Here is a 57671-nt window from a genome sequence, read left to right on the forward strand (position 1 = left end):
GCTTTTCGGTGGGCGGAACGGCGCGACGTATGAGGAGGTACCCCGTCGCGTCCACGCCCCCACGCTCCGGCGGTGCGATACGTACCGGCGAAGCCACGATCCCGGCCCACCGCACCCGGCCGCACTGCCGACCGAAGGGCGGCGCCGCACGAGCCCACAGCACACACCCGAACGACGCTCAACGAAGGGGAACCTGATGCCCACCACCACGGCCACGACAGCCCCGACCCCCCATGCCAGCACCTGGAACGACCTGGTGACCGCCGCCCTGCTGGGCACCCACCGACGTCCGACAACCGGCACACCCGAGCAACTCCTAGACGCCGCCGCGACGCACACCCTGCGCCGCAGAGCAGGCCTGCTCCCCGCGCCCGCGCCAATACACCCGCCCCCCGCCCCGCCCGACGACCGACCCGCACCACCGGAGGCGGCCCGGCGCCGCCTGGCCCTGCTGCTGGCCGACCGTTCGGCACCCGCGCATGCCGGGGGCCGGCGCGGAAGCGCGCCCGACCTGGGCGAGTTGCTCCCGCAGTGGCTGGCCCTGGCCAACGAGCGCGGCCTGCGCGCCCCCGCCGAGCTGCTGCCCACGCTGCTCGACGCCGCCCGGGCCCGCACCGACCTGCGCCCCCAGGCCCTCGCCTTCGCGGGCCCGCGCGGATTGTGGCTGGCCCGGCACAACCCGGAGTGGCGCTTCGCGCTGCGCGGCGCGTCGGGAAGCGCGGTGGTTCCCGACCCCGGGGATGCCGAGGCCGTACAACTCCTCTGGGACGAGGGCCTGTTCGCGGAGCGGGTCGCCCTGCTCGGTGCGGTACGGGCGTACGACCCGGAGGCGGCCCGCGCGCTGCTCGCCGCGACGTGGGCGACCGAGCGGGCCGAGGACCGGCTGATGTTCCTGGACTCCCTGCGCGGCGGACTGTCGGCGGCCGACGAGCCGTTCCTGGAGTGGGCACTGGCCGACCGCAGCCGCAACGTCCGGGCGACGGCGGCGGAGCTCCTCTCCGCTCTGCCGGGTTCCGCGCTGGCGGGGAGGATGGCGCAGCGTGCGGCGTCCTGCGTGTCCCTGGACCGGACGGGCGACGGGGCGGCCATCGCGGTGGAGGCGCCGCACGAGTGCGATGCGGCGATGCAGAGGGACGGGGTCGCCCCGCGGCCTCCGGGCGGACGGGGCGAACGGTCGTGGTGGCTTGGCCAGTTGGTGGAGTCGGCCCCGCTCGCGACGTGGCCGGGGCGGCTGGGCGGGCGAGCGCCCCGGGACATCGTGGCGCTGCCCGTGGCCGACGAGTGGGCGGACGAGCTGCATGCCGCCTGGTGCCGGGCGGCGGTGCGTCAGCACGACGCGGAGTGGTCACGGGCGCTGCTCGGGCCCCCGTCGGCCTCGCCCGGCCAGGGCGTGGGCACGGCGTCGCTGGCCGAACGGGCCAAGCTGCTGTCCATCCTCGGGGAGGACGAACGGGCGGACTGGGTGGCCCGGTTCATCTCCGCACACGGGCTGTCGGAGGCGTTCCAGCTGCTCGGGGTGTGCGTGGTGCCGTGGGCAGGCGCGCTGGGCCGCGCCGTGGTGGACGCGCTGGAGATCGCCCGGGACGCGGGCAGCTACCCGTGGAGCTTCAGCGGCGTCATGGGCCTGGCCGAGCGCTGCCTCGACCCGTCGGAGTCCGCCCGCCTGGACGCGCTGACGGCTACGCCGCCGGAGGAGGAGGGGGCGTCGCCGGGGGCCGGGGGGTACTGGGCGGAGGCGTTCCAGCGGCTGGTGGCCACGTTGCGGTTGCGGGGGGTGATGCGCGAGGAACTGGCCGGGTAGGCCCTGGGCTCTGCCCCGCGCCCCTAGCTTCCGGGCAGGGTGCCCAAGCCCAGCCGGCTCCCTTCGGCTGCGGACCATGCGTGGTGGCTCGCGCAGTTCCCCGCGCCCCTAGCAGCGTGCCCCTCGGCAGGGTGCCCAAGCCCAGCCCGATCCCTTCGGCTGCGGACCGTGCGTCGTTGCTCGCGCAGTTCCCCGCGCCCCTAGCAGCGTGCCCCTCGGCAGGGTGCCCAAGCCCAGCCCGCTCCCTTCGGCTGCGGACCGTGCCTGGTTGCTCGCGCAGTTCCCCGCGCCCCTGGCAGCGGGGCCCAGGGGGTTAGGCTCCTGCGGGCTGGCGGACGTTGGAGTTGACCCAGGTCACGATCGACGCCGTGGTCGCCCCCGGCGTGAAGATCTCCGCGACCCCGAGCTCCTTCAGCGGCGGGATGTCCGCCTCCGGGATGATGCCGCCACCGAAGACCTTGATGTCCTCCGCGTCCCGCTCCTTCAGGAGCTCCAGCACCTTCGCGAACAGCGTGTTGTGCGCGCCGGAGAGGATCGAGAGGCCGATCGCGTCGGCGTCCTCCTGGATCGCGGTGTCGACGATCTGCTCGGGCGTCTGGTGCAGCCCGGTGTAGATGACCTCCATGCCGGCGTCACGCAGCGCCCGCGCGATGACCTTGGCCCCGCGATCGTGACCGTCGAGCCCCGGCTTGGCCACCACCACGCGGATCGGACCAGTTACACCCATCACTGCCTCCACATGTCCCACCTGCGCCCCCCGCACCAAAGAGCCGGGGAAGTGAACGAACGTTATCGACAGCATCCCGCAACCCGCCGTTTCACGGTGGAGAGGGAGGGGGAAATCACACGTGGGACACGTTCGTTTTGCACCGTACCCGCATCAGTCACCCCCTGGGCACCCAGTCGGAGGGCGGCCGTCACGGTGGGGGCGGTCGCAAGGGGAGCCGCTACGAAGGCGCCGCACCACCGTGCTGTCAGCCGCGCAGCACGGTGGTCCGGCCCCTCGCGTTTTCGGGGCCGGCTCGGGCGGGAGCGCTTCACAGGCGGAGCCCCATGAGGGCACACGGGGGACGGAGCGGCCTCCCGCGTGCCATTCGGGAGGTCGCCGCCGTGCAGGTCTTTTCGCTTCTGCCGCTGTGTCTGCGCCGCGCGTGGCTGTCGGCGGCGCTGATCCGGGCCACCGCGCTGGATCTGGCCGTCCTGGCCGGGCACCTGCTCCTGTACCCGTCCGGTCTGGCCCCCGAGCGGCATCCCGCACCCGACCCGGCGACCGCTCCGCAGCTGCCCACCGCTGGGCGCTCGCATCCGCCGGTGGTCCTGCTGCACGGCTTCATCGACAACCGGTCCGTGTTCGTGCTGCTGCGCCGTTCGCTGGCCCGGCACGGCTGGCGGCATCTCGAATCGCTCAACTACTCGCCGCTGACCTGCGACATCAGGGTGGCCGCCGAGCTGCTCGGCCGCCATGTGGAGGAGATCTGCGCCCGCACCGGCCACCGCGAGGTGGACATAGTGGGGCACAGCCTGGGCGGTCTGATAGCGCGGTACTACGTGCAGCGGCTGGGCGGTGACCTCCGGGTCCGTACGCTCGTCACGCTGGGTACGCCGCACTCCGGCACACGCTCGGCACAGCTCGCGCACGCTCACCCGATCGTGCGGCAGATGTGTCCCGGCTCCGAGCTGGTCGAGGAGTTGCGCGGTCCCGCGCCCGACATCCGCACCCGGTTCGTGAGCTTCTGGAGCGATCTCGACACGCTGATGATTCCGGTCGAGACGGCCCGGATCGAGCACCCGGATCTGCTCGCGCAGAACGTCCGGGTCACCGGGATCGGGCATCTGGCGATGCCGGTCCACCCGGCTGTCGCGGCGGGGGTGCGCCAGGCGCTGGCGGCGGGGGAACCGGAGGCGGCCGACCAGGACGCGTTCTCGGTGGCCTGACGGGGGACACGCCGCGGGCACCAAGGGAACGCACCCCCGCGCTCCGGGGACGCTGCCGCACCACAAGGACACACACCGAGCACCACGGGACACGCCGCCGCGCCCCCGGCACCACGCGGACGCCGCCGCACCACGAGGACGCACCCCGAGCCGAGCGAAATCGGATCTGGCGCCTGAGCCCCCAAACCCCAAAACCCCCACCCCGCATCGAACATCCCTCGAACGCACGGCCAAGGCTCGGCCCACAGTCCACCCAAAGGCGGCTGATTGCCCGTTTCCCGTAACCGCGGGACCGTCCGGAGATTGTCGCTGTCCGGTACCGCCGGGTACAGTCACGCCACTGCCGTCCCCGGGACCCCCGATCCTTCGGGCCCCGGCCGCAGGTTCTGTTGCCGAGGCGAGAGAGAAGTTGGTGACTGACCAGCACGCCCACGCCGGGTTCGTCGGACACGACGGTTACCTCAACGGCAGCAGTGGCCATGGCGGCGACGGTGCCCACCCGGCCGACACTTCGGGCTTCGCCGTCGATCCGCTCTTCGGGGCGATGCAGGCCGGTTACGCCGAGCAGAACGGCTACGCGGCAGGCGGCACGGGCCAGTTCGACACCGGCGCCCTCGCCTCCCCGTACGACAGCACCGGCCAGTGGACCCTTCCGCACCAGGCGACCTCGTACGAACCCGACGGCGCCACCGGCACGTTCGAGACCGCGACGTTCGACACCGGCACGTTCCACACGGGCGCCTTCCACACCGGCCAGTTCGACACCGGCACCTTCACCACCCCGGTCCTCCCGACCCAGGGCTCCGACACCGGCACCTTCGCGACGAGCGCCTTCGACACGGGCGCCTTCGACACGACGGGCCAGTGGGACGCCAACGCGTGGCACCAGGCGCAGGGCACCGGTCAGTACGACAACAGCGCCTTCGTCTCCGCGTACGACACGACGGGCCAGTGGGCCGTGCCGGGCACGCGGTCGGAGACCGGCACGTACGACGCCACCGCCTGGAACGCGGTGGCCGACACGACGAGCACGTTCCCCCGGGCCGATGGCGAGCCCGAGCCGTCCGAGCCTCGACTCCCGTACGAGACAGCCGAGTTCCCGCAGGTCGAGCTCGGTGCGGACCTTGCGGACGAGGCCGAGCCGGAGGCCGGCGACGCCGAGCTGCCCGAGGTGGTGGTCCCCGGCTCGCGGGCCGAGGCCCGGCGCGGTGCGGGACGTCGGCGGCGCACCCCCGCCAAGCGGTCGGCGCTGCTGACCGTCGCGGTGCCGTCCGTGTGCGTGATGGGGGTCGCGGGTGTCGCGGTCGCCTCGGTGAGCGGACTCACCGGCGGCAAGGACGAGGGCGCCACGGTGACGGCGGCCTCCGATCCCGCGTCGGTCAAGCCGGTCGCGGCCAACACCAAGCTGGACACCCAGCTCGCCAACCTCAGCGCGGACGCGAACAGCTTCGCCGACCGGGCCAGCCGGACGCAGGAACGTATCGACCTCAAGGCCCGCCAGGACGCGGAGAAGAAGAAAAAGGAGGACGCGGCCGCCGCCAAGGAGGCCGCGCGCCCCAAGTTCGTCCTGCCGGTGACGCAGAAGGGGCTCAGCGCGTACTACGGGCAGGCCGGCGTCAACTGGATGTCGGTGCACACCGGCATCGACTTCCCGGTGTCGTACGGCACCCCGGTGATGTCCGCGATCGACGGCACGGTCCGCACGCAGTGGAACAGCGCGTACGGAAACATGGCCATAGTGACCGGCGCCGACGGTACCGAGACCTGGTACTGCCACCTGTCCAGCACCAAGATCCGCTCGGGTCCGGTGAAGGCCGGCGACGTCATCGCGTACTCGGGGAACTCCGGCAACTCCACCGGACCGCACCTCCACTTCGAGGTGCGGCCGGGCGGCGGCTCGTCGATAGACCCCCTGCCGTGGCTGCGCAGCCACGGCCTGGACCCGACGTAACCGGACCGGTCAGAGCTTCTCGACCGGGGCGTACCGCAGCAGGAGCTTCTTGGGGCGCTCGTCCCCGAAGTCGATCGTGGCCTGCGCGTCCGAGCCCGAGCCGGTCACCGACATCACGGTGCCCAGCCCGAACTGGTCGTGCGTGACGCGGTCGCCGACGGACAGGGCGATCACCGGCTTGTCGTTGCCGCGCCGCGTCGCGAAGCCCGAGGGGCCGGCCTTCGAGCGGGACGAGGACAGCGAGTTGCCGATCCCGCCGCCGAGCGACTTGCCCGACATGGGGCCCGCCGGGGCGGCCATCGGGCCGGTCCGCTTCCACTCCAGGTGCTGGACCGGGATCTCCTCGAGGAAGCGGGACGCCGGGTTGTACGAGGGCTGGCCCCAGGCGCTGCGCATCGAGGAGCGGGTCAGGTACAGCCGCTCGCGGGCGCGGGTGATGCCCACGTAGGCGAGGCGGCGCTCCTCCTCCAGCTCCTTGACCTGGCCGAGCGCCCGCATGTGCGGGAAGACGCCGTCCTCCATGCCGGTGAGGAACACGACCGGGAATTCGAGGCCCTTGGCGGTGTGCAGGGTCATCAGGGTGATGACTCCGGAGCCGTCCTCGTCCTCATCGGGGATCTGGTCGGAGTCGGCGACCAGGGCCACCTTCTCCAGGAACTCGGCGAGGGTGCCCGCCCCCGCTCCTTCGGCGCCCTCGGCCTCCCGGCGCTCCTGCTCGAACTCCAGGGCCACGGCGGCCAGTTCCTGGAGGTTCTCGATGCGGGTCTCGTCCTGCGGGTCGGTGGAAGCCTGCAACTCGGCCAGGTAGCCGGTGCGTTCGAGCACGGCTTCGAGGACGACGGCGGGGCCCGCGCCGGAGTCGACGATCGTGCGGAGCTCCTCCATGAGCACGTTGAAACGCTTGACGGCGTTGGCCGAGCGGGCCGCCATGCCGTACGCCTCGTCGACGCGGCGCAGCGCCTGCGGGAAGGTGATCTTCTCGCGCAGCGCCAGTGCGTCGATCATCGCTTCGGCGCGCTCGCCGATGCCGCGCTTGGGCACGTTGAGGATGCGGCGCAGCGGGACGGTGTCCTCGCCGTTCGACAGCACGCGCAGATAGGCCAGGACGTCCCTGACCTCCTTGCGCTCGTAGAACCGGACGCCGCCGACGACCTTGTAGGGCAGGCCGACCCGGATGAAGATCTCTTCGAAGACACGGGACTGCGCGTTGGTGCGGTAGAAGACCGCGACGTCGCCCGCCTTGGCCTCGCCCTGGTCGGTGAGGCGGTCGATCTCGTCGGCGACGAACTGCGCCTCGTCGTGCTCGGTGTCGGCGACATAGCCGGTGATCTGCGCGCCCGGTCCCGCGTCCGTCCACAGGTTCTTCGGGCGGCGGCTCTCGTTGCGCTCGATCACCGCGTTGGCGGCGGACAGGATCGTCTGGGTGGAGCGGTAGTTCTGCTCCAGGAGGATCGTCGTCGCGCTCGGGTAGTCCTCCTCGAACTGGAGGATGTTGCGGATCGTCGCGCCGCGGAAGGCGTAGATCGACTGGTCGGCGTCACCGACCACGCACAGCTCGGCGGGCGCCTGCGCCTCCCCGGCCGGGCCCACCAGCTCGCGCACCAGCGTGTACTGGGCGTGGTTGGTGTCCTGGTACTCGTCGACCAGGACGTGCCGGAAGCGCAGCCGGTAGTGCTCGGCCACGTCCGGGAAGGCCTGGAGGAGGTGGACGGTCGTCATGATGATGTCGTCGAAGTCGAGCGCGTTGGCCTCGCGCAGCCGCGCCTGGTACATCGTGTACGCCTGGGCGAGCGTCTTCTCGAAGCCGTCCGCGGCCTGGCCCGCGAAGGTCTCCTCGTCGATCAGCTCGTTCTTGAGGTTGGAGACCTTGGCGCTGAACGACTTCGGCGGGAATCGCTTCGGGTCCAGGTCGAGGTCGCGGCAGACCAGCGCCATCAGGCGCTTGGAGTCGGCCGCGTCGTAGATCGAGAACGACGAGGTGAAGCCGAGCCTCTTCGACTCGCGGCGCAGGATGCGCACGCACGCGCTGTGGAAGGTCATGACCCACATCGCGTTGGCGCGCGGGCCGACGAGCTGCTCGACGCGCTCCTTCATCTCGCCCGCGGCCTTGTTGGTGAAGGTGATCGCGAGGATCTGGCCGGGGTGCACCCCGCGGGTCGCGAGGAGGTGGGCGATGCGGTGGGTGAGCACCCGGGTCTTGCCGGAGCCGGCGCCGGCCACGATGAGCAGCGGCGAGCCGGCGTGCACCACGGCGGCGCGCTGCTGTTCGTTCAGCCCCTCCAGGAGGGCCGCGGCGTCGATCGCCGGGCGCGGGGCGCCGCCGCGGTAGTACGCGTCGCGGTCCACGGGCGCGTCGAAACGGCCCCCGAACAGGTCGTCCGGCACCGGCTCGGGTGCGTGCGGCTCCTCGGGGGGCGGCGGGTGCTCCTCCTCCGAGGGCTGGAGGTCCGCCAGGAAGCTGTCGTCAAAGAGGCTGCTCATCGTCTCCCGAGTCTAGGCCGCCGGTCTGACAGTTGGCCGCCGCCTTCGGAGAGAGGGTCCACGGCTACGCACCGTGAAGGTCACGGGAATGTATCGGGCCTGTCGGACATCAACCTTCCCTTGGGACACGGGAGTTGGCTAGCGTGCCGCAGCAGCCGGGGAACGCCCCCGTCCGGAAGGATCCGGGAGGAGGTGTCGGCCTTGCCCTCCCACCGCAAGCCGCGCACCCGAATATCCACCACCGCGCCCGCACTGGGCGTGACGACGGCCGCGCTCGCCTCCGTGAGCCTGCTCGCGCAGAGCGCCGATGCCGCGCCCGCCGCGCCGCGGCCGAGCGTCGAAGAGGTGCAGAAGAAGGTCGACGACCTCTACCGGCAGGCGGACCTGGCCACCCAGAAGTACGACGCGGCCAAGGAGGCCGCCACCACCCAGCGCGCCAAGGCCGACGCGCTGCTCGACCAAGTGGCGGCCGGCACCGCGAAGCTGAACGACACCCGGCGGATCATCGGGGGCTACGCCGCGGCCCAGTACCGCGACGGCGGGGTCACGCCCACGATGGCGCTGCTGTTCTCCAACGATCCCCGGGCCTTCTTCGACCAGCGCCAGCTGATGGGCCGGCTCTCCGACGAGCAGCAGCGGACCCTGACCACGTTCGAGAGCGAGCGGGCCGCGAACGCGAAGAAGCGGGCCGAGGCGAGCCGGAGCCTGGCCGCCCTGACCACCTCGCAGCAGACACTGCGGGCGGGCAAGCAGGACGTGCAGACCAGGCTCGCGGCCGCCCGCACCCTGCTGTCGACGCTGACGGCCCAGGAGAAGGCGCGGCTCGCGGCGGCCGAGCAGAGGAAGCAGGAGGAGGCGCGGCGCCGGGCCGCCGAGCTGGCCGCGCGGCAGGCGGCGGCCGCGAAGAAGGCCGCCCCGCCCGCGGCCGACGGCCCCGCCGCGCCCTCCGGCACGTCCTCGTCCAACACGGCCAAGGCGGCCCGCGCCCTCGCCTTCGCCCGGGCCCAGATCGGCAAGCCGTACGTGTGGGGCGCGGTCGGGCCGTCCTCCTACGACTGCTCGGGCCTCACCCAGGCCGCCTGGAGGGCGGCGGGGGTGGACCTGCCGCGCACGACCTGGGACCAGGTGAAGACGGGCACACAGGTGGCGACGGCCGATCTGCACCCCGGTGACCTGGTGTTCTTCTACGACGACATCAGTCACGTCGGCATGTACATCGGCAACGGGATGATGATCCACGCGCCGCACTCCGGGGCGTACGTACGCGAGGAGTCGATCTACTACATGCCGATCCACGGCAGCGTGCGGCCCGGCTGACCGCCGGGGCTCAGGTCCAGAGCAGCGCGATGAAGATGTTCGCGACGGTGAGGCCGCCGACCGCCGCGAACGCGCCCTTCTCGACCTTCTCCTCGTCCCGCTTCACATAGACGAGGCCGAGGATCACGATCAGGAGCGCGAGCTTCACGCCGAGCTTGACGGTGTTGAGGGTGTTGCCGTCGGCCTGGTTGAGGCCGACCAGGGCGACACCCGTGACCAGCATCGTCAGCGCGCCGTGGAGCATCCCGGGGACGAAGCGGGCGGTGCCCGCGCTCATCGCCTTCATCTGCGTCAGGAATCCGCCGAGCAGCGCCGCGATGCCGATGATGTGCAGGCCGACGACGGCCTTGATGAGTACGTCCATGAGCCGGAGCCTAATTCCCTCGTAGCAGGCGCCGTGCGGCGGGTGGGGCCCGACCGGCACTTCGGTCACAGCAGGCGCGGACCCCTGCGGGCCATCGCCCCGGCTTCGGTCGGAGTCGGTCACGCACACGCCGGAAAGGGGCACTTGCTGTCATTACGTCGCTCGGCCGTGTCGTCCAGGTTTAGCGTCCTCCCCCAGGTGGCCGACTCCCCACCGCCGCCGCTCCGCTGGGCGGCTGTCGGTCACCACCGCCGAAAGATCCGGCGGCGGGCCGCTCCCCCTGTGCGGTCCGTCGTCGGAACGGCCCCTCCCCCGGGGGCCGCAGCGCGGAAGCACTGCCGTACGGAAGGACGTGAAGGCCCTCGTGGCTGCGCACCGAAAGCCCAAGCAGCATCCGCTCACCGGCCCCGCCGCCCGCACCGCCGCGACGCTCGCCCTGGCGTCGGCGGCCACCGCCACCCTCTTCGAGGGCTCCGGGCACGCCGATCCCAAGCTCACCCCGGCGCAGGTGAAGGCCAAGGTGGACCAGCTGTACCACGACGCGGAAGCCGCGACGGAGGCGTACGACGGGACGAAGGAGCAGGCGGACGCGGCCGAGCGTTCCCTGAACCAACTGCGCGACGAGGCCGCCCGCAGGACCCAGCAGCTCAACACCGCGCGCAACGCGCTGGGTTCGCTCGCGGCCGCCCAGTACCGCAGCGGGGCGGTCGCCCCCGAGCTCCAGCTGATCCTGTCGTCCGACCCGAAGCGCTACCTGGACGACGCCGCGCTCGCCGAGCGCGCCGGGGACCGGACCGTGATCGCCGTGGCGGGGGTCCGCAAGCAGCTCGCCGAGCTCGACCGGCTGCACTCCACGGCCGACGGGAAGCTCACGGAGCTGCGCGGCAAGCAGTCCACGCTGCGGAAGCAGAAGAGCGACATCCAGTCGAAGATCACCGCGGCCGAGGCCCTGCTCGCGCAGCTCACCGCGCCGGAGCGGGCCGCCTACGACGCGTCCGACGCGGCCCCCGCGGACGCCCGGGCCAGCCGCTCCGCCGATGCCCCGCGGGGGCCGATCGCGGCCCCCAGCTCACGCGCCGCGGCCGCCGTCGCCTTCGCCTACGGCGCGCTCGGCAAGCCGTACGTCTGGGGCGCCACCGGCCCCTCGTCCTTCGACTGCTCGGGCCTCACCCAGGCCGCCTGGCGCTCGGCCGGGGTGCAGCTGCCGCGGACCACGTACACCCAGATCAACGCGGGCAGCCGGGTTCCGCGGTCCCAACTCGCGCCGGGCGACCTGGTGTTCTTCTACTCCGGGATCAGTCATGTGGGGCTCTACATCGGCGGTGGGCAGATGATCCACGCGCCGCACCCGGGGGCGCCGGTGCGGATCGCGCCGATCGACCAGATGCCGTTCGCCGGGGCCGTCCGGCCCGCGTGAGCGCCGAACCCTCCTGACGGAGCGTCAGACCCCTTGTTCGGGGACGACCTTGGCGCCCGCGCCCATCTCCTTGGTCAGCCACCGGAAGACGTCCGGGACCTGGCTCTTCCACACCACGCTGGCGTGCCCGCCGCCGTTGAGCCTGACCACGGTCACCGCGGTGGGCGCCTTGGCGGCCTTCTTCAGGGCGAGCCCGTCGTTGTAGCCGTCGGTCTGCTCACCCGAGACGAACAGCGAGACGTGCGGCGGGGTCTTGGCGTGCTTGAGGATCCACAGCGGGTTGGTCTCCTCGCGCAGCTTCGGGTCCTTCGCGGTGATCGAGTCCTTCTCGGCGGCCGGGTCGTTGTAGCCGGACAGGTCGACTCCGGCCCGGTAGCGGTCGGGGTGCTCGATGGCGAGCTTGGCCGCGCAGTGGGCGCCCGCCGAGTATCCGGCGACGGCCCAGCCGTCGGCGCCGGTGGCGGCCCGGAAGTTGTCGGTGACCATCTTGCGGACGTCCACGCTCAGCCACGTGTCGGCGTTCACGACCCCGGGCACGTTGGCGCAGCCGGTGTCCTTGCCGTCCAGGAGGGTGGTGCGCGGCGAGACCAGGATGAAGGGCGCGACCTCGCCCTTCTCCATCATCGGCGTGAGCTGTTCCTGCGTCTTGAGGGTGCCGAACCAGGCACCTATGGACCCGGGGTAACCGGGCAGCAGCTCGACGACGGGGAAGGTCTTGTCCTTGTACGCCGGGTCGTCGTACTGCGGCGGCAGCCACACCGCCACATCGCCCTCGACGCCGGAAACCTGGCCCTTGAGCGTGGTCTTCATCACGCCCTTGCCGACCTTGTTCGTGTACGGCTCGAACTTCTGCTTGACCTTGGGGCCGGTGGCCGCGTTCTTGCCGCCCGTGCCGTCGGGGCCGAGGTCCGGCGCGGCGTTCACGTGGTTGCCGCCGCCGAGCAGGTCGTCCCAGGTGTCGTACAGGCCGTTGGCGTTGTTCACGAACAGGAAGACCACGAGGATCGCGGTGACCTGGGCGAAGCCCAGCATGAAGAGCCGGGACACCCAGCGCACGACGGCCGGCCCGCCGATCCTCGTCCACAGGACGAGGGGCAGCAGCAGGGCAGCCACGGCCGCGAGGATCGCGATCACGAGGAAGGGGGTTCCGGTCAGGCTCATCACGCCCGGGAAGAGGGCACGCCACGAACACCAGTTGCCCGTTTTACCAGCGTTTTACCAAAGGTGACGCCCTGTGCCCTTTACTTCTCACCCCGTGCGTCCCCGCCGCTCGCGGCCCGCACCACCAGGGCCCTGGCGCCCCCGCCGTAGGGCCGCGGCCCGCCCCCGGCATCCTTGGCGCCCTTCGGGTCCTTCGTGTTCTGTACGCCGCTGACCTGGCCGGACAGCCAGCGGAACACCTCCGGCAGGAGCGGCTTCCACACCACGTTGAGATGACCGCCGCCGGTCTTCTGCACCCACACCTGGGTGGGCGCCTTCGCGGCCCCGCGCAGCGCGAGGCCGTCCTCGTAGCCGTCGCCGGGCTGCCCGGAGAGGAAGAGCGAGGTGCGCGGCGGGTGCTTGGCGTGGGTGAGTATCCACAGCGGGTTGGTCTCGCGGCGCAACACCGGGTCGCCCGCGGTGATCGAGTCGGACTCGGCGGCCGGGTCGTTGTAGCCGGACAGCGCGATGCCCGCGCGGTAGCGGTCGGGGTGCTCGACGGCGAGCTTGGCCGAGCAGTGCGCGCCGGCCGATATCCCGGCCACGGCCCAGCCGTCCGCGGCCGTCCCGGCGCGGAAGTTGTCGGTGACCATCTTGCGGACGTCCACGCTCAGCCACGTGTCGGCGTTCACGACGCCCGGCACGTTGGCGCAGCCGGTGTCCTGCCCGGCCAGCAGCGAGGTGCGCGGCGCGACCAGGATGAACGGCTTGACCTCGCCGTTCACCATCAGCGGCCGCAGCTGCTCGGTCACGTCGAGGTTGGTGAACCAGTCCTTGGCCGAGCCGGGGTAGCCCGGCAGCAGCTCCACCACGGGGAAGCTCTTGTCGCGGTAGGCCGGGTCGTCGTACTGCGGCGGCAGCCACACGTACACCTCGCCGTCGGCCCCCGAGACCCGGCCGGTCAGCTGCGTGACCATGACGCCGGTGCCCAGGGCCGCGTCGTCGACCGGCGCGAAGGCCTGCTTGACCGGGGGCTCCTTGGCGATGCTGCGGCCGCCGGTGCCGTCGACGCCGAGGTTGGGCGCGGCACCGACGTGGCTGTCGGTGCCGAGCAGGTCGCCCCACGTGTCGTAGAGGCCGTTGGCGTTGTTGACCGCGACGAACACCACGACGACGGCGGAGGCCTGGGCGAGGAGCACCATGAGGATCCGCACGGCCCCGCGCACCACGGCCGGCCCGCCGACCCGGTGCCAGACCAGCAGCGGCACCAGAACGGCGAGCGCGGCCACGACGATCGCGGTCACGAAGAAGGGGGTCCCGGTCAGGCTCATCACGTCCGGCAAGAGTGACATGCGCGCGTCCGGGTTGCCGGTTTTGCCATGGTTTTACGTAGGTAAAACCGCCGGAGACCGCTTTCCGGCGCCGCTCAGACCAGTCGACGCGCCGTGGCCCAGCGGGTCAGCTCGTGGCGGTTGGACAACTGGAGCTTGCGCAGCACCGCGGAGACGTGCGACTCGACCGTCTTGACGGAGATGAACAGCTGCTTGGCGATCTCCTTGTAGGCGTAGCCCCGGGCGATCAGCCGCAGCACCTCGCGCTCGCGCTGGGTGAGGCGGTCCATGTCCTCGTCGACCGGCGGCGCGTCCGTGGAGGCGAAGGCGTCCAGGACGAAGCCCGCCAGGCGCGGCGAGAACACCGCGTCGCCGTCCTGCACCCGGAAGATCGAGTCGACCAGGTCGGTGCCGGTGATGGTCTTGGTGACGTAGCCCCGGGCTCCCCCGCGGATCACCCCGATCACGTCTTCCGCGGCGTCCGAGACGGACAGCGCGAGGAAGCGGACCGGGTTCTCGGCGTCCGCCATCATGGCCGCCGAGCGGCGCAGCACCTCGACGCCGCCGCCCCCGGGCAGGTGGACGTCGAGGAGCACGACCTCGGGGCGGGTCGCGGTGATGACGGTGACCGCCTGGTCGACGTCGGCGGCCTCGCCGACCACCTCGACGCCCGTGCTCTCGGTCCGGCCGATCTCCGCCTGGACTCCGGTGCGGAACATCCGGTGGTCGTCGACGAGGACCACCCTGACGTGGCGGCCTGTCGTTTCCTCGGTCATCCCTCTGCCCTCTCCATCTCCAGCTCGACCTCCGTGCCCCCGCCGGGCACCGAACGCAGCCTCGCCGTACCGCCGTTGCGCTGCATCCGGCCGATGATTGATTCTCGTACGCCCATCCGGTCGGCGGGCACCGCGTCCGGATCGAATCCGGGACCCCGGTCGCGCACGGAGACGAAGACCGTGCGGCCCTCGACCTCCGCGTACACCTGGACGGCGCCGCCCTCGCCACCGTACTTGGCCGCGTTCACCATGGCCTCGCGCGCGGCCTGCATCTGTGCGGACAGGCCGTCGTCCAGCGGGCAGTCGCCCACGACGACCACCTCCAGCGGGACGCCGTGCTTGTCCTCGACCTCGGCCGCCGCCTTCTTCACGGCCTCGGCGAGCGTCGCCGGTTCCTCCTCCTTGTCCTTGCCGGTGCCCTCCGGCTTGTACAACCAGGCGCGCAGCTCGCGCTCCTGGGCCCGGGCCAGGCGCCGCACCTCGCCGACGTTCTCCGCGTTGCGCTGGATCAGGGTCAGGGTGTGCAGCACCGAATCGTGGACGTGCGCCGCCACTTCGGCCCGCTCCTGCGCCCGGATGCGCATCAGGCGCTCCGCCGACAGGTCCTGCGTCATGCGCACCAGATAGGGCCCGGCCAGCAGGGCGATACCGGCGAGCACCGCTATCGCGGCGGTCAGGACGTTGCCGAGCTGGGCCGCCGAGCCGTTGACCACCACGAAGCCGGTCAGCCCCGTACCGACCAGGGCGACCCCGGCGAGACCCCGGGCCACCGGGAGCCACCGGCTGCGCCGGGCCCCCTCGGTCCAGCGGGCCCGGCGGGTGTTGTCGGCCTGGCGCCATACCAGGACGACGCCGACGCCGATGAGCACGCTGGGGAAGATGTACGGATTGGCCCAGCCGCCCACGTCCACCTTGGACGCGAAGATCGCGGCGCCGAAGACCAGCGCGATCAGCGCGACGACCTGGCCCTTGTCGGGCTTGCGCAGCCTGCGGCGGCCGTCCGGGCTGACCTCGAAGGCGGAGCGCGCCCCCGCCGTCGCACCCCCGAGGCCCAGCGGCACCACGAACCAGAACACCGCGTACAGCAGCGCCCCGAGGCCGTTGATCGTGAGCAGCCCGAGGAAGACGACGCGCACCCACACCACCGGGAGGCCGAGGTGTCCGGCGAGCCCGCGTGCGACGCCGCCGAGCATCCGCCCCTCGGCGGAGCGGTACAGCTTGCGGACCGGCACTTCGTCGGCCTCGGGCGGCGACAGGCGGGGGGTGGCGACTGACATGCCCCGATCGTCACACGAGCGCGGGCCGCCGGACATCAGGGTTGGCCCCCAGGCTTCCCTGAGGGAAACCCCCGCGCGCGGGGGAGGCCGCCTCCCCCGCGGGTGGGACGGGTGCCCCCTCAGGGACGAAATCAGGGTGCGGCCAGGGTCGGGGCAGGTGCCGAGCGCGGCGCCCGCCCGTCACCATGTACGTATGAGCACGCCGACCGAGACGCCCCTCGCGCCGCCCGATCCGGCCCCCGAGGCCCCGCAGCTGCGCCGCAGCGGCCGCAACAAGGTCATCGGCGGAGTCTGCGGCGGCCTCGGCCGGTACTGCGACCTCGACCCGGTGATCTTCCGGATCGGGCTCGGCGTGCTCGCCGTCACCGGCGGCCTCGGCCTGGTCTTCTACGGATTCGCCTGGCTGCTCCTGCCGTTGGACGGCCAGGACGAGAACGAGGCCCGCCGGCTACTCACCGGCCGCGTCGAGGGTGCGGCCCTGGTCGCCGTGCTGATGGCCCTGGCGGGCTGCGGGATCTTCCTGACGATGCTGCGGAACGGCTCGGTGATGACGTTCGCCGTGCTGCTCGCGCTGCTCCTCGCGGGCGCCGCCGTCTGGTCCCAGCGCCGCACCATGACGCCCGGTGACGGCCCGCTCGACCCGGTCGCCGCCCAGGCCGTCGCCGACGCGCCGCCCGAGACGAAGGCGCCTCCCGCGCCGTCCCCGCCGTCCTGGTGGCGGGACCCGATCGTCAAGGACGGCACCACGGGCCCGGTCGCGGGCGGCTATCTGTGGGGGCCCGCCGACGCGGACGCCACCCCGGTCGCCGGGGCCCGCAAGGCCGCGAAGGCGGCGGTGCGCGCGAGCCGCGGGCCGCGCTCCATCGGGGGCCTCGTCTTCCTCGCGGCGCTGCTCGCCTTCGGGGCCGGGTTCGGCGGCGCCCGGGACCACCAGCCGCTCGGCACCGGCCTTCAGATCGGGTTCGCCGCCGCGCTCGCCGTGTTCGGACTGGGCCTGATCCTGAGCTCGTTCCTCGGCCGTACGGGCTTCGGCACCCTGTTCCTCGCCGTGCTCACCGCAGCCCTGCTCGCGGTGTCCGCGGGGCTGCCCAAGTCCATCGACTCGCACTGGATACGGACCGACTGGACACCCGCAGCGATCGGCGAGGTGCGGCCGGATTACCACCTCGGCACGGGGGTCGGCACCCTCGATCTGAGCCGGGTCGCCGTGCCCCCGGGAAAGACCGTGACGACCAGCGCCGAGGTCGGCGCGGGCAAGGCGAAGATCGTCGTGCCGAGGGACGTGACCGTGCGGGTCAGTTTCGATCTGGGCCTCGGCGACATCCGGCTGCCCGGCGAGCGGGCGGACGACATCCAGGTATCCCCGGGCGAGAAGCGGACCATGACCCTGACCCCACCCGCCGGCGCGAAGCCCGCCGGCACACTGGAACTGCACCTCAAGGTCGGCGTCGGCCAGGCGGAGGTGGACCGTGCTGCGTCATGAGTTCCGTCCCGGCAAATGCGTGGCCGGGCTCGCGCTGACCGCCACCGCGGTCCTGTTCGCCGGGGACGCGGCCGGCCGGTGGAACACCCCGTCCCCGGTGGCGATCCCGCTGGTCTGCGGCGGTCTCGGGATCGCCGCGCTGGTCAGCTGGATCGACTACGGGGTGCGCAGGCGCCGTCGGCCGGCGAGCAGCGCGTCCGCGGACAGCAACGGCGTCCCGGCCAGCACCAGCGGCAGCCAGGCCATCAAGTAGGCGAGGTCGTTTCCGTAGTAGTACGGGGTGGTCTGCCAGCTCACCGTGAGCCACAGGGAGAGCGAGATCAGCGCGCCGCCGAGCGCCGCGAGCCGTCCGAACAGGCCGAGCAGCGTGCCGATGCCGACGGCCAGCTCGCCCAGCGCGATGGCGTAGCCGAACCCCGAGGGGCTCTTCAGGGCGAGGTCCACGAGGGCCGGGACCGCCGAGCTGTCGCGCACGCCGCGCATCAGCTCGCCGATGGACCCGGTGCCGCTGGCGTGGAAGAAGGCGCGGTCCGTGAGCTTGTCCAGGCCGGCGTACACGAACGTCACGCCGAGGAAGATCCGCAGGGGCAGCAGCGCGTACGTGCGGGCCGTGGCCTGCCACCCCCGGGCCTGGTCCGCCCCGGCCCGCACCCTGGTCGCGTATCCATGTGCCATGGCTGATCCCGCCTCCATCCAATTCGCCTGTCACCAGACGATACGGACGGGGGGAACGCGTGTCTCAATCCCACCCCGGGAAGGACCGCACTCCCCTACTCGGCCACCTCGACGAACACCCCGTTGGTCTCCACTCCCGCGGCCGTCACCACCCGCACCTCGACCCGCCCCGCCTCCACGTCCACCGGCACGGGCACCGTCAGCACCCCATCCGTCGGGTTCGCGAAGCCGCCGGGGACGGGGATGAGGGGGACGTGGACGTGGACCGCCCCGATCCGGACCACCATCCGGGCCAGCCGGTCCGGCGTGCCCGCGCCCGGCGGGACGAACCCCGCGCCCCGGATCTCGATGTCGTCCCCGGTGCGGATGGGCGCGTCCAGGTCGCCCGCCTCCCGGGCCCGTACGACGGAGAGGATCACCGGGCGGCCGCCCTCCGCGTACTTCCCGGCGATGTACGTCGCCGCGGAGACCAGCGCCAGGGCCGCCAACCCCCAGGGCAGGTCCGGGAGTTGCTCGGGTCCGCGGGCCAGCCGGACGGCCGCGAAGAGGACCGTCACCAAGGTCACCGCCACGTACTGGGCGTCCGCGAAGCTGCTCCGCCCCGCGTCGTCCGTCATGAGGTCGGCCCCGCGCGGCCGGTCGGCGCGCACCTTCTGGAGCCGCTGCCCGTGGATGCGCACCGTCACGACCCGGCGGACCACCACCGCGATCAGCGAGGTGAGGAACACGATCGTCAACAGGCCGACGCAGTGGGCGAGTTCGAGACCGCGCAGGACCTTCTCGCGGTCGGCTCGGCCGGACGCCGAGGCCAGCCGCAGCGCGAGGACCAGGGCCGCGAACACCGCGAACAGGATCCAGGCCGCCGCGACCGCGCGCGAGGTGGAGAGGCGGTTGTCCTCGCCGAGCACGGGAGCGAGGAGGCCGCCGCGCGAGCGGTGCAGATACGCCGCCGCCGTCAGCAGGACCGCCACGGCCAGCGCCGACAGGAGACCGGCGGTGCGGGCCGCCGTCCAGCCCGCACCGATCGCGGTGGCCGCCTCGGCCAGGGACAGGACGAACACCCCGCCCCACACCGTCAGCAGCGTGCCGCGCCAGACCCGTTCCGGCCAGGTCCGGCCCGCCTCCCGGCCGCGCTCGGCGACCAGCCGGGCGGACTGCGTCAGCTCGTCCGAGACCCACTGGCGGGAGGCCCCGGCGGAGTGCGCGAGGGCCGCCGGCAGCCCTTCGCCCGCGGCGAGACCGTCCCGCTTGGCGAGGAACGCCGCCACCGCGCGCCGGTGCCCGTCCCGCGCGCCGTGCACGCAGTCACCGCCGCATTGCCGAGCCTCCTGCACCGCCACCGGGAACTCCGTCCGTGCGCCGAACTCCTTGAACCGTAAGGGAATTGTCGCGCACCAAACCGGCCCTCCGGTCGGCACCGCCTGGCTGCGAGGGTGATTGACGCACCATCAAATTGACGTACTACGACAGGAGTTCGGGCTCCGCCCGGCTGATCTGCCGCCACAGCGGCTGGTAGTTGATCCATGCCACGAGATCGCTGCCGAGCTGCTCCTTGGTCGCCACCGCGTCCCGCCGGTCGATGGGCACCGGCTTCCCGGCTGCCCGCGCCGCGAGCTGCACCCGCGCGCACCGCTCCATCGAGATGAACCACCAGGCCGCCGCGTCCACGGAGTCCCCGACGGTGAGCAGCCCGTGGTTGCGCAGCACGACCGCCTTGTACGAGGCGAGCGCCTCCGCGATCCGCCGCGCCTCCTCCGCGTCGACGACCACCCCGGTGTAGGCGTCGTACACCGCGTGGTCCTCGAAGAAGGCGCAGGCCTCCTGTGTGTACGGCTCGACGAAGTCGCCCAGGGCCGCGAGGGCCCGCCCGTACGTCGAGTGCGTGTGGACGACGGCGACCGCGTCGGGGCGGGCCCGGTGCACCTCGGCGTGCACGGTGAACGCGGCCTGGTTGACGTGGTGACTCCCCCGCACGACCTGCCCGTCCCCGTTGACCAGGACGAGCTCACCCGCGGTGACATGCGCGAACGGCACACCGAAGGGGTTCACCCAGTAGCAATCCGGCCACTCGGGATCGCGCGCGGTGACATGGCCCGACACGCCTTCCTCGTACCCGAACCGGGCGAAGAGTCTCAGCGCGCCCGCGAGCCGCTCCTTGCGGTACTGCCGCTCCTCGGCGGGGTCCTCGTGGACGGGCGGCAGATCGAACCGCAACTGGTCCACCGGTATCGGCTCGGGCATCTCAGTCATGGCCGGAAGCTACCTCGCGTCCCCGCAGGTGAACAGAGTCGTGCGGCCCCGGCAACGACGACGGCGCCGCCCCCTGGGGAGGCGACGCCGTCGGTGAGCGGTGGGGGCTACTCCCACTCGATGGTGCCCGGGGGCTTGCTCGTCACGTCGAGGACGACGCGGTTGACGTCGGCGACCTCGTTGGTGATGCGGGTGGAGATCTTCGCCAGCACGTCGTACGGCATCCGCGTCCAGTCCGCCGTCATGGCGTCCTCCGAGGAGACCGGGCGCAGCACGATCGGGTGGCCGTAGGTGCGGCCGTCGCCCTGGACGCCCACCGAGCGCACGTCGGCGAGCAGCACGACCGGGCACTGCCAGATCTCGCGGTCCAGGCCGGCCGCGGTCAGCTCCTCGCGGGCGATGGCGTCGGCCTCGCGCAGCAGGTCGAGGCGGTCCTTGGTGACCTCGCCGACGATGCGGATGCCCAGGCCGGGGCCGGGGAAGGGCTGGCGCTGGACGATCTCGTCGGGGAGGCCGAGCTCCTGGCCGACCATGCGGACCTCGTCCTTGAACAGCTTGCGCAGCGGCTCGACGAGCTCGAACTCGATGTCGTCGGGCAGGCCGCCCACGTTGTGGTGCGACTTGATGTTCGCGGTGCCGGTGCCGCCGCCGGACTCGACGACGTCCGGGTACAGGGTGCCCTGCACGAGGAAGGCGACCTCGGGGCCGTCCTCCTGGAGGATCTCCAGCTGGGCCTGCTCGAAGACGCGGATGAACTCGCGGCCGATGATCTTCCGCTTGGTCTCCGGGTCGGAGACCCCGGCGAGCGCGGTGAGGAAACGCTCCTGCGCGTCGACGACCTTCAGCTGGACGCCGGTGGCGGCCACGAAGTCCTTCTCGACCTGCTCGGTCTCGCCCTTGCGCATCAGGCCGTGGTCGACGTACACGCAGGTCAGCTGCGAGCCGATGGCCTTCTGGACGAGGGCCGCGGCGACCGCGGAGTCCACGCCGCCGGACAGGCCGCAGATCGCGCGCTTGCTGCCGACCTGCTCGCGGATGAGGGCGACCTGCTCCTCGACGACGTTGTGCGTCGTCCACGTCGGCTCGATGCCCGCGCCGCGGTAGAGGAAGTGCTCCAGGATCTGCTGGCCGTGCGTGGAGTGCAGCACCTCGGGGTGGTACTGGACGCCGTACAGCTTCTTCTCGTCGTTCTCGAAGGCGGCCACCGGGACGACGTCGGTGGAGGCCGTCACCGTGAAGCCCTCGGGAGCCGCGGAGCAGGCGTCGCCGTGCGACATCCACACCGACTGCTCGGCCGGGGTGCCCTCGAAGAGGGTGGAGCCCTGCTTGGAGACGGTCAGCGGGGTGCGGCCGTACTCGCGGGCGCCGTTGTCGTCGACCGTGCCGCCCAGCGTCGTCGCCATCAGCTGGAAGCCGTAGCACATGCCGAAGACCGGCACCCCGGCCTCGAAGATCTCGCGGTCCAGGCGCGGGGCACCCTCGGCGTACACCGAGGACGGGCCGCCGGACAGGATGATCGCCTTCGGGTTCCTGGCCAGCATCTCGGCCACGGGCATGCTGCTCGGGACGATCTCGCTGTAGACCCGGGCCTCGCGGACGCGGCGGGCGATGAGCTGGGCGTACTGCGCGCCGAAGTCGACAACCAGGACGACGTCCGGGTTGCTGTCGGGCGCGGCTGCGGAGGGTGCTGCTGGCACGGGTGGCGGCCTTCCGGCAGTGGGAGGGGGTCGGTATTTGTCGATTCTACCGGGGCGCACGGGTCCGGGTTCGTCTCACCATCCGAACCCGGATTGGCCCGCGCTCGACGCATCGGTCCATACTGGGCGCATGCGCAAGCACCAGACCTTCGTCTTTACCTATGGCACCCGGCCCGCCGGGCGCCATGGGCTGTGCTGCTTGAGCATCTGACAAGCGAAACTTCCCAGAGCGCCCCGGGCCGACAAGGCCCGGGGCGCTCTGTCCTTTCCGGTCCTTGCCGATCCGGGGCGCCGCATCCCTTCCGAGGAGCCCCCATGAGCACGTCCGTCACCGAGAAGACCGGCGCCCGCACCGACGAGGCCGCCGCGGTGATCACCGGCGCGCGCGAGCGCATCGACGCCCTCGACGACCACATCATCGGCCTCATCCAGGAACGCATGGCCGTCTCGGCCGTCATCCAGGAGTCCCGGATCGCCTCCGGCGGCCGCCGGGTCAACCTGAACCGCGAGATGGAGGTCCTCGCCCGCTTCCGCGACGCGCTCGGCAAGCCCGGTACCGCGCTCGCGATGACGATGCTGGAGCTGTGCCGGGGACGTATCTGAGTTCGGGCGCTCCTCACCCGTACGGCGCCGTGACCGAGCCGGGCCCGGCTTCGTTGGTGGGGTGTCCGTGCCAGCCAGGGGCGGGCCCGAAGAAACCACGCGTGGCTCCGCTGGGGCGTGTGACGCACCTGCAAGTGCGTCGTGGGACCTCGCCCCAGTGTGCGTGACCGGACGGCAGGGGACAGCAGCCCGGTCACCCCGTAAGGGCGGTCGGTTCCGGGGACGCCCGGGGCCGGCCGCATCCGGTCCGAACGCTGCGGCGGGCGCAGCCCATCCAGCACGATGCAGGACACGTCCCGTACCCCGTACCTCCGTTGCCATCGGCCGACGCCACTCGCGCGCCCCGCACGCGCCGGGTCGGCCACCCCGGCACACCCTTCCAGCGGCGCACCCCCCGGCGCCGCCCCGCGGCACCGACGCCGCCCTGACGTCGGTGCCCACGGCCCAGGGCCCCGCAAGCCGCCCGTGCGTCTTCTCGTACGGGGCGGATGCGGGGCCCTTCGCGTGGGGTCAGCGGGTGAGGATGTAGCAGCTCGCGGCGTGCCGTGTGTCCCGCTTCCACTCCTGCTCGCCGGGCCAGACGTACCAGAACGCCCTGTCGTCGGCGTTTTCGCCGAGCCAGGCGGAAGGCGCGGCGCGGAAGGCGGCCCGGCACAGAGTGTCCGCCCGCTTCTTCAACGCCGGGTTGCCGGGGTAGTCGCCGCCCTCCAGCTCGGGGCGGGCGAGAATGCGGCCGTCGTGCGGGTGCTCGCAGTCGGCCTTGACCACGAGACTCGTGTCGGTCAGGCCCGTACCGAAGTCGACGCAGCCGCCGGCCTTGGTCTCCCGGAGCGGGACGACGGCCTCGCCTCCCGCGAGGACCTCGTCCCCGGCCGGTACGGCGCCCGGCTGTGAGGTTCCGTAACCGTCGAGCGTCATCCTGATGCGCAGGCCCCGCACCCCGGCGATGTCGCTCTGTTCACCCTGGGCGACGGCCGCGGACACATCCGTCTCGGCGGAGGTGACCCGGCCGTCCCGGTCCACGGTCATGGTCAGGGGGTAGCGCACCGCGTTCACGGCGGCGGTGAGGCCTCCGGGCGGCACGATGCTCTTCAAGAAGTCGCGCACGGACTGGCCGACCAGGGAGGTTCGGTAGCGGTGGCCGCCGTCCGGCAGGGCCTCGTCCTTGACCTCGGCGGTGGCCGCGAGGATCTCCAGCAGCGTGCCGTTGAACGGCGCCTGGGTGCCGCGCCGGGCGTTGGCGGCGAGGACGGCGTATCCGTACGGGTCCCCGGTCAAGGCGGTCGTGCCGGTGTACCGCAACCAGTAATCCGCCGCAGCCGCCCGGTAGTTGACGTTCTGGGGGTCGATGATCAGCCGGGCCGACTGGTCGGTCCTGCGGCGGTGGGAGTCGATGTTGCCCAGGGCCTTCGCCGCGTCCTCGGGGAAGCCGTCCGCCACGCTCCAGCCCAGGGTCCCGTCCGCCCGGCCGTGCGCGAAGTCCAGCTTGCCCGCGGTCTTCAGGACCGCGTCCGCGCCCTTCGCCGAGAAGGTGACGGTCTGTGTGAAGGCCGCGTTCCCGGCCGCCCTGGTCTGCCCGAGGGCCGCGTACGGACGGGCGTCCAGGGGCTTGGAGAAGACGGGGTGGGTGGCCGAGGGGCTGGGGGCGGCGGGCTTCGCGGCAGGGGCGGACGGGCCGCAGGCGGTCAGGAGCAGCACCCCCGACGCCGCCGCGGCACCGGCCCACGCGCTACGGGCTCTCATGTCGACTCTCCATGGTTGAAAGGGAGTTCAGGATCACGGAATGCGGGGCGAAGGGGCCGGGAGCGGGGTGGTTCACGTGCGGCTGACCAGGCCGCAGCCCTCCGGGCGGTCGCGCTTCAGGTCCCTGCTGCGGTCGTACGGGTCGAGCGCGGAGCCGCTCGGACGGGGGCCCGACGGGGTCTCGTCGGCGAACTCGGGATGCAGATAGCCGTCGTAGACCGCGCACTGCGAGTTGGAGATGTCCACGTCGTAGTTGGTGATCCAGAGCTTTCCGGGGGTGGCCTTCATGACGGACGGATCGGGGGCCCGGACGTCGAGGATCCGGCGCACGATCGTGCGGGCCACCTCCCGCGAGCCCGGCGCCGCCTTCACCACCGGGTAGACGAAGCTGTAGTCGGCGTGCACGACGATCCCGCTCCTGGCGTCCTTGCCGACCGTCATCCGGCCGCGGGTCTTGACCACGTCGCCGACGAGCTTGACCTTCTTGGGGTCGAACCGGCTGAAGAAGTTCAGCGGATCGTGCTCCTTGTCGGGCTTGGCCAGGGCCGTGGTGAGGTCGCCGAGGACGTCGTCCTGGAGCGGGTCGATGAGCGCGAGGGCGGCCTCGGGGCGGCCGCCGCGCAGGGTCGCCGGGTTCAGGTCGGCGTCGATCAGGACGTCTCGGGTACGGGCCAGGGCCGCGGCCACCTGCTCCTTGGAGAGGCCGCCCAGGGCGGTGGCCTCGGGCAGCTCGATGCCGGCGGCGCCGTCCGCGTACTGCGCGGCGGGCGAACCCCGGAAGGGCTCCTTCAGGGTGGGGCGGTCGGGGTCGTCGGCGAAGGACGGGGCGGCGGTGGGGGCCGCGGTCTCCGGCGGGAGCGGAGCCGTCGCCCCGCTGCCGGAGCCGCCGTCGCCGGTCACCAGGGACAGGGCGCGGGACGGGTTCAGCGCGATCAGCAGGACGGCCAGGGCGAGCAGCACGCCGAGCATGCCCTTGACGCGGCGCCGGCGCCCGGCCCTTCCGTCCATCTCCCGCCAGGCGGGACCGGTGCGCCAGCCCTCCGGCTCGGCGGGGCGCTTCTCGCCCTTGCGGCCGCGGGCGGCCTCCTGCTCCTCGCGGAGCCGCTCGGTCACCATGCGGGCCCGCGCCGAGGGCTCCTTGGGCGCGGACTTCCTGATGTCCTGCTCGGTGTCGCGGACGAACTGCTCCCAGATGTCGTCCGGCAGCGAGTCGTCACCCGACGACCCCTTCGAGATCGGCGGCTTCTCGCTCACTTCTGATGGCCCCTCTTGGCATGTACTGCGCGGCACACGCCGCGGCAGCGGTTCGACATGCGGGGATGCGCGATGGTTGCCGCGCGGGAGAGGTGGTGTGGATCACATAAGGATTTCGTGAAGACAGGACAACCATGCGCAGGGGTCACGGGTCATGCATGCGGAACCAACAGCCTCGCCCGTTCTCTGTTCACGGCGGCGGGGCTCCACCAGGTCTCCGCACACGCGAGAGGCGCTGCACTCGGAGGGGGGTGCAGCGCCTCTTGTCGTGTCCGGGCCGGGGTTGCGGGTTACCGGGTTACGCGGTCGGCTTCGGCGGCACGGCGGGCATGCCCAGGAAGGGCAGCTTCAGGGCGCCGAACGCCTCCGCCGGGACCGCGGGGGACTTCGGTTCGACCGGGGCCAGCCGGACGTAGGCCGCGCCCTGCGCGGGACGCGGGTCCTCCTCACCCTTGTTGGGCCACAGCGACATCGCGCGCTCGGCCTGTGCGGTGATCGTCAGGGACGGGTTGACCCCGAGGTTCGCCGAGACGGCCGCGCCGTCGACGACCGAGATGCCGGGGTGTCCGTACAGCCGGTGGTAGGGGTCGATCACACCGGTCTCGGCCGAGTCGCCGATCGGGCAGCCGCCGAGGAAGTGCGCGGTGAGCGGGGTCCCCATGAGCTCGCCGACGTTCGAACCGGCGAAGCCGTTGATCTCCGCGGCGATCGCCGTCGCCCCTTCCGTGGCCGCCCGGATCTGCTTCGGGTTGGGCGCGCCGTGGCCCTGCTCGGCCGTCAGCAGCCCCTTGCCGACGCCGTCCGCCTTGAGGTGGGTGGTGAGCGAATTGTCGAGCGACTGCATGACCAGGCCGATGATCGTCCGCTCGGACCAGCGGTGGTTGCTGATCGAACGTGCGAGGAGCAGCGGGTGCCTGGCCGCGTTGCCGAGCCAGTTGCGCACCCGGTTCACCCCGTACGGCACCTGGAGGATGGACATGCTGCCCATCGCGTTGGAGCCCTTGCCGTAGCGGACCGGCTCGATGTGGGTGTTCTCGTCCGGGTGGATCGAGGAGGTGATGGCGACGCCGCGGGTGAAGTCGACCCGGGGCGCTCCGTGCCGCTTGCGGTAGCGGCGGCCGGTGGTCTGCGCGCCGACCAGCGCCTCGGAGTTGGTCCGGGTCAGCTCGCCCAACCGCTTGGAGATGTACGGGAGTTGGCCGCTGGACCGCATGCGGTGCAGCAGGGTCTGGGTGCCGTAGGTGCCGGCCGCGACGACCACGCGGCGGGCGGTGAGGAGGCGGCCCGCGGAGTCCTTGCGGTCGGTGGGCAGGGTCGCCACCGCGTAGCCGCCGCGCGAGTCGTCGGTCACCGAGACCACGGTCGTCATGGGGTGGACGACCGCGCCCGCCTTCTCGGCGAGGTAGAGGTAGTTCTCGTTGAGGGTGTTCTTCGCGCCGTGGCGGCAGCCCGTCATGCACTCGCCGCACTCGACGCACGCGGTGCGCGAGGGGCCCGCGCCGCCGAAGTAGGGGTCGTCGACCGCCGTGCCCGGCTTGGCCTTCGCCGTGCCGTCGGCGTCCTGGCCGTCGCCGAAGAAGACGCCCACGGGGGCCATGTGGAAGGTGTCGCCGACGCCCATGCGCTGGGCGGCGGCCTTGAGGTGCACGTCGGATGGGGTCATCGTCGGGTTGAGCCGCACCCCGAGCATGCGCCGCGCCTGGTCGTAGTACGGCGCGAGCTCGTCCTGCCAGTCGGTGATGTCCTTCCACTGCGGGTCGTCGAAGAACTGCTTCGGCGGCACGTAGAGGGTGTTGGCGTAGTTCAGGGACCCGCCGCCGACCCCGGCGCCGCCGAGCACCATCACGTTGCCGAGCAGGTGGATGCGCTGGATGCCGTAGAGGCCGAGCTTCGGGGCCCACAGGTAGTTCTTGATGTCCCAGGAATTCCTGGGGAGCGTGGCCCGGGTGAAGCGGCGGCCCGCCTCCAGGACGCCGACCCGGTAGCCCTTCTCGGTGAGCCTGAGCGCGGTCACCGAGCCGCCGAAGCCCGAGCCGACCACCAGGACGTCGTAGTCGTATCCGCCGTCCTCGTCCGGGTTCTGGGCTGGGGGTACCTGGGACATGGCTCTCCTCGTGCACGGGGGACGGGCGGGGCGGGTCTTCCTCGGGTCAGCGCAGACGCAGGGCCTTCATCGCCTTCAGGCTGCGGCTCATGAAGGCCGCGTACTTCTCGTCGTCCATGCCGAAGGAGGGGGCGAGGGGCAGGATGCGCTGCTGGGCGATGGTCTGGGCCTCGGTGTACTTGAGGATGCCCTCGGAGCCGTGCCGGCGGCCGAGCCCGGAGTCCTTCATGCCGCCCATCGGCGACTGGACGCTGCCGTAGGCGGGGGCGTACCCCTCGTTGATGTTGACCGTGCCGGTGCGCAGCTTCGCCGCCACCTCGTGGCCGCGGCGCGAATCCTTCGTCCACACCGAGGAGTTGAGGCCGTAGGGGGTGCCGTTGGCCTGCTCGACGACCTCGTCCTCGTCGGTGAAGCGGTAGACGGAGACGACCGGGCCGAAGGTCTCCTCGGTGCACACGGCCATCGGCGCCTCGACGCCGTCGAGGATGGTGGGCTCGTAGAACAGGGGGCCGATGTCGGGCCGGGCGACGCCGCCCGCGAGGAGCCTGGCGCCCTTGGCCACGGCCTCCTCGACGTGCCGGGTGACGGTCTCCAGCTGGCGCTCGCCGACCAGGGAGCCCATGTCCGCCCCGTACGCGAGGGAGCGGCCGAGCCGCATCGCCTTCGTCCGTGCGGCGAAGCGGTCGAGGAAGGCGTCGGCGATCGATTCGTGGACGTACAGCCGCTCGATCGATATGCAGAGCTGCCCGGCCGAGGAGAAGCAGGCGCGGACCGCTCCCGCGGCCGCCTTCTCCACGTCGGCGTCGTGCAGCACGAGCATCGCGTTCTTGCCGCCCAACTCCAGCGAGACGCCCACCAGTCGGGCCGCCGCGCCCTGCGCGACCTCGCGTCCGGTGCGGGTCGAGCCGGTGAAGGAGACGTAGTCGGCGTGCTGGACGACCTCGGGGCCGACGACCGGCCCCTCGCCGAGGACGACCTGGAAGACCTCGGCCGGAAGCCCCGCCTCGATCAGCAGGTCGCGCGCCCACAGGGCGGTCAGCGCGGTCTCGGTGTCGGGCTTCATCACCACGGCGTTGCCCGCGACGAACGCGGGCAGCGCGTCGCCCACCGACAGTTCGAGCGGGTAGTTCCAGGGCGCGATCTGCCCGACGACCCCGCGCGGCTGGCGCAGTTCGGTGACCTTGGTCAGGGTGGGCACGACTCCGGTGTGCCGCCTGGCCTTCAGATAGGCCGGGGCCTTGCGCCCGTAGTGGCGGGCCGCGACGGCGACGGCCTGCACCTCCTCGTGCGCGTGCAGCCGCGCCTTGCCGGTCTCCAGCTGGATCAGGTCGAGCACCTCGGCCTGGCGCGCGAGCACGAGGTCGTGGAAGCGGAGCAGCACGGCGGCGCGGGCGCGGACCGGCGTCGCGGCCCAGGCGCGCTGCGCCGCGCGGGCCCGCGCGAAGGCCTTGGCGACGTCCTCGGGCGTGGACTCGGGCAGGTCGGCCAGCTTCTCCCCGGTGAACGGGGTGTGGTTGGCGGTCCGTCCCGAGCCGGCCACGCCCCGGGTGAGCTGGGCGATCAGCTGGCCCGTGACCACGTCGGCGGCGGTGCGCGCGCCTGCGGGGGCCGGGGCGACCGGGTTGGTGCCGGCGGGCTTGAGGGTGGTCGTGGGCGAGGCCTGCGAGTCCGTCATGGGGCGAGCGTATGCCTGGCGGGGCACTTTCGGTACCCGTCGGTAACGGGTTTTCGGACCCCCGGTAACCCCGCCAGCGATCACTGGCCAGATAACCGCTGATCAGCGGCTTACGTCCACCGGGGGCCACTGGACCTCACAGGTCGTGGATCTTCAGACCGTCGGCCACCTCGGCGAAGAGCGCCTCGCCGTCCTTCGCCGCCTGCCCCGCCGCGGGCATCGACACCCGCAGCCGCCAGTAGCCCGTGCCCTGGCCCGGAACGAGCAGCTCGTGGTAGCGGTAGCGGGTCGGATTCGGGTCGGACGCGGCCGAGTTCGGCGTGTAGTCGGTGACGATGTCGTACGCCTTCCTGCCCTGGTGGCGCACGGTGGTGGTGGTCACCTTCCCGGCCGTGAACTCGATGCCGTTCCTGCCGCCCTTCTCGTAGTACGTCTTCCACGCGGCGGGGTCGGCGGGCAGCGTCTCGTGGGTCCTGTCGGTCGCCGGGTCGAGCCGGTCGGCGTAGATCCGGAAGACGGCGCTCGGGTCGGCGTAGGTGACGCTATTGCCGTCGGTGCCCTGGCTGCGCGCGTAGTCGTCGGGTACCGCCACGTCGGCGTGCAGCACCTCGTTCTCGGGCCGCACCTGCCAGCCCGCGGGCAGCCCGCCGCCGCCGAACGGATTCGCCAGGAGCAGCACGAGCGCGACCGCCACGGCCAACGCCCCGCCGCCGAGCCCGAACTGGGCCCGGCGATTGCCCACCAGGACCGGCGGCACCCAGCGGCTTCCACCGGCGGGCGCCCCCTCCCCCGCGTACAGCCGGGTCGCCGCGAGCGGGGCCGGCGGCGGGCCGGCGGACTGTTCAAGGGTGGCCCGGACCTCGGCGGCGGTCGGCCGGGCCGCGGGGTCCTTGCGCAGCAGCTGCATGACCAGCGTGCCGAACGCGCCCGAGCCCCGGGCGGGCGGCTGCGGTTCGGCCGAAAGCACCGCCTGGAGGGTGGCCGGGGTGTTGCTGCGGCGGTAGGGGGACATGCCCTCGACGGCCGCGTACAGGACCACGCCGAGCGACCACAGGTCGGACTCGGGGCCCGGCCGCTGGCCCAACACCCTTTCCGGGGCGATGAATTCGGGCGAGCCGACGAACGCGCCGGTCTCCGTCAGGCCCTGCTCGCCCTCGACCTGGGCTATGCCGAAGTCGGTGAGCACGACCCGGTCGCCGCGTCCGAGCAGCACGTTGTCCGGCTTCACGTCCCGGTGCAGGACGCCCGCCTCGTGCGCCGCCGCGAGGGCGCCGAGCACGGCGAGGCCGATCCGCGCGGCCTCGCGGACGTCGAGGGTGCCCTCCTGGAGCCGGTCGGCGAGCGACTGCCCGCGCACCAGCTCCATCACGATCCAGGGCCTGCCGTCCTCCATGACGACGTCGTGCACGGTGACGACGTTGGGGTGGTCGATGCGGGCGGCGGCGCGGGCCTCGCGCTGCATGCGCAGATGGACGGTGTCCCGCTCGCGCGCGCCCAAGTGGTCCGGCACGCGCGGTTCCTTGACCGCGACGTCCCGGTCGACGACTTCGTCGCGGGCCCGCCAGACCGTGCCCATGCCGCCGTGCCCGAGCCGTCCCACGAGCCGGTAGCGCCCCCCGAGCAAACGCCCGGTTCCGTCGGTGGGTTGCTGCTGTGTCGGCTCGTACGGCTTCGGCTCGTACGCCGCCCGCTGCGCTGACGGAGCGGGCTGCTCCGGCGGCCGCAGACCGTAGCTGGTGGGCTCTTTGGCCCGTCCCCCATCGTCTCTCATGCCCATATCCTGACGAACGGCGGCGCGGGGGGCCACAGGGGGCCGTGTGCGGATGCACACCCGTGACAGAAGCGGGGGTTCAGGGGCCCGGGACGAAGGAGTCGAGGGCGGTGTCGAAGTTCCGCTTCGCCTCGTCGAGACGGGCCAGCGGCGCCGAGACCCACACGTCGTACATCCGCCCGCGCACGTCCCAGCTCTCGTCGAAGGTGTGCCGGGCACCCTCGGCCCTGCTGAAGCCGTTCCAGGTGAACTCCCACAGCGCCGCGTCGCGGCCGTGGTGGGTGGTGGCGGTGACCTTGCCGTCGCGGTAGCCGGGGTTGCTGACCGGCCCGCCCGCGGCCGCGCGCCGCATGGCGCCGAGGGGGCCGCCCGACACGGCGTTCTGGGTGCGGACGCCGATCCGGAGGGCGCCGTCCGGCGACGTGTAGAACACGCGCTGGTCGTCGGTGCTGCGGACGTAACCGTCGGGCAGGACGAGGCCGAAGCCGTCCGGGTCGCGGACGAAGCGGAACCCGTCGGGCATGGGCGGCGGCGGGCCCTCGGGCGGGGGTGGCGGCGGGGGCGGGCGCCAGGGCGCGTCCGGCGGGGGCGCGGCCCTGCTCGGCGCCGACTGCTCCACCGACGTGCGGTCCACTCCCGCGCCACCGAGCGCGAACACCGCGACGGCCGCGCCAGCCCCGGCCAGCACGATCACCAGCGCCGCGCCCACCAGCACGCTCCGGGCCCGCCACGGCCGGGCGGCCGGGCTCGGCGAGTCGAGGGGGGTAGCGGGCGGCGGGGGCTGCGGCCGCACGCGCTCGGTCGGCACGTAACGGGGTCTGGGGGTGCTGCCGGTCGCTGCGAACGTACGCAGCAGCGACTCCGCCTCCACCGCGCCGAGCCGGTGCGCCGGGTCGCGCTCCAAAAGGCCGTGGACGACCGGAAGCAGCGGGCCCGCGGCGCGGGGCGGGCGGATCTCGTCGAGCACGACCGCGTGCAGGACCCCGCCCAACGAGTCGCGGTGGAAGGGGGATTCGCCGCTCAGGGCCGCGCACAGCAGGGCGCCGAGCGACCACAGGTCCGACTCGGGCCCGGCGCCCGCGCCCTGCATCCGCTCCGGAGCCGTGTACTCGGGCGATCCGACGAACGCGCCCTCCTCGCTGATCGTCGAGGCGCCCGGCACCTGCGCGATGCCGAAGTCCGTCAGCACGACGCGTCCGCTGTCCTGCTCGATGAGGACGTTGGCGGGCTTGAGGTCACGGTGCAGCACGCCGCGGGCGTGCGCGGTGGCGAGCGCGCCGAGCAGCGCGACACCGATGCGGGCGGCCTCCTGGACGCCGACGGGTCCGGCGGAGGTGAGCCGGTCGGCGAGCGAGCCGCCGTCGACGAGTTCCATCACGATGTACGAGCGGCCGCCCGCGTCCCCGGGTCCGGGCTCCTCGACGACGTCGTGGACGACGATGACGTGCGGGTGCTTGATCTGAGCGACCGCGCGGGCCTCGCGCAGCGCGGCGGTGGCGGGCGCGCCGCCCTCGGGGTGCAGTTCCTTCACGGCGACCTGACGGCCGAGCAGTTCGTCCTGCGCGCGCCAGACGGTGCCCATCCCGCCCCGGCCCAGCCGGCCCCCCAGCCGGTAACGCCCCGCCACCAGCCGGGCGTTGGGCCGGTCCCGGGGTTCTTTCGGTTCCTGCTCCGCTGTGGACATCGGGTTCCCCCTCGATCTCCCCGCACACGTGCAGCGCCCATCATGCCGCACCCCGGGCGGGCTCCGGCGGCGTTCGCCGCAGGTGGGAGGAGTCCGGTCAGCCGCCGTTGGAGGAGCCGGGCTGCCAGCCCTGGAGGACCGTGTCGAACTGCTGGCGGATGGTCGCCCAGTCCTCGTCGGGACCCGACATGTAGATGGCGTACTCGGGCTTGCCGCCGTCGCCGTAATACATCTGGTCGATGGCGTGCCGCTTGCCGGGGAAGTCCTGCTTCTCCACGTAGGTGAACTCCCACAGCGAGGACTTCACCTGGTCCCGGAAGTTGTTGCCGTGCAGGGTGACCCGCTTGTACTGGGGCAGCCGGTCCTTGAGCGACTTCTCCATGTTGAGCATGTGCATGTACGGGTTCTCGAAGTCCGGCGTCTTCGTCACGCTGATCCGGATGCGGTGCTTGCCGTTGTCCGGGGTGTAGTCGATCTCGGCGCCGTCCATCTGGCGCTTCCAGCCCTGGGGCACCAGCAGGCTGAAGCCGGCCTGGTCGTTGACGCGCTGCCAGCCGTCCGGCACCGACGGGTCGCCGCCGGGCTTCTTGCCTGCCTCCGGGGTGGTGGACACGCCGGGACTCCGCGGGGCGCCGCCGGACGAACCTCCCCGGCCCTCCTGGTACTTCATCGCCGCGAACCCGGCGCCCACGCCGACGACCGCGGCCAGCGCCACCACCAGGGCGACGGTTCGCCAGCGCCGCTTGGCGGGGGCCGGGCGGGCGGCGGGCAGCGGCGGGGGCGGCGGCGCCACCGGGGCCGGGCGCGGGACCTGCTGCACCTCGGTGGGGCCGGTCTGGGCCGCGGCGGCCGAGCGCAGCTCCTGCTCGGACAGCCGGCGGGTCGGCACATAGGCCTGGGCGGACTTGGACGCCCGCCCCTCCATCGCGTCGAGGAACATCCGCTCGGCCTCCTCGACCGAGGGCCGCTCCTGCGGGTCCTTGCGCAGCAGCGCCACGATCACGGGGGCCAGCGCACCGGCCCGGTCGGGCGCCGGAGGCTCCTCAGCCACGACGGCCTGCATGGTGGAGATCGGCGAGTCCCGGCGGAACGGCGACTCGCCCTGCACGGCGGCGTACAGGGTCGCGCCCAGGGACCACAGGTCGGAGGCGGGGCCGGGGTGGGCGCCCTGGACCCGCTCGGGCGCCAGGTAGTCGATGGAGCCGACGAGTTCGCCGGTCTTGGTGATGGTGACGTCGCCCTCGATGGCGGCGATCCCGAAGTCGGTGAGCAGCACCCGCCCGTCACTGGCGAGCAGCACGTTGCCGGGCTTCACGTCCCGGTGCAGCACCCCGGCCGCGTGCGCGGCACGCAGCGCGCCCAGCACGTGCAGCCCGATGCGGGCGGCCTCGCGGGCTTCGATGCGGCGCTCGTCGGCGTCCTTGACGGCGTCGGCGAGCGAAGGACCGTCGACGTACTGCATGACGATCCAGGGCCGGTTGTCGTGGTCGAGGACGTCGTGGACGGTGACCACGCCGGGGTGGGTGATGCGGGCCGCGGCGCGGGCCTCCTTCTGGGTGCGCGCGTGCAGCACCGCCCGGTCGGCCTCGGCGACGTAGAGGGCGGCGGTGAGTTCCTTGACGGCGACGGTGCGGTGCAGGACCTCGTCATGGGCGCGCCAGACCTTGCCCATGCCGCCGCGGCCTATCGCGTCGCCGAGCCGATAGCGCCCGGCGAGCAACAACCCCGCGCCGCTCGTGCTGTGAGTGTTTTCCACGTCCCCCGCCCGACCAGACCTTTCCTACGGGGCCAGATTACGGAGCGGAATCCGGCCAGGGAACCTCGGGGCACCCAACCGTGACCATACGGACCGTTGGTCCCGCGATGGTCAGGTCTTTCGGCCGTTCCTGTCGGCGCACATACCCGTCGAATCCCATGCGGGCAGGGCGATTTCGGTGACTGCGCAGCGTGACCGGTTGTCAGCGGGTGACGCGGTAGGCGCCGGTGGCCTGCCCGTAGATCTCCGTCACCTTGTCACGCTGCGACTCGGGACCGATGACCTGGACCACGTGATATCGGCCATTGACGATCATGGCGAGATTGCGTACATAGACCTGCCGCCCGCTGCTGTCCCGCCAGGTGAACTGCCCCTCGGCCATGGACTGCTGCCCCACGTCGATCCGCCGAAGGCCGGTGGAAGTGGCCCAGCTGGAGTCCCGGAAGGGCTGGAGCTCGCGCTCCTTGTCGGCCTGGTAGGCCAGCGGATCCGAGCCGTTGTCCTTCACCAGGTCCCGGCCGGGCACGACGATGAGCAGGAAGTCGCCTCCGACATAACGGACTTGCCCGGCATCGTTCATCGGCTGCCGCTGCCAGCTCTGGTCGACCCCGATCTGGAACCCCGCGGCGTCCTTGCGCACGACGTACCCGGCGGCCGGACCGGGGCTAGCCCCGCCGGGACCGGTGGTCTGGGTCTGCTGGGAGGGCGGCGTGCCACCGGGCGCGGGCACTTGGGAGCGGGCGGGCGGCGAACCCGGGCTCTGCTGCCCGCTCGTACCGGACGGGGTGGCGCTGCCCGTGTTCCGCGCCGAGTCCGAGCGGGGCATGAACAGGACGGCGTACGCGATCGCCGCCGCCAGCAGCACCAGGACGAGCACGAGCAGCAGCCGGCCGAGCGATCTCGGTCTCCTGCCGCGCGGCACGGGCTGGCGGTGCCGGTGGCGCCCGTGCTCGGCGGCAGGCGTGGCGGCCACGGCGGCGGACCGCCTTCGGCGCCGCACCAGTTCGCCGCGGCGGCGCAGGATGGGCAGCCGCCGGGCGTCGGGGACGATCGGCGGGGCGACGCGGGTGCCCGCGTCCGGCTCGGGCGCGGACCGCACGAGGGAGCGCAGCCAGCCGCGCAGCTCCTCGAACTCCGGACGCTCTGTGGGGTCCTGGCGCAGCAGCGATTCGACGACCGGCCGCAGCGGTCCGCACTCCTCGGCGAACGCGGGCGGCTCCGCGCACACCATCTGCACGAGTTCGGCCGCGCTCTCCTCCGGGTACGGGGCGTGGCCCTGCACCGCGCGGAACAGCAGGGCGCCGAGCGCCCAGAGATCGGTGGCCGGGCCGATCGGCGGGGCGAGCCGCCAGTTCTCGTGCACGGGCCCGGCCTGTTCGGGCGCCCACCGCTCGGTGACCGCCCCGACGACGGCCATCCGGGTGTGCCGGGCCCGGTCGGCGGCCAGCCGGTTGGCGGGACCGCGATAGGGAGCGGCGACCGGCGCCGGTGCGGGGGCGGCCGTCCGCTCCCTGACCGGGACGGGCAGCGGGGCGGTGGAGTGCGGCCGGCGCTGGGAGTCGGCCCGAAAGGCGTCGGCCCGGAACCCCGGGGGCAGCGCGGGGGTCCGCGGCGGAGGCGAACCGGCTTGCTCCTGCGGGGAGTTGTGCCCTCGACTCTCCGGCCCCTGAGCGGCCTCGGCCCGACGCGGGGCGGGGCGGGGCACCCAGCGGCCGGTGACCGGGTCGTACTGGCGGCGGGTGCGGCCGGAGTCGGCGCTCTGGTCGTCGGCGTACGGGCTCGCGGCGCCCGCGCTGGGCACCCGCACCCCGCGCACGGGGTCGTACACGCCCCGGTCGGCCCCGCCCTCCTCGCGTCCGTCCGGCGCTGCGGGCGTGCCCTCGGAGCCCGGGCGCTGGGCCGGGAGGGAGGCGTCGGTCCCGGTGCGCGCCGCGGCCCTGGCGCCCGCGCGATAGGCGGCGACCACCCCGGCCCGCGCGGTCCGCGCTCCCGGCTCCCCGGTCGACGACCCGTTCGGTTCGGCCTCCGCCGAACCGCCCGACGACGGGGCCTCGTAGGGCTCATCCGGGCCCGGCGGCGGGGACGCTTCCCCGGCCCCGTTCGACGTCGTGGGCGGCGGGCCCTCGCCGAACCCGTCACCGTCCGGAGCGAGCGGCACGGGGGCGTATCCGCACAGCGCCTCCTCGGCGGCGCCCGCCGCGAGGCCGGTCAGCACGACACGCCCGTCGTCGCATATCAACACCGTACGGGCGGTGATGTTGCGGTGCGTCCAGCCGTGCGCGTGCAGGACCCGCAGCGCGGTCAGCACGTCGGAGGCGACCTCCGCCGCGCGGAACGGGTTCAGGGGGCGCTCGGCGAGCAGCGCCGACAGCGGGCGCGCGGCGACCAGCTCGCTGACGATCCACAGCGAACCGTCCTGCGCGAACACGTCGAAGACCTGGTCGAGGCGCGGATGGTCGGGGATCCGCGCGGCCGCCTGGGCCGCCTCGACGGCCCGGCGCACGGCGGGATCCGCGGGCCGCCGGGTGGTCCGCCCGTAGCCGGGCGCGGCCTCGTACCCTCCGCCCTCACGCATGTACGCGTCCGGCGCCCCGTACGCGTCGTCACCGTCGAGCACCTCGGCGTCGACGACCTCGGGCAACGGCACCTGGCGCACCAGGACTTCCTGACCGCTGTACTTGTCGAAGGCCCGCGTCTCGACGAGCTCGTACGCGTCGTCGGGGGGCAGCGGCAGCCGATAGCGGTCGGCGAGCACCCGACCCGCATAGTCGTCCACGACGCCTCCCCACAGCGCGCTGTACCCCCGGACCACGGTCCCGGTCTCGCCGCAAGCCGTCAATTCCGGTCGATTACCGGCCCATTGCGGCTGCGTACGGTCCGCGAGCCCTCACGATACGGGGCCCCGCCGCACCGCGTCCGCGGGATACCTGTTTCCCCGCCCGCGGCAGCCACACCCCAAGGCCACCACACGGTGGGCGCGCACGGCCCGGACACGGGGTCACGCGGGCCCTGCCGCGGCCCGCCGCACGAGGCCGGGCGTGGCACGGCGCGCGGAGGTCAGGCGGGCTTGAAGGTGGCGAAGAGGGTGGCCAGGGTCTGCTGTGTCTCCGGCTTCGACCAGTCCGCGTCCTTGGCCGAGAACATGATTCCGTAGCCCTGGCGGGCGCTCACGACGAAGCCCCGGTCCACCGAGTGGTACTTGGCCCCGCTGTCGTCGTCGAAGGTGAACTCCCAGTCGGCCGCGGGCCAGCCCCGGTAGTCCACCACGGCTATCTTCACCCGCTTGTAGCCCGGCCGCGTCATGGACGACTCCTGGTTCGTCCAGTCCTGCACCGGGTTCGACTTCGGGGTGTCGGTCCAACCGATCAGCAAGCGCTGCCCGTTGGGCCCGGTGAATCGGGCGCCCGCGTCGTCGGTCGTCTTGTACGTCCACCCCGCGGGCAGGCCTATGGAGAAGCCCTGGCTCGACGTGTAGGGCGTGGTGGCGGGGTTGCCCGTGGCCCCGCCCTTGTTGTTGCCGGTACCGGAACCGGTGTCGTCACCGGTGTTGCCGTCGCCCTGCCCGGCCGTGGCCGGGGAGCCGTTGCCCGACGGGGTGGCCCCGTCCGACGACTGCTGGCTGCCGCTTCCCTTCTTGCTGCTCACCGGGGAACCACCGGCGGCGGGACCACTGGACGCCGCCTTGTCGCTCTTCGGCTTGCCCGCGGAATCGTCTCCTCCGCTGAGCGTGATGGCGAGGACCGTGCCGAGTATCGCGAGCGCGGCCACCACGGCGATGATCACCAGGGTGCGGCGCGGCACGACGTCGGTGAGCGGCGCGCGCGGCGGCGGAACCGGACCCGACGACGACCCGGACGACCGCACGGGCACCGCCTTGGAGCGGACGTCCCGGGCCTCCCTGGCGGTCTGCGCCTTCTCCTTGGCCGACGCCTTGGCCTCGGCGGCCGCGTTCCGCACGGACTTGAGGGCGCCCCGCACCCGCTCGGCGGCCGCGTCGGTCTTCGGCTCACCGGGCAGTGGCGGCAGCGGAACGACCCGGGTCGCCTCGGGCGACACCGGCTCGGGCGCGGGCGCCGGGCGCTCGGGCGCGTTCAGCACCTCGGTGAGCAGCTTGCGGGCGGCGGCGTTGTCGAGCCGCTGCGCCGGGTCCTTGGCGAGCAGCCCGTAGATGACCTGCTCCAGCAACGGCCCCGCGTTCTTGGGCGGATCGACCGGCTCGGTCATCACCGCGGTCAGCGTCGCGATCGCCGAGCCCTTGTCGTACGGAGGGACGCCTTCCACGCTCGCGTACAGCAGCCCGCCGAGCGACCAGAGGTCGGCGGCCGGACCGGGCTTGTGGCCGCGGGCCCGCTCGGGCGAGATGTACGAGGGCGCCCCGACCAGCATGCCGGTGGAGGTGATGGAGGGGTCGCCCTCCACCTGGGCGATGCCGAAGTCGGTCAGCACGACCCGGCCGTCCTCGGCGATCAGCACGTTGGACGGCTTCACGTCGCGGTGCAGGATGCCCTCGCGGTGCGCGGAACGCAGTACGTCGAGGATCGCGAGCCCCACCTCGGCGGCCCGGCGGGGCGTCAGCGTCCCGTCCTCACGCACCGCTTCGGCGAGCGACTTGCCTTCGACGAGCTCCATGACGATCCAGGGCCGGTCGTCCTCGTCCACGACGTCGTAGACCGTGACGGCCGCGGTGTTGCGGATCCGGGCGATCGCCTTGGCCTCGCGGAGGGTGCGCGTGATGAGGCGGCGCTTCTCCTCCTCCTCGATGCTGGCGGGGAACCGCAGTTCCTTGACGGCGACGGTGCGTCCGAGCGTCTCGTCGACGGCCCGCCAGACCGTACCCATCCCGCCCCGGCCGAGCACCCCGCCGAGCCGGTACCGCCCCGCGAGCAACCGCCCTTCCCCGCCACCCTTCTTGCCGTCCGCGTCCGCACCGCCTGACCTGTCGTCGGCGGCCGAGGACCGCGAGCCGGACTTCGCCTGAGCAGAGGAAGCGGCAGCCTTGGCGTCCGCCCTGGGGTCGACGGAGGAGCGACCAGCCGGAGAACCCGACTTGGCGTCACCGGCCTGCGGGGTGGGCTTGGCGCCCGTGACGGGCTTGGAGTCCGCCGCCTGAGCGGTCGGCTTGGCATCACTGGCCTGCGGGGTCGGCTTGGAATCGTCGGCCTTCGGGGTCGGCGTCGCGTCCGCTCCCTTGGCCGCCAGCTTGGAATCGTCGGCCTTCGCGGTCGGCTTGGCGTCCGCTCCCCTCGGCGTCGGCTCGGCGTCATCAGCCTTCGCGCTCGGCGAGGCAGCCGCACCCTTAGCCGTCGGCTTGGAATCGTCGGCCTTCGGGGTCGGCGTCGCATCCGCTCCCTTGGCCGCCTGCTTGGAATCGTCGGCCTTTGGCGTCGGCTTGGCGTCCGCTCCCCGCGGCGTCGGCCCGGCGTCATCAGCCTTCGCGCTCGGCGAGGCAGCCGCACACTTGGCCGTCGGCTTGACGTCGTCGGCCTTCGGGGTCGGCTTGGCATCGGAGCTCTGGGAGTCCTGGGGGGCAGGCGCCGACTTGGCCGACGGGGCGGCATCGGCAGACCGGGGGCCCTGCTTGGCCTCGGTCGCAGCTTCCGCGGCACTCGGCTTGGCCTTCGGCGCGGCGGCGTTCCCCTTCGCGTCCTCGCCGTCGGCAACGGTGTCACCGGACTTGGCGACCGGCGTCCTCGGGTCCGGCCTGGCGTCGCGGGCGGCGGCATCCCGCTTCTCACCCGACGCAGCGGCACCGGACTTCGCACCCTGCTTGCCCTTCGGGGCCGCCGCATCCAGCCCGGCCTCCGACGACTCGCCCGCGCCCGGCTTCGTCACCGCGTCATCCGCAGGCGAGGCCGAGCCCGCACCGGGCTCGTGCGCGGGGGTGGGCCGGTCGGCCGGGGCCGCCGCATCCGCCGGGCACCGCCCGGACTTCGTGCCCGCCTCGCCCGTGGTGGACTCCGCGGGCGTCGACGACGCCCCCGGTTCCCGCCGCTCGTCCCGCTGGGGTTCCCGCGACTGCTCCGCCTCCGACATGCGTCCCCTCTGCGATTCCTGATCTTCGCCCGCGCCGGCCTCGGCCCGCGGCCTGCCGCGACCTGCCCTCGTGGAGGCGGCCCGGCTCACCGCTCCGACCTGCTTGTCCTGCCGGGTGACCGACCCGCACCGGAGCCGCTCTCGAACTCGGCGTCCGCGCGAGGCCCGTAACCCGCCCTGGCAGAGCCCCCATTGTCCCTCACGCCAGGACCGGAGATGGTCCCGGGTCCGGCGTCCGCCAACTTGGCTCCGAAGGAAGGGAAGCCCGCCGTGCCGGCACTCCGGGCACCACTCGTCACGGCGCCGGCCAGGACGTCGACCAGGACGCCGACCCGGACACCGTGCGTCGTCGGCACAGCCGCACCACCCGCCGGACCCGCCCCTTCCGCCGCACCGGCCGCTCTGGCCCGACGGCTCACCAACGGCAACGCCCCAGCCGCCGCGCGGCCGGCCGAAGACACGTCCGGCACCCGGTGCGGCACGGCTCGCACCACCCTCGGCGCCGACCCCTTCCGCGCGGGCAGCGTCAGCACGCCCTTCGGGACGACCGTCGTACGCCAGCCCGCTGCGGACGGCAGGCCGGGTCTTGACGACACGACACCGCGGGCCGGTATCCGCCCGGCCCGGCGCGCGGGCACGGCAATGACAACCGCCACCTCACCCTGCGCTCCCTGCTCTCCCACACCAGCGGTCTCTTGAACTACACGGCGGAGACCACCGTTCCGGTTCCGCTCACGCTCGAAGAAGCCGTCCGTATCCGCTCGCCCACTGCCCAGGCCCCCTCGACGCCGAGCGGCCGTCAGACCGTCGCCTTCCCCATCAACACCGGCGATTTCACCACTCCCTCCCCGAACTGGCGCATTCCGCCGCCGAGTTCCGCCCGGCGCCGCCCCGCCTCCCCGTGGCGGCGCCGCACTCGCCGTGTACCCGCGCGCCCGCCCTCAGACCGGTGCGATGTCCGGCGCGCCGAGCCGGGCCGCGTCCGCCGTCAGGTCGTCCGGCTGACGCTGCGACTCGCGCTCCGCCTCCACCCGCTTCTCGTAGTGCTCCACCTCCTTCTCGATCTGCTTGGTGTCCCAGCCGAGCACCGGCCCCATCAGCTCCGCGCACTCCCGGGCCGAGCGCGTGCCCCGGTCGAAGGTCTCGATCGAGATCCGGGTCCGCCGGGTCAGTACGTCGTCGAGGTGCCGGGCCCCCTCGTGCGAGGCGGCGTAGACGATCTCGGCGCGCAGATAGTCGTCCGCCGCGGCGAGCGGCTCGCCGAGCGAGGGATCGGCGGTGATCAGCTCCAGGAGGTCCTCGGCCATCGAGCCGTACCGGTTCAACAGGTGCTCCACGCGCACCACATGGAGGCCGGTCCTCGCCGCGATCCTGGCCCGGGCGTTCCACAGCGCCTTGTACCCCTCGGCGCCGAGCAGCGGGGTGTCCTCGGTGACGCAGGCCGCGACGCGCTGGTCCAGAGCGTGCACCGCCTCGTCGACGGCGTCCTTCGCCATCACCCGGTACGTCGTGTACTTGCCGCCCGCCACGACCACGAGACCCGGCACCGGGTGCGCGACGGTGTGTTCGCGCGAGAGCTTGCTGGTGGCGTCGGACTCCCCGGCGAGCAGCGGGCGCAGACCGGCGTACACACCCTGCACGTCGTCCCGGGTCAGCGGCACCGCGAGCACCGAATTGACGTGTTCGAGCAGGTAGTCGATGTCGGCGCTCGACGCGGCCGGGTGCGCCTTGTCGAGGTCCCAGTCGGTGTCGGTGGTGCCGACGATCCAGTGCCGCCCCCAGGGGATGACGAAGAGGACGGACTTCTCGGTCCGCAGGATCAGCCCGGTATTCGAATGGATCCGGTCCTTGGGCACCACCAGGTGGATGCCCTTCGAGGCCCGTACATGGAACTGCCCCCTCTCCCCGATCAGCGCCTGGGTGTCGTCGGTCCACACCCCTGTCGCGTTCACGACCTGCTTGGCGCGGATCTCGTACTCCCCGCCCGCTTCTCCGTCCTGCACCCTGGCACCGACCACGCGTTCGCCCTCGCGCAGGAAGCCCACCACCCGGGCCCGGTTGGCGACCTGTGCGCCGTACGAGGCCGCGGTGCGCACCAGCGTGGTCACATAGCGGGCGTCGTCCATCTGCGCGTCGTAGTACTGCAAGGCCCCGACCAGCGCGTCCTTCTTCAACGCGGGGGCCACGCGCAGCGCGTGGCGCCGGCTCAGGTGACGGTGTGTCGGCAGCCCTCTGCCGTGCCCGGACGACACGGACATCGCGTCGTAGAGCGCCACGCCCGATCCGGCGTAGAGCCGCTCCCAGCCCTTGTGCTGCAAGGGGTAGAGGAACGGGACCGGTTTCACCAGGTGCGGGGCGAGCCGTTCGAGGAGCAGCCCGCGCTCCTTGAGGGCTTCGCGCACGAGGGCGAAGTCGAGCATCTCCAGATAGCGCAGCCCGCCGTGGATCAGCTTGCTGGAGCGGCTGGACGTGCCCGACGCCCAGTCCCGCGCCTCGACCAGGCCGGTGGTCAGGCCCCGGGTCGCCGCGTCGAGGGCCGTGCCCGCTCCGACCACCCCCGCGCCCACGACCAGCACGTCCAGCTCGCGTTCGGCCATGGCGGCGAGCGCCTGTGCGCGCTGCTCGGGTCCCAGTGTCGCTGTCCTCACGGCTTGCCTCCCGTTGATCGGGGTGATCCCGCAGACCGGGTGGTCTGGCTCACAACCTCGATTCTGGACGGGACCACCGACATCGGCCACCGCCTGTGGACAACACTCGGGTTGCCTCGGCCTCCCAATGCCGCAAAACAGTCATATTTCCTCTTAGTCTGACATTCCGCACGCTCATTCTGTCCACAGGGCTTGCGCTCCATGTCCCCTCCGGCTAAGGGAAAGGACGGTCACATGCCCGCAGACCTCGCCGTCATCGGACTCGGCCACCTGGGCCTGCCCCTCGCCCAAGCCGCCGTCGCCGCCGGCATCCAGACCGTCGGCCACGACACGGATCCGCGGGCCGTCGCGGAACTCAACGCCGGGCGCACCCCCCTCGACGGCTCCCTCACCCCCGCCGACCTGCGCCGGATGCTCGCGGGCGGCTTCCACACCACGACCGATCCGGCCGAGCTCGGCCGGGTGCGTACCGCCGTCATCTGCGCCCCGACCGCGCTCGGCCCCGACCGCTCCCTCGACCTCGGCGCGGTCGCCGCGGCCGCCCGCGCGCTGGCCGGGCGGCTGCGGCCGCACACCACCGTCATCCTGGAGTCGGCCGGACACCCCGGCACCACCGAGGAGTTCCTGCGCCCCCTGCTCGAAGAGGGCTCGGGCCTGCGAGCGGGGCGCGACTTCCACCTCGCCTACTCCCCCAGCCGCACCGACCCCGGCAACCGCACCCACACGTTCGCCGCGACCCCGAAGGTCATCGGCGGGCTCACCCCGGCCTGCACGGAGTCGGCCGCCGCGTTCTACGGCCGCCTCACCGACAAGGTGGTCCGCGCCCGGGGGCTGCGCGAGGCCGAGATGTCCCAGCTCCTCGAAACCAACTTCCGGCACGTCAACATCGCCCTGGTCAACGAAATGGCCGTGCTCTGCCACGACATGGGCATCGACTTCTGGGACGTCATCCGCTGCTCGGAGACCAAGCCGTTCGGCTTCCAGGCCTTCCGGCCCGGCCCGGGTGTCGGCGGCCACGGCATCCCGCTCGATCCGGCCCCGCTGCCGTACGCGGGCCTGCGCATGGTCGGCCTCGCCCGCGAGATCAACGCGCACATGCCGAGCTACGTCATCCAGCGCTCCACCACGCTCCTGAACGAGCACGGCAAGTCGGCCCGCGGCGCCCGCGTCCTGCTGCTCGGCGTGACCTACAAGCCCGACTCGGCCGACCAGGCGGGCTCCCCCGCCCACGAGATCGCCGGGCGCCTGATGGACCTGGGCGCGCAGATCACGTACCACGACCCGCATGTCCCCACCTGGCGCGTGCACGACCAGCCGGTGCCGCGCGCGGACTCGCTCTACGAGGCGGCCGCCCACGCCGACCTGACGGTGCTGCTCCAGCACCACCGCACGTACGACCTCCAGGGCCTCGCGGTCAAGGCGCAGCTCCTCCTGGACACGCGTGGCGCGACCCCGGCGGGGGCCGCGCACCGGCTGTGAAAAGCCTGTGGGCGCGCGGTCTCGCGGCTGCTAACCTGCGGCGTTCACTTGTCGCACAGTCGTGCGTTTTCGTCCCAGGGGGGACCATCCATGAGCCAGCCCGTCACGCCGCCACCTCAGCCCGCCGGCCCGCAGCCGGAGTTCGGATACCCGGCGGCCCCCGTCGCCCCGACGCCGCCGCGGCGCGGCAACCTGGTGGCGGGCGCGCTCGCGGGCTTCGCGGCCGCCGTCGTCACCGGCCTGGCCTACGGCCTGATCACCGGCTCCATCGAGCGGCAGTTCGGCTACGCGGCCTTCGGCATCGGCTTCGCGGTGGCCATCGCGGCCTTCAAGGCCGGCGGGCGCAGCTTCTGGCTCTTCGTGATCTCGGCGCCCCTGGCGGTGGGCGCCACCTTCTTCGGGCAGCTGCTCGCGGTCGCGATGATCGAGACCAAGGACACGGCCGAGTCGGTCACCGACGCGTTCCTCAGCCACTTCGGCCTGCTGCTCGACGCGTGGTCCTCCGACCAGAGCATCCTGCGGTACGCCTTCCTCGTACTCGCCGTCGTCGGCGCCTGGGCGGGGGCCAGCCGCGCGACCGAGTAACGGCCAGATGAGGAAGGGCCCGTACCGCTCGTCGCGGTACGGGCCCTTCCTCATCTGCGCGCCCCCGACCCTGTGCGGGCGGGACGCGGCGCGAACCTCAGCGCTTGTGCTGGGCGTCCGCCACCGTGACCTCGACCCGCTGGAACTCCTTGAGCTCGCTGTAGCCGGTCGTCGCCATCGAGCGGCGCAGGGCGCCGAACAGGTTCATCGAACCGTCCGGGGTGTGCGAGGGACCGGTGAGGATCTCCTCGGTGGTGCCGACGATGCCCAGGTCGACGAGCTTGCCGCGCGGCACGTCCTCGTGGACGGCCTCCATGCCCCAGTGGTGGCCCTTGCCGGGCGCGTCCGTGGCGCGGGCCAGCGGGGAGCCCATCATCACCGCGTCGGCGCCGCAGGCGACGGCCTTCGGGATGTCGCCGGACCAGCCCACGCCGCCGTCCGCGATGACGTGCACGTAGCGGCCGCCGGACTCGTCCATGTAGTCGCGGCGGGCCGCGGCCACATCGGCGACGGCGGTGGCCATCGGGACCTGGATGCCGAGCACGTTGCGCGTGGTGTGCGCGGCGCCGCCGCCGAAGCCCACCAGGACGCCGGCCGCGCCGGTGCGCATCAGGTGCAGGGCGGCGGTGTACGTGGCGCAGCCGCCGACGATGACCGGGACGTCCAGCTCGTAGATGAACTGCTTCAGGTTCAGCGGCTCCGCGGCGCCCGAGACGTGCTCGGCCGAGACGGTGGTGCCGCGGATGACGAAGATGTCGACCCCCGCGTCCACGACCGCCTTGGAGAACTGGGCGGTGCGCTGCGGGGAGAGCGCGGCGGCGGTGACCACACCGGAGTCGCGCACCTCCTTGATGCGCTGCCCGATCAGCTCCTCCTTGATCGGCGCCGCGTAGATCTCCTGGAGGCGGCGGCTCGCGGTGGCCTCGTCCAGCTGGGCGATCTCGTCGAGCAGCGGCTGCGGGTCCTCGTACCGGGTCCACAGACCCTCGAGGTTCAGCACGCCGAGGCCGCCGAGCTCGCCGATGCGGATCGCCGTCTGCGGCGAGACCACGGAGTCCATGGGGGCGGCCAGGAAGGGCAGCTCGAAACGGTAGGCGTCGATCTGCCAGGCGATCGAGACCTCCTTCGGGTCCCGGGTGCGCCGGCTCGGGACGATGGCGATGTCGTCGAACGCGTACGCCCTGCGGCCGCGCTTGCCGCGCCCGATCTCGATCTCAGTCACGTTGTGTGGGCCTTTCCCTCTACGTCTGCATGCTCCAGTATCCCCGACATACGAGCGAGGGGCGGCCCCGGGAACTCCGGGGCCGCCCCTCGTCGGGTGCTGCGGACTTACTTCCTGCTGTAGTTCGGCGCCTCGACGGTCATCTGGATGTCGTGCGGGTGGCTCTCCTTGAGGCCCGCCGAGGTGATCCGGACGAACTTGCCGTTCTGCTGGAGCTCCGGGACGGTGCGGCCGCCGACGTAGAACATCGACTGGCGCAGACCGCCGACGAGCTGGTGGACGACCGCCGAGAGCGGGCCGCGGTAGGGCACCTGGCCCTCGATGCCCTCGGGGATCAGCTTGTCGTCGGTGGACACGGTCTCCTGGAAGTACCGGTCCTTGGAGAACGAACGCTGCTCGCCGCGGGACTGCATCGCGCCGAGCGAGCCCATGCCGCGGTACGACTTGAACTGCTTGCCGTTGATGAAGAGCAGCTCGCCCGGGGACTCCTCGCAGCCCGCGAGCAGCGAGCCGAGCATCACCGTGTCGGCGCCCGCGACCAGGGCCTTGGCGATGTCGCCGGAGTACTGCAGGCCGCCGTCGCCGATGACCGGGACGCCCGCGGCCTTGGCGGCGAGCGAGGCCTCGTAGATCGCGGTGACCTGCGGGACGCCGATGCCGGCGACCACACGGGTGGTGCAGATGGAGCCGGGGCCGACACCGACCTTGATGCCGTCGACGCCCGAGTCGATGAGCGCCTGGGCGCCGTCGCGGGTGGCGATGTTGCCGCCGATGAGGTCGACGCCCGACGAGTTCGACTTGATCTTGGCGACCATGTCGCCGACCAGGCGGGAGTGGCCGTGCGCGGTGTCGACCACGATGAAGTCGACACCGGCGGCGATCAGCGCCTGGGCGCGCTCGTAGGCGTCGCCCGCGACACCGACGGCCGCGCCGACGAGCAGCCGGCCGTCCTTGTCCTTGGCGGCGTTGGGGTACTTCTCGGCCTTGACGAAGTCCTTGACCGTGATGAGGCCCTTGAGGATGCCCTGGTCGTCGACCAGCGGCAGCTTCTCGATCTTGTGGCGGCGCAGCAGCTCCATGGCGTCCACGCCGGAGATGCCGACCTTGCCGGTGACCAGCGGCATCGGCGTCATGACCTCGCGCACCTGGCGGCTGCGGTCCGACTCGAAGGCCATGTCGCGGTTGGTGACGATGCCGAGCAGCTTGCCCGCCGAGTCGGTGACCGGGACGCCGCTGATGCGGAACTTGGCGCACAGCTCGTCGGCCTCGCGCAGCGTCGCGTCCGGGTGCACCGTGATCGGGTCGGTGACCATGCCGGACTCGGAGCGCTTCACCAGGTCGACCTGGTTGGCCTGGTCCTCGATGGAGAGGTTGCGGTGCAGCACACCGGCGCCGCCCTGACGGGCCATGGCGATGGCCATGCGCGCCTCGGTGACCTTGTCCATGGCCGCCGACAGCAGCGGGACGTTCACCTTGACGTTCTTGGAGAGGTACGAGGAGGTGTCGATCTGGTCGGGCGCCATGTCGGACGCGCCCGGCAGCAGCAGCACGTCGTCGTATGTCAGCCCGAGCGTCGCGAACTTCTCGGGCACTCCGTCGACGTTTGCAGTCATGACACCTTCCCCAATGGCCTTGATCGGTGCGGATGTCCATGCTAACGGGCTGTTCGGGTGTCTCATTCCACGAGCAAGATCATCGCGATTCTTTGTACGTTCGCACGTGGGCCGCGCGGGATCGGCACACCCGTCACCTGCCCGGGGCCGCGCCTACTGCTCGGCGAGGGCCCGCAGCCTGCTCAGGGCGCGGTGCTGGGCGACCCGGACCGCGCCCGGCGACATGCCGAGCATCTGGCCGGTCTCCTCGGCGGTGAGGCCGACGGCGACCCGCAAAACCAGGAGCTCGCGCTGGTTCTCGGGAAGGTTGGCGAGCAGCTTCTTGGCCCATTCCGCGTCGCTGCTGAGCAGCGCGCGCTCCTCGGGGCCGAGCGAGTCGTCGGGCCGCTCCGGCATCTCGTCGGACGGCACGGCGGTCGAACCGGGGTGGCGCATCGCCGCGCGCTGGAGGTCGGCGACCTTGTGCGAGGCGATGGCGAAGACGAAGGCCTCGAAGGGGCGCCCGGTGTCGCGGTAGCGCGGCAGCGCCATCAGAACGGCGACGCAGACCTCCTGCGCGAGGTCCTCGACGAAGTGGCGAGCATCACCCGGCAGCCGGTTGAGCCGGGTGCGGCAGTAGCGCAGCGCGAGCGGGTGGACATGCGCGAGCAGATCGTGCGTCGCCTGCTCGTCGCCGTCGACAGCACGGTGGACGAGTGCACCGATGACCCCGTGGGCCGAAGCCTCGTCGTCGCGCATCGATCCATGGTGCCCCGGCGCCGCCCCGTCCGCGGCACCGCGTCCGTAGTTGTGCACCGAAGCGTTATGAGCGGGTGCGCCGGAACTCATCCCCTGCACCCCCCTCCCGCTCGACCGACCTGTCCCCGAGGAACTCCACACCTACAAGGATGCGGCATCGCGGCGGAAGCAACACCTACTGCTGCCGTTCGCGGGGCGACCGGGCCCGTCCGCCCGCGAGCGGACGGGGCTCCGACCGGCTGTCGCACCTGCCGTCAGCGCACCAGGCCCCAGCGGAAACCGAGCGCGACGGCGTGCGCCCGGTCCGAGGCGCCGAGCTTCTTGAACAGCCGTCGGGCATGCGTCTTGACCGTGTCCTCGGAGAGGAACAGCTCGCGGCCGATCTCGGCGTTGGAGCGGCCGTGGCTCATGCCTTCGAGCACCTGGATCTCACGCGCGGTGAGCGTCGGCGCCGCACCCATCTCGGCCGAGCGCAGCCTGCGCGGCGCGAGCCGCCAGGTCGGGTCGGCGAGCGCCTGGGTGACGGTCGCGCGCAGCTCGGCGCGCGAGGCGTCCTTGTGCAGGTAGCCGCGGGCCCCGGCGGCGACCGCGAGCGCGACCCCGTCGAGATCCTCGGCGACCGTGAGCATGATGATCCGGGCGCCCGGATCGGCGGACAGCAGCCGACGGACGGTCTCCACACCGCCCAGACCGGGCATGCGTACGTCCATCAGAATCAGGTCCGAGCGGTCGGCACCCCAGCGGCGGAGGACTTCCTCGCCGTTGGCCGCCGTCGTCACACGCTCGACGCCGGGCACGGTCGCAACCGCGCGGCGGAGCGCCTCGCGGGCAAGCGGGGAGTCGTCGCAGACGAGGACTGATGTCATGGCCGCCCTCCGCAGCTGATGCGCGTCACCTTGAGCCTCCAGGCTGGGTACATGTGTCACCTGTGCGATTGACGCTCTCGGACACCTGCCCGAGCGCTTGTTCTTTCAATCGCCTCCGCACTCTCAACGACGGTCACTCGAAAGAGTTACGGGTCCGGCGGGCACGTTCGGCACTCTACGTGAGGAAGCGCACACACAGGAGAGTCTCACCGGCCGCCGGTCCAACTTTCTGGACTATGCCCCATTTAGCGGCTTTTCTTCCCTTTTGCTGGTGTCTGCGGCTAGATTCCCAATGAGTCATATTTACATCTACTTACACAGGAGATGTACCTTCGTCGGTACCTACGTTTCGGATGAGCCTCCGCGCGCACCCGTCCTGTACCGGCCCGCCCATCCGCCTCAGCACGGTTTCAAGGGGACAAGAGCAATGGCAGATTTCTCCCGCCTTCCCGGACCGAACGCCGATCTGTGGGACTGGCAGCTCCTCGCGGCCTGCCGTGGGGTCGACAGCTCGCTCTTCTTCCACCCGGAGGGCGAGCGCGGCGCGGCACGGAGCGCGCGCGAGAGTTCGGCGAAAGAGGTGTGCATGCGCTGCCCGGTGCGTGCGCAGTGCGCGGCTCACGCCCTGGCGGTCCGGGAGCCCTACGGCGTGTGGGGCGGCCTCACCGAGGACGAGCGCGAAGAGCTCATGGGCAGGGCGCGCAACCGTCTGGTGACGGCCGCCGCCCCCGCCGGGGGCCCTTCCTGAGCGACGTCGGTCGGACCGGATCAGAAGAAACGTTCCTGCCCCGTTTGGCCCAGCCCCGCCGACAGAGCCTCGTCGGGCCGCGTTCTCTCGGTCGCGCGTTCCCTCAGTCGCGCGCGGCGGCCCTGGCGAGCTGATCCAGGGTGGCCGCGACGGCCGGGACCTGCGCCAGGTCGGGCAGGGTGAGCGCGACGATCTCGCGCTCGACGGCGGGCTCGACCGTGACCGTGCGCGCACCCTTGGGCCGTACGGACTCGATCGCGAGCTCCGGCAGCACCGCGACCCCGAGCCCCGCGCCCACCAGGCCGATCACCGCCGGGTAGTCATCGGTCGCGAAGTCGATGCGCGGGGTGAACCCGGACTCCTCGCAGACCTCCACCAGTTGGCGCCGGCAGCGCGGGCAGCCCGCGATCCACGGCTCGTCGGCGAGGTCCCTGATGGCGACGGTGCCCGCCTCGGCCAGCGGGTGCCCCTCGGACACCAGGCCGACCAGGCGGTCGACGAGCAGCGGGCGCACCACCAGGTCGTCCCACTCGGTGGCGTTCGAGCCGTAACGGAAGGCCAGCGCGATGTCGCAGTCGCCCTCGCGCAGCATCTCCACCGAGCGCGGCGGCTCGGCCTCCACCAGCGAGACCCGGGTGCCGGGGTGGGCGGCGCGCAGGGCGGCGAGCGCGGTCGGCACGAGCGTGGAGGAGCCGCTCGGGAAGGAGACCAGGCGCACCCGGCCGGCCCGCAGTCCCGCGATGGCGGCGACCTCCTCCTCCGCGGCGGTCAGCCCGGCGAGGATGCCCGCGGCGTGCCGGACCAGCACCTCGCCGGCCTGGGTCAGGCGCATCTCGCGGCCGGTGCGGATCAGCAGCGGGGTGCCCGCGGACGATTCGAGGGCCTTCATCTGCTGGCTGACGGCGGGCTGGGTGCAGCCCAGCTCGCGGGCCGCCGCCGAGAAGGAGCCGGTGGCGGCGACGGCGCGCAGGACGCGGAGATGACGGGCCTCGATCATTTTCCAATCATAAGCGAATCTTGGAGAGCGGAGCTAAAATTCGGTCGCCACTTTGAGTCCGCCTCGGTTAGCTTGCGCCCATGGAGCTTCTGTCTGTGAACCTGGGCCGCGCGAAGGCCGTCGACTACACCGACGCCGAGGGCGGCGTCACCGGCATCGACAAGCGGCCGGTGACCGGCGCGGTCCGCGTCTTCGCCCCGGGCCCCAAGGGCGTGGGCGCCAGCGGCGTGGAGGGCGACGACGTGTGCGACCTGCGCCACCACGGCGGCGACCACCAGGCGGTCTACGCCTACGCCCGCGAGGACCTGGACGTCTGGGCGCGGGAGCTCGGCCGCGAGCTGCCCAACGGCGCGTTCGGCGAGAACCTCACGACGTACGGGGTCGACGTGAACGGCGCCCGGATCGGCGAGCGCTGGCGGATAGGCCGGGACGTGGTCCTCGAAGTCGCCTCCGGACGCATCCCCTGCCGCACGTTCGGCGGCTGGCTCGACCAGAAGGGCTGGGTCCGGCGGTTCACCCGGGCGGCCGTCCCGGGAGCGTACCTGCGCGTGATCGAACCGGGCGAGATCCGTGCGGGCGACGCCGTCGAGGTGATCGAACGGCCGGATCACGAAGTGTCGGTGGCCTTCTGGTTCCGGGCCATCACGACCGAGCGGACCCTGCTGCCGCGCACCCTGGCCGCGGGCGACGCCCTGGACCCCGAGGCGCGGGAAGCCGTACGGAAGTACCTGGCCCGGCAGGGCGCTTAGGTGCCGGTTCCGGGACGCTTCTCCCGAGGATCTGCACAAGCTCCCGACAAGACCCTGACAAGTCCCCGAAGGACTGTCGTTCTTGGGTCGGTTCATGGTGGTCGGGGCGGGTCGCACGGCCGGACGGGGGCGGTCACCGGGCGGCCACCGGGGGCATTAACGTGCGCCTATGACGACTGCACTGATTACGGGAGCGACGGCGGGCATCGGCGCCGCGTTCGCGCGGCGCCTCGCGGCCGACGGGCACGATCTGGTGCTGGTGGCCCGGGACGCCAAGCGGCTGAGCGAGCAGGCCACCGAGCTGCACGACCGGCACGGCATCGAGGCCGAGGTGCTGACCGCCGACCTGTCCACGGAGGACGGGATCGCCGCGGTCGAGGCGCGGCTCTCGCAGCCGAGGCAGCCGGTCGACCTCCTGGTCAACAACGCGGGGTTCGGCAACAAGGGCCGCTATCTCGAAGTGTCGATGGCGGACGAGCTGACCATGATCAAGGTGCACGTCGAGGCGGTGCTGCGCCTCACCTCGGCGGCGACCGCGACGATGCGCGAGCGCGGGCGCGGCGGGGTCGTCAACGTGGCCTCGGTCGCCGCGTTCGTACCGCGCGGCACCTACGGCGCGTCCAAGGCGTGGGTCGTGCAGTTCACCCAGGGCGCGGCCCGTGACCTCGCGGGGTCGGGGGTGCGCCTGATGGCGCTGTGCCCCGGGTTCGTGCGGACCGAGTTCCACCAGCGGGCCGGCATGGGCACCGACAACATTCCGGGCTGGCTGTGGCTGGACGCCGACAAGCTCGTGGCGGCCGCGCTGACCGACCTCGCGCGCGGCAAGTCGCTGTCCATCCCCGACCCGCGCTACAAGGCGCTGATGGGCGCGGTGAAGCTGGCGCCGCGCGGTCTGCTCGGCGGGATCACCTCCAGGACGGGCCGCAAGTACGGCCCGAAGTGAGCCGCTTGAGCCCGCGTCCGCGCCGCGTCCGCCCGGGTGCGGGACGAGTCACCTCCGCGCCGGGGACATGAGGGTCGCGACGGAGCGGCGTGGTCTCACCCGTCCTCCGTACGGACGGACGGGGACGCGGAGTCGAGCACGAGTCGGCGGGTGGTTCCGTCCCGCCAGGTCACCCGGACGGTGTGGCCGGTGACCCGTACGTCGGCGAGGGTGTGGAGCGGGCCCGGGTCCGGCTGCGCGGTGAGGGAGGCGAGCGCGACGAAGAGCGAAGGGTCCGTACCGGTCGCTCCGTGCAGCGCGAGGACGGCCGAGTCCGCGCCGAACAGGGTTGATCCGCCCGGCAGTTGGCGGGCTTTCGCCGGGTAGCCGTGCACGGGGTGCAGCTGGGCGGTGCGGCCCGGCGTGGCGGCCCAGCCGGTCTGGCGCACGGGGGTGCCGGGGGCGGCGCCAGTGACGAGGTGCGCGCGGAGTTCGGCACGGCCGTGCGCCAGGGTGACCGAGACGATCCGCACGCCGGGCGGGCCCGGCCGGGGCTCGGACACGGAGGCCGCCCAGCCGGGGCCGCTGCCGAGCGGGACGGCGGGGCCCCTGGTGGTGGCCCGCCCCTCGACGAGCGGCCCGAAGTGGTTGTCGGGCACCCCGTCGAAGGTGGGCCCGGTGCCGGTCGAGTAGGCGAAGCGGGAGTACCAGGGGTCCTCGTCCGCGCCGCCGTCGATGTGGTGGTCGCTGCCGTGGTTGTGGAGGCGGACCAGGCCGTCCGCGGCCGTCGACTGGACCAGCAGGTTGGGCGGGCCGAGGGGCACGGCGGCGTCCTCGGTCTCGGCGGGCAGCGGCTCCTCGACGTCCGTCCATACGGGGTGCCCGGGCGGCAGCAGCAGGCCGAGGTAGCCCTTGGCCGCCCAGTAAGGGGAGGCCGGGCCCGAGTAGTGCTGGACCGCCGGCGGGTACGGCCCGTGCCAGCCCAGGGTGAGCAGCCCGGCGGCGTCGGTCGCGCCCCGGCCCTCGGGGCGGTCCAGGAAGTACTTCAGGGTGCCCGAGGCAAGGCGGCGGGTGGCGCCCGGGCTGAGCGGGGTGTGGCCGGTGAGCGCGCCGAGCCAGGGCGCGGCCGCGGCGGCGAAGCGGTAGGTCAGCGAGCGGCCGTACGGCATCGGGGCGCCGTCGGCCCCGAACAGGCGGGCGTGGGCGTCGAGTTGGGCGTGCAGCCGGGGGCCGTAACGGTCCAGGAGTTCCCGGTCGCCGCCGAGGTGGGCGTGCAGCACGGGATAGAAGTGGAGGGCCCAGGCGTTGTAGTGGTCGAAGGCGCGGTGGGGGCCGTCGCTGTACCAGCCGTCGCCGAGGTACCACTGGTCGACGCGTTCCAGGGCGCGCTCGATGGTGGCGGCGGCGCGGTCGGTCTCGATGCCCACGTCCTGGAGGAACCCGGCGACGGTGAGGCCGAACAGCCACCAGTTGTTGTCGACCGGCGACGGGCCGAGGGCGGGCAGCAGCCAGTCGACGGTCCGCCGACGGGTGCGATCGTCGAGCTTGTCCCACAGCCAGGGGCGGGTGAGGCGCAGGCCGAGGGCGACGGAGGCCGCCTCGACGATCGCCTGCCGCACCCGGGTGGTCAGCGGCCAGGCGTCGGGAGACGCCGGGCTCAACTCGGCCGTGGCGACGGGCCGTTGGGTGCCTGCCGCGAGCCCCTCGGCGTACCGGTCGAGGTGGCCGTGCGGGTCCTCGCCCCCGGCTCCGGCCACGCGAAGGGCGGCGAGCAGCAAGGTGCGGGCATAGCCTTCGAGACCGTCCGAGCGCGGCCCCGACCAACTGGGCCGGGCGCCGGGGAGGTTGATCAGGCCCAGGCCGGGCGAGGCGTGCGGCCGCACGGCCAGCAGGAGGTCGTCCGCCGACCGCTCCCAGTGCTCGCGGGTCCAGCCGGTGTACGGGCTGAGCTCACGGTTCTCGGACGCGCTGGGCATGATGCTCCCCTGAGGACGGCGGCGGAGGGCGGCGCCCGCCGGAACCCGGCCGGACCGGAGCGGGGTCCCGTCGGAGCCGCCCGGAGTTCCGCGCGCCCCGCCCCGAACGGCGCGGCTCGTGCCGGGTGGCTTCGCCAGTGCAGAGACCGTCGTGGTCGGGGCCCGCTCGGTCCGGGAAATCCCTGGGAACTTAAAGCTCTGCTTGATCGAACGTCAATGGATCGGACCGAATGATCGAAACTCTCGTCGTTCGATCACGGTGCATTAGGGTCGTGGCCCACCGGGCCACCACATCGCGAAGGGGCTGCCGCCGTGCGGGAAAGCGCTGCTGAACGTCATGACCGACTGCTGGGGCTGGTGCGCGGGCGCGGCTCGGCCCGGGTCTCGGAGCTCGCCGCGCAGTTGGGCGTCTCACCGGTCACCGTGCGCCGGGACGTGGAGCTCCTGGCGAACGAGGGGCGCCTGGACCGGGTGCACGGTTCGGTGTCCTGGCCGGGTGCCGGGGAGGGCGCCGCGCGGCCCGGTCCGTCCCAGGGCGCCGACGCCCGCGAGCTCGTCATCGGCATGCTGGCGCCGAACGCCACGTACTACTTCGCCGAGGTCATCAGGGGTGCGCACGAGGCGGCCGCCGCCGCGGGGGCGCGCCTGATCCTGCGGATCTCGGACTACCGGCCGCAGGAGGACGCGGGCCGGGCGGCCGGGCTGCTCGCGGCCGGGGCCGAGGGGCTGCTGATCGCGCCGGGCTGGAAGGAGCCCGACGACCCGGTCGAGCACGGAGCCTGGATCGCCGGGCTGCCGGTGCCGACCGTGCTCCTGGAGCGGCGCGGGGCGCCCGGCCGGGAGCTGGACGACCTGGACCGGGTCTGCTCCGACCACAGCCACGGCGTGCTCCTCGCGGTGCGCCATCTGCTCGGACTCGGGCAAGCGACGCCGCTGCTCGTGGCCCGCGCCGACAGCCCCACCGCGATCGCGGTGCGCGCCGGATACCGGTACGCGCTCGACGCCCTCGGCCTGGAGCCGCCGCTCCCCGCGATCGGTTCGGTCTCGGCCGAGGCGGACCCGGCCGGGTTCGAGCGGGCCGTGCGGGCGCTGCGCGCCGCGGTGCTGGCCGGGCAGGCCTCCGCGGCGCTCGTGCACAACGACGTGGACGCGATCCGGATCGTGCAGCGCCTGGCCGAACTCGGCGTGCGGGTGCCGGACGACCTGGCGCTCGTCGCGTACGACGACGAGGTGGCGGCGCTCGCGGACATCCCGCTCACCGCGGTCGCGCCGCCCAAGCACGAGGTCGGGCGGTACGCCGCCGAGCTGTTGATCGAGCGGCTGCGCGCCGGGGGCGCGGGCGGCGGCGAGGCGGCGCCGCGGCGCCATGTCGACCTGCTGCCGCGGCTGCGCGTACGGGCCTCGTGCGGGGCGCCGTCCGACACCGTGCGGGGTTCGGTGGCCGCCCGGGCCTGAGCCGCGCCGGTGTTCCCGGGCGGGCGGCGACCGGTCCGCCCATCGGGAAGCCCCGGCGACCGTTCACACTTTCTCTGATCTTTTTTCGATCAATCGAACTTTCGCTCTTGACTTCGGTCAGCGCTGGGCCAAGGATCGCGGCCATCGCCTCGTCCCCTCACGTTCAGGAGCCGTTCCGTGAGCCGCAGTTGGACCAGATCGACCTCCGCCCTCGTCGGCACCGCCACCGCTCTCGCCGTGCTCACGGCCTGCGGTGGCGGGGGCGGCACGTCGGGCGACGCGGGCAAGGGCACCGCCGACAAGCCCGTCACCCTCACGTTCTGGGCCTGGCAGAAGGGCTCCAAGGACGTGGTGGACGCCTTCAACGCCTCCCACAAGAACATCCGGGTGAAGTTCGAGCAGATACCCTCCGGCAACGCCGGCGGCTACGCCAAGATCTCCAACGCGGTGAAGGCCGGCAACGCCCCCGACCTCGTCACCGTCGAGTACCCGATGCTCCCGGAGTTCGTCAGCCAGGGCTCGTTCCAGGACATCAGCAAGTACGTCACCGACGACGTGAAGAAGCGGTTCCTGCCGCAGTCGGTCCAGCAGACCACGCTCGGCGGCAAGAACTGGGCGATCCCCTTCGACGCCGCACCCCAGGCGTACTTCTACCGCAAGGACTTCTTCGAGAAGAACAAGATCGAAGTGCCCAGGACCTGGGCCGAGTTCAAGGCGGCCGCCCAGAAGGCCAAGGCCGCCGACCCCAAGGCCCGCATCGGCACCTTCTTCCCCGACGACCCCACCACCTTCGAGGCGATGGCCTGGCAGGCCGGCGCCCAGTGGTTCAAGGCCGACGGCGACACCTGGAAGCTCAACACCGCCGACGCCGCCACCAACAAGGTGGCCGACTACTGGCAGGGCCTGATCGACGACAAGCTCGTCCAGAACGCGGTCTCCTTCAGCCCCGAGTGGACGGCCTCCCTCAAGGACGGCTCCACCGTCGGCTACCTCGGCGCCTCGTGGGCCGCGGGCGTCCTCAAGGGCACCGTGCCCGACCAGAGCGGCAAGTGGGCCGTCGCCCCCGTGCCCAGCTGGGACGGCAAGCCGGCCAGCGGCATGCTCGGCGGCTCCACCTGGGCCGTGACCAAGGGCAGTTCGAAGACCGCGGCGGCC

General features: G+C 72.6%; 42 protein-coding genes (1 of these 42 running past the window's edge). 15 read left to right on the top strand and 27 right to left on the bottom strand.

Annotation, left to right across the window (positions count from 1 at the left end; all coding sequences use genetic code 11):
- The first annotated feature begins 196 nt into the window (after window positions 1-196).
- Entirely contained in the window at window positions 197-1801 is a 1605-nt protein-coding gene (locus AC07F3_RS35770) for a DUF5691 domain-containing protein (protein WP_479118890.1), read from the top strand.
- Window positions 1802-2114: 313 nt separating this feature from the next.
- On the opposite strand, the gene AC07F3_RS35775 is transcribed toward AC07F3_RS35770, so the two are convergent.
- Window positions 2115-2528 carry a coenzyme B12-dependent isobutyryl CoA mutase small subunit gene (locus AC07F3_RS35775; protein ID WP_114037111.1) on the bottom strand — a complete coding sequence of 138 codons (414 nt, stop codon included), beginning with the start codon at window positions 2526-2528 and terminating at the stop codon, window positions 2115-2117.
- Between the two features lie 383 nt (window positions 2529-2911).
- On the opposite strand from AC07F3_RS35775, the gene AC07F3_RS35780 reads away from it, so the two are divergent.
- Complete coding sequence (locus tag AC07F3_RS35780) at window positions 2912-3736, top strand: alpha/beta hydrolase (RefSeq protein WP_479118891.1); 825 nt, start codon at window positions 2912-2914, stop codon at window positions 3734-3736.
- A 412-nt stretch (window positions 3737-4148) separates the two neighbouring features.
- Window positions 4149-5687, top strand: coding sequence for a M23 family metallopeptidase (locus tag AC07F3_RS35785; protein ID WP_479118892.1), 1539 nt, complete (start codon window positions 4149-4151; stop codon window positions 5685-5687).
- Between the two features lie 9 nt (window positions 5688-5696).
- Here the strand turns inward: AC07F3_RS35785 and pcrA are convergent, their stop codons facing one another.
- Entirely contained in the window at window positions 5697-8168 is a 2472-nt protein-coding gene (pcrA, locus tag AC07F3_RS35790; RefSeq protein ID WP_479118893.1) for a DNA helicase PcrA, read from the bottom strand.
- Window positions 8169-8369: 201 nt separating this feature from the next.
- Between pcrA and AC07F3_RS35795 the strand changes: the two genes are divergently transcribed.
- Window positions 8370-9485 (top strand): C40 family peptidase, encoded by a 1116-nt coding sequence (locus AC07F3_RS35795; RefSeq protein WP_479118895.1) that lies wholly within the window; start codon window positions 8370-8372, stop codon window positions 9483-9485.
- Window positions 9486-9495: 10 nt separating this feature from the next.
- On the opposite strand, the gene AC07F3_RS35800 is transcribed toward AC07F3_RS35795, so the two are convergent.
- Window positions 9496-9849, bottom strand: coding sequence for a hypothetical protein (locus AC07F3_RS35800; RefSeq protein WP_479118896.1), 354 nt, complete (start codon window positions 9847-9849; stop codon window positions 9496-9498).
- 364 nt (window positions 9850-10213) lie between these two features.
- Between AC07F3_RS35800 and AC07F3_RS35805 the strand changes: the two genes are divergently transcribed.
- The gene (locus AC07F3_RS35805; protein WP_479118897.1) at window positions 10214-11266 is read left to right on the top strand and encodes a C40 family peptidase; all 1053 of its coding nucleotides are present in this window, start codon (window positions 10214-10216) and stop codon (window positions 11264-11266) included.
- Between the two features lie 24 nt (window positions 11267-11290).
- Here AC07F3_RS35805 and AC07F3_RS35810 read toward each other — a convergent pair whose 3' ends face one another.
- The 4 genes from AC07F3_RS35810 to AC07F3_RS35825 all read right to left on the bottom strand — a co-directional run bounded on the left by AC07F3_RS35810 (window position 11291) and on the right by AC07F3_RS35825 (window position 15790).
- Window positions 11291-12427, bottom strand: coding sequence for an alpha/beta hydrolase (locus AC07F3_RS35810; protein WP_479118898.1), 1137 nt, complete (start codon window positions 12425-12427; stop codon window positions 11291-11293).
- A gap of 80 nt (window positions 12428-12507) precedes the next feature.
- On the bottom strand, window positions 12508-13737 hold the full coding sequence (locus AC07F3_RS35815) for an alpha/beta hydrolase (RefSeq protein ID WP_479119000.1): 1230 nt from the start codon (window positions 13735-13737) through the stop codon (window positions 12508-12510).
- A 95-nt stretch (window positions 13738-13832) separates the two neighbouring features.
- The gene (locus AC07F3_RS35820) at window positions 13833-14513 is read right to left on the bottom strand and encodes a LuxR C-terminal-related transcriptional regulator (protein WP_479118899.1); all 681 of its coding nucleotides are present in this window, start codon (window positions 14511-14513) and stop codon (window positions 13833-13835) included.
- Window positions 14510-15790: a PspC domain-containing protein gene (locus AC07F3_RS35825; RefSeq protein ID WP_479118900.1), complete on the bottom strand. Its 1281-nt coding sequence runs from the start codon at window positions 15788-15790 to the stop codon at window positions 14510-14512. The genes AC07F3_RS35820 and AC07F3_RS35825 overlap by 4 nt, the downstream gene beginning before the upstream one ends.
- A 193-nt stretch (window positions 15791-15983) precedes the next feature.
- Between AC07F3_RS35825 and AC07F3_RS35830 the strand changes: the two genes are divergently transcribed.
- Together AC07F3_RS35830 and AC07F3_RS35835 are read left to right on the top strand one after the other, a co-directional pair.
- Entirely contained in the window at window positions 15984-17273 is a 1290-nt protein-coding gene (locus tag AC07F3_RS35830; RefSeq protein ID WP_479118901.1) for a PspC domain-containing protein, read from the top strand.
- On the top strand, window positions 17260-17526 hold the full coding sequence (locus tag AC07F3_RS35835) for a hypothetical protein (RefSeq protein WP_479118902.1): 267 nt from the start codon (window positions 17260-17262) through the stop codon (window positions 17524-17526). The genes AC07F3_RS35830 and AC07F3_RS35835 overlap by 14 nt, the downstream gene beginning before the upstream one ends.
- Here the strand turns inward: AC07F3_RS35835 and AC07F3_RS35840 are convergent.
- The 4 genes from AC07F3_RS35840 to guaA form a co-directional block, all read right to left on the bottom strand.
- On the bottom strand, window positions 17430-17948 hold the full coding sequence (locus AC07F3_RS35840) for a DoxX family protein (protein WP_479118904.1): 519 nt from the start codon (window positions 17946-17948) through the stop codon (window positions 17430-17432). The two genes, AC07F3_RS35835 and AC07F3_RS35840, sit on opposite strands and share 97 nt — an antisense overlap.
- Window positions 17949-18043: 95 nt before the next feature.
- Window positions 18044-19288 carry a hypothetical protein gene (locus AC07F3_RS35845; protein WP_479118905.1) on the bottom strand — a complete coding sequence of 415 codons (1245 nt, stop codon included), beginning with the start codon at window positions 19286-19288 and terminating at the stop codon, window positions 18044-18046.
- Between the two features lie 121 nt (window positions 19289-19409).
- Complete coding sequence (locus tag AC07F3_RS35850; protein WP_479118906.1) at window positions 19410-20198, bottom strand: class II aldolase/adducin family protein; 789 nt, start codon at window positions 20196-20198, stop codon at window positions 19410-19412.
- A gap of 107 nt (window positions 20199-20305) precedes the next feature.
- Window positions 20306-21895, bottom strand: a complete 1590-nt coding sequence (guaA, locus tag AC07F3_RS35855; RefSeq protein WP_479118908.1) for a glutamine-hydrolyzing GMP synthase — start codon at window positions 21893-21895, stop codon at window positions 20306-20308.
- A 315-nt stretch (window positions 21896-22210) separates the two neighbouring features.
- Between guaA and AC07F3_RS35860 the strand changes: the two genes are divergently transcribed.
- The gene (locus tag AC07F3_RS35860) at window positions 22211-22498 is read left to right on the top strand and encodes a chorismate mutase (RefSeq protein ID WP_114037126.1); all 288 of its coding nucleotides are present in this window, start codon (window positions 22211-22213) and stop codon (window positions 22496-22498) included.
- Window positions 22499-23008: 510 nt separating this feature from the next.
- On the opposite strand, the gene AC07F3_RS35865 is transcribed toward AC07F3_RS35860, so the two are convergent.
- The 10 genes from AC07F3_RS35865 to AC07F3_RS35910 all read right to left on the bottom strand — a co-directional run bounded on the left by AC07F3_RS35865 (window position 23009) and on the right by AC07F3_RS35910 (window position 43166).
- Complete coding sequence (locus AC07F3_RS35865; protein WP_479118909.1) at window positions 23009-24241, bottom strand: hypothetical protein; 1233 nt, start codon at window positions 24239-24241, stop codon at window positions 23009-23011.
- A 72-nt stretch (window positions 24242-24313) separates the two neighbouring features.
- Complete coding sequence (locus tag AC07F3_RS35870) at window positions 24314-25495, bottom strand: hypothetical protein (protein ID WP_479118910.1); 1182 nt, start codon at window positions 25493-25495, stop codon at window positions 24314-24316.
- Window positions 25496-25793: 298 nt separating this feature from the next.
- Entirely contained in the window at window positions 25794-27599 is a 1806-nt protein-coding gene (locus tag AC07F3_RS35875) for a GMC oxidoreductase (protein WP_479118911.1), read from the bottom strand.
- A gap of 46 nt (window positions 27600-27645) precedes the next feature.
- The gene (locus tag AC07F3_RS35880) at window positions 27646-29274 is read right to left on the bottom strand and encodes a succinic semialdehyde dehydrogenase (protein ID WP_479118913.1); all 1629 of its coding nucleotides are present in this window, start codon (window positions 29272-29274) and stop codon (window positions 27646-27648) included.
- Between the two features lie 136 nt (window positions 29275-29410).
- The gene (locus AC07F3_RS35885; RefSeq protein ID WP_479118914.1) at window positions 29411-31045 is read right to left on the bottom strand and encodes a serine/threonine-protein kinase; all 1635 of its coding nucleotides are present in this window, start codon (window positions 31043-31045) and stop codon (window positions 29411-29413) included.
- 79 nt (window positions 31046-31124) lie between these two features.
- Entirely contained in the window at window positions 31125-32729 is a 1605-nt protein-coding gene (locus AC07F3_RS35890; RefSeq protein WP_479118915.1) for a serine/threonine-protein kinase, read from the bottom strand.
- A 97-nt stretch (window positions 32730-32826) separates the two neighbouring features.
- The gene (locus tag AC07F3_RS35895) at window positions 32827-34485 is read right to left on the bottom strand and encodes a serine/threonine-protein kinase (RefSeq protein ID WP_479118916.1); all 1659 of its coding nucleotides are present in this window, start codon (window positions 34483-34485) and stop codon (window positions 32827-32829) included.
- A gap of 202 nt (window positions 34486-34687) precedes the next feature.
- Window positions 34688-37261: a protein kinase gene (locus AC07F3_RS35900; protein WP_479118917.1), complete on the bottom strand. Its 2574-nt coding sequence runs from the start codon at window positions 37259-37261 to the stop codon at window positions 34688-34690.
- Between the two features lie 281 nt (window positions 37262-37542).
- Window positions 37543-39372, bottom strand: a complete 1830-nt coding sequence (locus AC07F3_RS35905; RefSeq protein ID WP_479119001.1) for a serine/threonine-protein kinase — start codon at window positions 39370-39372, stop codon at window positions 37543-37545.
- A 2087-nt stretch (window positions 39373-41459) separates the two neighbouring features.
- Window positions 41460-43166, bottom strand: a complete 1707-nt coding sequence (locus AC07F3_RS35910) for a glycerol-3-phosphate dehydrogenase/oxidase (protein ID WP_479118919.1) — start codon at window positions 43164-43166, stop codon at window positions 41460-41462.
- A 234-nt stretch (window positions 43167-43400) separates the two neighbouring features.
- On the opposite strand from AC07F3_RS35910, the gene AC07F3_RS35915 reads away from it, so the two are divergent.
- Complete coding sequence (locus tag AC07F3_RS35915; RefSeq protein WP_479118920.1) at window positions 43401-44645, top strand: nucleotide sugar dehydrogenase; 1245 nt, start codon at window positions 43401-43403, stop codon at window positions 44643-44645.
- Window positions 44646-44735: 90 nt separating this feature from the next.
- Complete coding sequence (locus AC07F3_RS35920; protein ID WP_479118921.1) at window positions 44736-45230, top strand: hypothetical protein; 495 nt, start codon at window positions 44736-44738, stop codon at window positions 45228-45230.
- Between the two features lie 97 nt (window positions 45231-45327).
- On the opposite strand, the gene AC07F3_RS35925 is transcribed toward AC07F3_RS35920, so the two are convergent.
- From AC07F3_RS35925 to AC07F3_RS35940, 4 genes are all read right to left on the bottom strand, one after another.
- A complete protein-coding gene (locus tag AC07F3_RS35925) occupies window positions 45328-46452 on the bottom strand; it encodes a GuaB3 family IMP dehydrogenase-related protein (RefSeq protein WP_114037138.1) in 1125 nt (374 codons plus the stop codon).
- A gap of 107 nt (window positions 46453-46559) precedes the next feature.
- A complete protein-coding gene (gene guaB, locus AC07F3_RS35930; RefSeq protein ID WP_479118922.1) occupies window positions 46560-48065 on the bottom strand; it encodes an IMP dehydrogenase in 1506 nt (501 codons plus the stop codon).
- Between the two features lie 153 nt (window positions 48066-48218).
- Window positions 48219-48803 carry a sigma-70 family RNA polymerase sigma factor gene (locus AC07F3_RS35935; protein ID WP_479118923.1) on the bottom strand — a complete coding sequence of 195 codons (585 nt, stop codon included), beginning with the start codon at window positions 48801-48803 and terminating at the stop codon, window positions 48219-48221.
- A gap of 254 nt (window positions 48804-49057) precedes the next feature.
- On the bottom strand, window positions 49058-49669 hold the full coding sequence (locus AC07F3_RS35940) for a response regulator transcription factor (protein ID WP_003948568.1): 612 nt from the start codon (window positions 49667-49669) through the stop codon (window positions 49058-49060).
- 427 nt (window positions 49670-50096) lie between these two features.
- Here AC07F3_RS35940 and AC07F3_RS35945 point away from each other — a divergent pair, with 427 nt between their 5' ends.
- Complete coding sequence (locus tag AC07F3_RS35945) at window positions 50097-50417, top strand: WhiB family transcriptional regulator (RefSeq protein ID WP_114037141.1); 321 nt, start codon at window positions 50097-50099, stop codon at window positions 50415-50417.
- A gap of 103 nt (window positions 50418-50520) precedes the next feature.
- Here the strand turns inward: AC07F3_RS35945 and AC07F3_RS35950 are convergent, their stop codons facing one another.
- Window positions 50521-51414: a LysR family transcriptional regulator gene (locus AC07F3_RS35950; RefSeq protein ID WP_479118924.1), complete on the bottom strand. Its 894-nt coding sequence runs from the start codon at window positions 51412-51414 to the stop codon at window positions 50521-50523.
- An 80-nt stretch (window positions 51415-51494) separates the two neighbouring features.
- Between AC07F3_RS35950 and AC07F3_RS35955 the strand changes: the two genes are divergently transcribed.
- The gene (locus AC07F3_RS35955; protein WP_479118926.1) at window positions 51495-52163 is read left to right on the top strand and encodes an MOSC domain-containing protein; all 669 of its coding nucleotides are present in this window, start codon (window positions 51495-51497) and stop codon (window positions 52161-52163) included.
- Window positions 52164-52332: 169 nt separating this feature from the next.
- A complete protein-coding gene (locus AC07F3_RS35960; RefSeq protein ID WP_479118928.1) occupies window positions 52333-53106 on the top strand; it encodes an SDR family NAD(P)-dependent oxidoreductase in 774 nt (257 codons plus the stop codon).
- Between the two features lie 95 nt (window positions 53107-53201).
- Here the strand turns inward: AC07F3_RS35960 and AC07F3_RS35965 are convergent, their stop codons facing one another.
- Entirely contained in the window at window positions 53202-55061 is a 1860-nt protein-coding gene (locus AC07F3_RS35965; RefSeq protein WP_479118930.1) for a DUF2264 domain-containing protein, read from the bottom strand.
- 312 nt (window positions 55062-55373) lie between these two features.
- Here AC07F3_RS35965 and AC07F3_RS35970 point away from each other — a divergent pair, with 312 nt between their 5' ends.
- Both AC07F3_RS35970 and AC07F3_RS35975 read left to right on the top strand, forming a co-directional pair.
- Window positions 55374-56516 (top strand): substrate-binding domain-containing protein, encoded by a 1143-nt coding sequence (locus tag AC07F3_RS35970; RefSeq protein ID WP_479118931.1) that lies wholly within the window; start codon window positions 55374-55376, stop codon window positions 56514-56516.
- Between the two features lie 177 nt (window positions 56517-56693).
- On the top strand, window positions 56694-57671 hold the 5' portion of the coding sequence (locus AC07F3_RS35975) for an ABC transporter substrate-binding protein (RefSeq protein ID WP_479118933.1). Its footprint extends 351 nt past the window's final position; only the first 978 of its 1329 coding nucleotides appear in the window; it begins with the start codon at window positions 56694-56696; its stop codon lies beyond the right edge, outside the window.

Source organism: Streptomyces sp. NPDC045846 (assembly GCF_056431605.1).

Excerpts from the sequence above, each read along its gene's own strand:
- AC07F3_RS35770 (WP_479118890.1), top strand. The coding sequence starts at position 197 with ATGCCCACCACCACGGCCACGACAGCCCCGACCCCCCATGCCAGCACC.
- AC07F3_RS35775 (WP_114037111.1), bottom strand. The coding sequence starts at position 2,528 with ATGGGTGTAACTGGTCCGATCCGCGTGGTGGTGGCCAAGCCGGGGCTC.
- pcrA (WP_479118893.1), bottom strand. The coding sequence starts at position 8,168 with ATGAGCAGCCTCTTTGACGACAGCTTCCTGGCGGACCTCCAGCCCTCG.
- AC07F3_RS35800 (WP_479118896.1), bottom strand. The coding sequence starts at position 9,849 with ATGGACGTACTCATCAAGGCCGTCGTCGGCCTGCACATCATCGGCATC.
- AC07F3_RS35810 (WP_479118898.1), bottom strand. The coding sequence starts at position 12,427 with ATGAGCCTGACCGGAACCCCCTTCCTCGTGATCGCGATCCTCGCGGCC.
- AC07F3_RS35815 (WP_479119000.1), bottom strand. The coding sequence starts at position 13,737 with ATGAGCCTGACCGGGACCCCCTTCTTCGTGACCGCGATCGTCGTGGCC.
- AC07F3_RS35820 (WP_479118899.1), bottom strand. The coding sequence starts at position 14,513 with ATGACCGAGGAAACGACAGGCCGCCACGTCAGGGTGGTCCTCGTCGAC.
- AC07F3_RS35825 (WP_479118900.1), bottom strand. The coding sequence starts at position 15,790 with ATGTCAGTCGCCACCCCCCGCCTGTCGCCGCCCGAGGCCGACGAAGTG.
- AC07F3_RS35830 (WP_479118901.1), top strand. The coding sequence starts at position 15,984 with ATGAGCACGCCGACCGAGACGCCCCTCGCGCCGCCCGATCCGGCCCCC.
- AC07F3_RS35840 (WP_479118904.1), bottom strand. The coding sequence starts at position 17,948 with ATGGCACATGGATACGCGACCAGGGTGCGGGCCGGGGCGGACCAGGCC.
- AC07F3_RS35850 (WP_479118906.1), bottom strand. The coding sequence starts at position 20,198 with ATGACTGAGATGCCCGAGCCGATACCGGTGGACCAGTTGCGGTTCGAT.
- AC07F3_RS35860 (WP_114037126.1), top strand. The coding sequence starts at position 22,211 with ATGAGCACGTCCGTCACCGAGAAGACCGGCGCCCGCACCGACGAGGCC.
- AC07F3_RS35865 (WP_479118909.1), bottom strand. The coding sequence starts at position 24,241 with ATGAGAGCCCGTAGCGCGTGGGCCGGTGCCGCGGCGGCGTCGGGGGTG.
- AC07F3_RS35875 (WP_479118911.1), bottom strand. The coding sequence starts at position 27,599 with ATGTCCCAGGTACCCCCAGCCCAGAACCCGGACGAGGACGGCGGATAC.
- AC07F3_RS35880 (WP_479118913.1), bottom strand. The coding sequence starts at position 29,274 with ATGACGGACTCGCAGGCCTCGCCCACGACCACCCTCAAGCCCGCCGGC.
- AC07F3_RS35885 (WP_479118914.1), bottom strand. The coding sequence starts at position 31,045 with ATGAGAGACGATGGGGGACGGGCCAAAGAGCCCACCAGCTACGGTCTG.
- AC07F3_RS35890 (WP_479118915.1), bottom strand. The coding sequence starts at position 32,729 with ATGTCCACAGCGGAGCAGGAACCGAAAGAACCCCGGGACCGGCCCAAC.
- AC07F3_RS35915 (WP_479118920.1), top strand. The coding sequence starts at position 43,401 with ATGCCCGCAGACCTCGCCGTCATCGGACTCGGCCACCTGGGCCTGCCC.
- AC07F3_RS35920 (WP_479118921.1), top strand. The coding sequence starts at position 44,736 with ATGAGCCAGCCCGTCACGCCGCCACCTCAGCCCGCCGGCCCGCAGCCG.
- guaB (WP_479118922.1), bottom strand. The coding sequence starts at position 48,065 with ATGACTGCAAACGTCGACGGAGTGCCCGAGAAGTTCGCGACGCTCGGG.
- AC07F3_RS35935 (WP_479118923.1), bottom strand. The coding sequence starts at position 48,803 with ATGCGCGACGACGAGGCTTCGGCCCACGGGGTCATCGGTGCACTCGTC.
- AC07F3_RS35940 (WP_003948568.1), bottom strand. The coding sequence starts at position 49,669 with ATGACATCAGTCCTCGTCTGCGACGACTCCCCGCTTGCCCGCGAGGCG.
- AC07F3_RS35945 (WP_114037141.1), top strand. The coding sequence starts at position 50,097 with ATGGCAGATTTCTCCCGCCTTCCCGGACCGAACGCCGATCTGTGGGAC.
- AC07F3_RS35950 (WP_479118924.1), bottom strand. The coding sequence starts at position 51,414 with ATGATCGAGGCCCGTCATCTCCGCGTCCTGCGCGCCGTCGCCGCCACC.
- AC07F3_RS35955 (WP_479118926.1), top strand. The coding sequence starts at position 51,495 with ATGGAGCTTCTGTCTGTGAACCTGGGCCGCGCGAAGGCCGTCGACTAC.
- AC07F3_RS35960 (WP_479118928.1), top strand. The coding sequence starts at position 52,333 with ATGACGACTGCACTGATTACGGGAGCGACGGCGGGCATCGGCGCCGCG.
- AC07F3_RS35965 (WP_479118930.1), bottom strand. The coding sequence starts at position 55,061 with ATGCCCAGCGCGTCCGAGAACCGTGAGCTCAGCCCGTACACCGGCTGG.